56 protein-coding genes and 1 pseudogene (1 of these 57 only partly in view) are annotated in these 55500 nt (G+C 65.7%); 32 read left to right on the top strand and 25 right to left on the bottom strand.

Annotated features, from left to right (window positions below; all coding sequences use genetic code 11):
- The 3 genes in view from FJQ54_RS14735 to FJQ54_RS17560 are tightly spaced (each overlapping or abutting the next) and all read left to right on the top strand, a layout consistent with a single transcriptional unit that may run on beyond the window.
- A protein-coding gene (locus tag FJQ54_RS14735) for a TatD family hydrolase (protein WP_140929187.1) crosses the window boundary here: on the top strand, positions 1 to 440 show its 3' portion. The gene continues 337 nt to the left of window position 1, outside the view; 440 of the gene's 777 nt are visible here — the last part of the coding sequence; the start codon falls outside the window, past its left edge; it ends in the stop codon at positions 438 to 440.
- Positions 440 to 1210, top strand: a complete 771-nt coding sequence (locus FJQ54_RS14730) for an MBL fold metallo-hydrolase (protein ID WP_140929186.1) — start codon at positions 440 to 442, stop codon at positions 1208 to 1210. Before FJQ54_RS14735 ends, FJQ54_RS14730 begins: the two co-directional genes overlap by 1 nt.
- Complete coding sequence (locus FJQ54_RS17560) at positions 1207 to 1371, top strand: hypothetical protein (RefSeq protein ID WP_181160185.1); 165 nt, start codon at positions 1207 to 1209, stop codon at positions 1369 to 1371. Before FJQ54_RS14730 ends, FJQ54_RS17560 begins: the two co-directional genes overlap by 4 nt.
- 472 nt (positions 1372 to 1843) lie before the next feature.
- Here FJQ54_RS17560 and putA read toward each other — a convergent pair whose 3' ends face one another.
- Positions 1844 to 4954, bottom strand: coding sequence for a bifunctional proline dehydrogenase/L-glutamate gamma-semialdehyde dehydrogenase PutA (putA, locus tag FJQ54_RS14725; protein WP_140929185.1), 3111 nt, complete (start codon positions 4952 to 4954; stop codon positions 1844 to 1846).
- A 118-nt stretch (positions 4955 to 5072) separates the two neighbouring features.
- Positions 5073 to 6470, bottom strand: coding sequence for an amino acid permease (locus tag FJQ54_RS14720; protein WP_140929184.1), 1398 nt, complete (start codon positions 6468 to 6470; stop codon positions 5073 to 5075).
- Positions 6471 to 6547: 77 nt separating this feature from the next.
- Here FJQ54_RS14720 and FJQ54_RS14715 point away from each other — a divergent pair, with 77 nt between their 5' ends.
- The gene (locus FJQ54_RS14715) at positions 6548 to 7003 is read left to right on the top strand and encodes an Lrp/AsnC ligand binding domain-containing protein (protein ID WP_140929183.1); all 456 of its coding nucleotides are present in this window, start codon (positions 6548 to 6550) and stop codon (positions 7001 to 7003) included.
- A 53-nt stretch (positions 7004 to 7056) separates the two neighbouring features.
- Here the strand turns inward: FJQ54_RS14715 and FJQ54_RS14710 are convergent, their stop codons facing one another.
- From FJQ54_RS14710 to FJQ54_RS17865, 4 genes are all read right to left on the bottom strand, one after another.
- Positions 7057 to 8646 carry an amidohydrolase family protein gene (locus FJQ54_RS14710; RefSeq protein WP_235890486.1) on the bottom strand — a complete coding sequence of 530 codons (1590 nt, stop codon included), beginning with the start codon at positions 8644 to 8646 and terminating at the stop codon, positions 7057 to 7059.
- Between the two features lie 102 nt (positions 8647 to 8748).
- The gene (locus FJQ54_RS14705) at positions 8749 to 10407 is read right to left on the bottom strand and encodes an amidohydrolase family protein (RefSeq protein ID WP_235890478.1); all 1659 of its coding nucleotides are present in this window, start codon (positions 10405 to 10407) and stop codon (positions 8749 to 8751) included.
- 103 nt (positions 10408 to 10510) lie between these two features.
- Positions 10511 to 12136, bottom strand: coding sequence for a TonB-dependent receptor (locus FJQ54_RS14700; RefSeq protein ID WP_235890477.1), 1626 nt, complete (start codon positions 12134 to 12136; stop codon positions 10511 to 10513).
- Complete coding sequence (locus FJQ54_RS17865; RefSeq protein ID WP_235890476.1) at positions 12043 to 12822, bottom strand: TonB-dependent receptor plug domain-containing protein; 780 nt, start codon at positions 12820 to 12822, stop codon at positions 12043 to 12045. Before FJQ54_RS17865 ends, FJQ54_RS14700 begins: the two co-directional genes overlap by 94 nt.
- A 583-nt stretch (positions 12823 to 13405) precedes the next feature.
- On the opposite strand from FJQ54_RS17865, the gene FJQ54_RS14695 reads away from it, so the two are divergent.
- From FJQ54_RS14695 to FJQ54_RS14680, 4 genes are all read left to right on the top strand, one after another.
- On the top strand, positions 13406 to 13894 hold the full coding sequence (locus FJQ54_RS14695) for a hypothetical protein (RefSeq protein ID WP_140929181.1): 489 nt from the start codon (positions 13406 to 13408) through the stop codon (positions 13892 to 13894).
- Between the two features lie 122 nt (positions 13895 to 14016).
- Complete coding sequence (locus FJQ54_RS14690; protein WP_140929180.1) at positions 14017 to 14277, top strand: hypothetical protein; 261 nt, start codon at positions 14017 to 14019, stop codon at positions 14275 to 14277.
- An 11-nt stretch (positions 14278 to 14288) separates the two neighbouring features.
- Positions 14289 to 14801, top strand: coding sequence for a hypothetical protein (locus FJQ54_RS14685; RefSeq protein WP_140929179.1), 513 nt, complete (start codon positions 14289 to 14291; stop codon positions 14799 to 14801).
- Between the two features lie 1494 nt (positions 14802 to 16295).
- Positions 16296 to 16718, top strand: coding sequence for a nuclear transport factor 2 family protein (locus tag FJQ54_RS14680; RefSeq protein ID WP_140929178.1), 423 nt, complete (start codon positions 16296 to 16298; stop codon positions 16716 to 16718).
- Here the strand turns inward: FJQ54_RS14680 and FJQ54_RS14675 are convergent.
- Positions 16715 to 17143: a DUF1801 domain-containing protein gene (locus tag FJQ54_RS14675; protein WP_140929177.1), complete on the bottom strand. Its 429-nt coding sequence runs from the start codon at positions 17141 to 17143 to the stop codon at positions 16715 to 16717. The genes FJQ54_RS14680 and FJQ54_RS14675 overlap by 4 nt on opposite strands.
- Here FJQ54_RS14675 and mazG point away from each other — a divergent pair.
- The gene (gene mazG, locus FJQ54_RS14670) at positions 17142 to 17945 is read left to right on the top strand and encodes a nucleoside triphosphate pyrophosphohydrolase (RefSeq protein ID WP_140929176.1); all 804 of its coding nucleotides are present in this window, start codon (positions 17142 to 17144) and stop codon (positions 17943 to 17945) included. The genes FJQ54_RS14675 and mazG overlap by 2 nt on opposite strands.
- Positions 17946 to 17949: 4 nt before the next feature.
- Here mazG and hflX read toward each other — a convergent pair whose 3' ends face one another.
- The 7 genes and pseudogenes from hflX to dusB form a co-directional block, all read right to left on the bottom strand.
- The gene (gene hflX, locus FJQ54_RS14665; protein WP_140929175.1) at positions 17950 to 19293 is read right to left on the bottom strand and encodes a GTPase HflX; all 1344 of its coding nucleotides are present in this window, start codon (positions 19291 to 19293) and stop codon (positions 17950 to 17952) included.
- 8 nt (positions 19294 to 19301) lie between these two features.
- Positions 19302 to 19559: pseudogene (hfq, locus tag FJQ54_RS14660) on the bottom strand (RNA chaperone Hfq); the annotation flags it as partial.
- A 173-nt stretch (positions 19560 to 19732) separates the two neighbouring features.
- A complete protein-coding gene (ntrX, locus tag FJQ54_RS14655) occupies positions 19733 to 21127 on the bottom strand; it encodes a nitrogen assimilation response regulator NtrX (protein WP_140929173.1) in 1395 nt (464 codons plus the stop codon).
- Positions 21128 to 23419 carry a sensor histidine kinase NtrY-like gene (locus FJQ54_RS14650; RefSeq protein WP_140929172.1) on the bottom strand — a complete coding sequence of 764 codons (2292 nt, stop codon included), beginning with the start codon at positions 23417 to 23419 and terminating at the stop codon, positions 21128 to 21130.
- Positions 23420 to 23511: 92 nt separating this feature from the next.
- Entirely contained in the window at positions 23512 to 25002 is a 1491-nt protein-coding gene (gene ntrC, locus FJQ54_RS14645) for a nitrogen regulation protein NR(I) (RefSeq protein WP_140929171.1), read from the bottom strand.
- Positions 24999 to 26108 carry a two-component system sensor histidine kinase NtrB gene (locus tag FJQ54_RS14640; RefSeq protein WP_235890475.1) on the bottom strand — a complete coding sequence of 370 codons (1110 nt, stop codon included), beginning with the start codon at positions 26106 to 26108 and terminating at the stop codon, positions 24999 to 25001. Before FJQ54_RS14640 ends, ntrC begins: the two co-directional genes overlap by 4 nt.
- Entirely contained in the window at positions 26105 to 27121 is a 1017-nt protein-coding gene (dusB, locus tag FJQ54_RS14635; RefSeq protein ID WP_140929170.1) for a tRNA dihydrouridine synthase DusB, read from the bottom strand. Before dusB ends, FJQ54_RS14640 begins: the two co-directional genes overlap by 4 nt.
- A 77-nt stretch (positions 27122 to 27198) precedes the next feature.
- Here dusB and FJQ54_RS14630 point away from each other — a divergent pair, with 77 nt between their 5' ends.
- Positions 27199 to 28365 (top strand): bifunctional 2-C-methyl-D-erythritol 4-phosphate cytidylyltransferase/2-C-methyl-D-erythritol 2,4-cyclodiphosphate synthase, encoded by a 1167-nt coding sequence (locus FJQ54_RS14630; RefSeq protein ID WP_140929169.1) that lies wholly within the window; start codon positions 27199 to 27201, stop codon positions 28363 to 28365.
- Positions 28362 to 28856, top strand: coding sequence for a CinA family protein (locus tag FJQ54_RS14625; RefSeq protein WP_140929168.1), 495 nt, complete (start codon positions 28362 to 28364; stop codon positions 28854 to 28856). Before FJQ54_RS14630 ends, FJQ54_RS14625 begins: the two co-directional genes overlap by 4 nt.
- On the opposite strand, the gene FJQ54_RS14620 is transcribed toward FJQ54_RS14625, so the two are convergent.
- Genes FJQ54_RS14620 through FJQ54_RS14605 form a run of 4 tightly spaced genes read right to left on the bottom strand, consistent with a single transcriptional unit; the run spans position 28817 to position 33332 of the window.
- On the bottom strand, positions 28817 to 29284 hold the full coding sequence (locus tag FJQ54_RS14620) for a type II toxin-antitoxin system RatA family toxin (RefSeq protein ID WP_140929167.1): 468 nt from the start codon (positions 29282 to 29284) through the stop codon (positions 28817 to 28819). The two genes, FJQ54_RS14625 and FJQ54_RS14620, sit on opposite strands and share 40 nt — an antisense overlap.
- Entirely contained in the window at positions 29271 to 30206 is a 936-nt protein-coding gene (lipA, locus tag FJQ54_RS14615; protein WP_140929166.1) for a lipoyl synthase, read from the bottom strand. The genes FJQ54_RS14620 and lipA overlap by 14 nt, the downstream gene beginning before the upstream one ends.
- Before the next feature lie 57 nt (positions 30207 to 30263).
- The gene (locus tag FJQ54_RS14610) at positions 30264 to 32594 is read right to left on the bottom strand and encodes a heavy metal translocating P-type ATPase (RefSeq protein WP_140929165.1); all 2331 of its coding nucleotides are present in this window, start codon (positions 32592 to 32594) and stop codon (positions 30264 to 30266) included.
- 54 nt (positions 32595 to 32648) lie between these two features.
- A complete protein-coding gene (locus FJQ54_RS14605; RefSeq protein WP_140929164.1) occupies positions 32649 to 33332 on the bottom strand; it encodes a nitroreductase in 684 nt (227 codons plus the stop codon).
- A 54-nt stretch (positions 33333 to 33386) separates the two neighbouring features.
- On the opposite strand from FJQ54_RS14605, the gene pgsA reads away from it, so the two are divergent.
- The 3 genes from pgsA to FJQ54_RS14590 are packed head-to-tail and all read left to right on the top strand — an operon-like array spanning position 33387 to position 34641.
- Entirely contained in the window at positions 33387 to 33968 is a 582-nt protein-coding gene (gene pgsA / locus FJQ54_RS14600; RefSeq protein WP_140929270.1) for a CDP-diacylglycerol--glycerol-3-phosphate 3-phosphatidyltransferase, read from the top strand.
- Positions 33965 to 34219 carry a MoaD/ThiS family protein gene (locus tag FJQ54_RS14595; RefSeq protein WP_140929163.1) on the top strand — a complete coding sequence of 85 codons (255 nt, stop codon included), beginning with the start codon at positions 33965 to 33967 and terminating at the stop codon, positions 34217 to 34219. Before pgsA ends, FJQ54_RS14595 begins: the two co-directional genes overlap by 4 nt.
- On the top strand, positions 34216 to 34641 hold the full coding sequence (locus tag FJQ54_RS14590; RefSeq protein ID WP_140929162.1) for a molybdenum cofactor biosynthesis protein MoaE: 426 nt from the start codon (positions 34216 to 34218) through the stop codon (positions 34639 to 34641). The genes FJQ54_RS14595 and FJQ54_RS14590 overlap by 4 nt, the downstream gene beginning before the upstream one ends.
- A gap of 84 nt (positions 34642 to 34725) precedes the next feature.
- Here FJQ54_RS14590 and FJQ54_RS14585 read toward each other — a convergent pair whose 3' ends face one another.
- Positions 34726 to 35700: an NADPH:quinone oxidoreductase family protein gene (locus FJQ54_RS14585; protein WP_140929161.1), complete on the bottom strand. Its 975-nt coding sequence runs from the start codon at positions 35698 to 35700 to the stop codon at positions 34726 to 34728.
- A gap of 56 nt (positions 35701 to 35756) precedes the next feature.
- Here FJQ54_RS14585 and FJQ54_RS14580 point away from each other — a divergent pair, with 56 nt between their 5' ends.
- Complete coding sequence (locus tag FJQ54_RS14580) at positions 35757 to 36779, top strand: 2-dehydropantoate 2-reductase (protein ID WP_140929160.1); 1023 nt, start codon at positions 35757 to 35759, stop codon at positions 36777 to 36779.
- Between the two features lie 229 nt (positions 36780 to 37008).
- On the opposite strand, the gene FJQ54_RS14575 is transcribed toward FJQ54_RS14580, so the two are convergent.
- Positions 37009 to 37911 (bottom strand): hydrogen peroxide-inducible genes activator, encoded by a 903-nt coding sequence (locus FJQ54_RS14575; protein WP_140929159.1) that lies wholly within the window; start codon positions 37909 to 37911, stop codon positions 37009 to 37011.
- Between the two features lie 104 nt (positions 37912 to 38015).
- Between FJQ54_RS14575 and FJQ54_RS14570 the strand changes: the two genes are divergently transcribed.
- Positions 38016 to 38891, top strand: a complete 876-nt coding sequence (locus FJQ54_RS14570; RefSeq protein WP_140929158.1) for a peptidylprolyl isomerase — start codon at positions 38016 to 38018, stop codon at positions 38889 to 38891.
- Here the strand turns inward: FJQ54_RS14570 and FJQ54_RS14565 are convergent.
- Complete coding sequence (locus FJQ54_RS14565; protein WP_140929157.1) at positions 38881 to 39633, bottom strand: sulfite exporter TauE/SafE family protein; 753 nt, start codon at positions 39631 to 39633, stop codon at positions 38881 to 38883. The two genes, FJQ54_RS14570 and FJQ54_RS14565, sit on opposite strands and share 11 nt — an antisense overlap.
- Positions 39634 to 39789: 156 nt before the next feature.
- Between FJQ54_RS14565 and epsC the strand changes: the two genes are divergently transcribed.
- A complete protein-coding gene (gene epsC / locus FJQ54_RS14560; RefSeq protein ID WP_140929156.1) occupies positions 39790 to 40470 on the top strand; it encodes a serine O-acetyltransferase EpsC in 681 nt (226 codons plus the stop codon).
- Positions 40467 to 40793 carry a DUF2794 domain-containing protein gene (locus tag FJQ54_RS14555; protein WP_140929155.1) on the top strand — a complete coding sequence of 109 codons (327 nt, stop codon included), beginning with the start codon at positions 40467 to 40469 and terminating at the stop codon, positions 40791 to 40793. The genes epsC and FJQ54_RS14555 overlap by 4 nt, the downstream gene beginning before the upstream one ends.
- An 86-nt stretch (positions 40794 to 40879) precedes the next feature.
- On the opposite strand, the gene FJQ54_RS14550 is transcribed toward FJQ54_RS14555, so the two are convergent.
- Positions 40880 to 41143: a flagellin gene (locus tag FJQ54_RS14550; RefSeq protein WP_456238792.1), complete on the bottom strand. Its 264-nt coding sequence runs from the start codon at positions 41141 to 41143 to the stop codon at positions 40880 to 40882.
- A gap of 47 nt (positions 41144 to 41190) precedes the next feature.
- Positions 41191 to 43071 carry a flagellin N-terminal helical domain-containing protein gene (locus tag FJQ54_RS14545; protein ID WP_181160184.1) on the bottom strand — a complete coding sequence of 627 codons (1881 nt, stop codon included), beginning with the start codon at positions 43069 to 43071 and terminating at the stop codon, positions 41191 to 41193.
- Positions 43072 to 43194: 123 nt separating this feature from the next.
- Here FJQ54_RS14545 and FJQ54_RS14540 point away from each other — a divergent pair, with 123 nt between their 5' ends.
- Positions 43195 to 43872: an RluA family pseudouridine synthase gene (locus tag FJQ54_RS14540; protein WP_140929152.1), complete on the top strand. Its 678-nt coding sequence runs from the start codon at positions 43195 to 43197 to the stop codon at positions 43870 to 43872.
- 19 nt (positions 43873 to 43891) lie between these two features.
- Here the strand turns inward: FJQ54_RS14540 and flgM are convergent, their stop codons facing one another.
- Together flgM and FJQ54_RS14530 are read right to left on the bottom strand one after the other, a co-directional pair.
- Complete coding sequence (flgM, locus tag FJQ54_RS14535) at positions 43892 to 44191, bottom strand: flagellar biosynthesis anti-sigma factor FlgM (protein WP_140929151.1); 300 nt, start codon at positions 44189 to 44191, stop codon at positions 43892 to 43894.
- Positions 44192 to 44281: 90 nt separating this feature from the next.
- The gene (locus FJQ54_RS14530; protein WP_140929150.1) at positions 44282 to 44728 is read right to left on the bottom strand and encodes a hypothetical protein; all 447 of its coding nucleotides are present in this window, start codon (positions 44726 to 44728) and stop codon (positions 44282 to 44284) included.
- A gap of 243 nt (positions 44729 to 44971) precedes the next feature.
- Between FJQ54_RS14530 and flgB the strand changes: the two genes are divergently transcribed.
- The 13 genes from flgB to FJQ54_RS14465 all read left to right on the top strand — a co-directional run bounded on the left by flgB (position 44972) and on the right by FJQ54_RS14465 (position 55473).
- Positions 44972 to 45370, top strand: coding sequence for a flagellar basal body rod protein FlgB (gene flgB, locus FJQ54_RS14525; RefSeq protein ID WP_140929149.1), 399 nt, complete (start codon positions 44972 to 44974; stop codon positions 45368 to 45370).
- 2 nt (positions 45371 to 45372) lie between these two features.
- Positions 45373 to 45768: a flagellar basal body rod protein FlgC gene (gene flgC, locus FJQ54_RS14520; protein ID WP_408006031.1), complete on the top strand. Its 396-nt coding sequence runs from the start codon at positions 45373 to 45375 to the stop codon at positions 45766 to 45768.
- A complete protein-coding gene (locus tag FJQ54_RS14515) occupies positions 45765 to 46175 on the top strand; it encodes a flagellar hook assembly protein FlgD (protein ID WP_140929147.1) in 411 nt (136 codons plus the stop codon). Before flgC ends, FJQ54_RS14515 begins: the two co-directional genes overlap by 4 nt.
- Positions 46176 to 46190: 15 nt before the next feature.
- A complete protein-coding gene (locus FJQ54_RS14510; RefSeq protein WP_140929146.1) occupies positions 46191 to 47420 on the top strand; it encodes a flagellar hook protein FlgE in 1230 nt (409 codons plus the stop codon).
- Positions 47420 to 48154 carry a flagellar basal body rod protein FlgF gene (locus FJQ54_RS14505; protein WP_140929145.1) on the top strand — a complete coding sequence of 245 codons (735 nt, stop codon included), beginning with the start codon at positions 47420 to 47422 and terminating at the stop codon, positions 48152 to 48154. Before FJQ54_RS14510 ends, FJQ54_RS14505 begins: the two co-directional genes overlap by 1 nt.
- Before the next feature lie 10 nt (positions 48155 to 48164).
- Entirely contained in the window at positions 48165 to 48950 is a 786-nt protein-coding gene (gene flgG / locus FJQ54_RS14500) for a flagellar basal-body rod protein FlgG (RefSeq protein WP_140929144.1), read from the top strand.
- On the top strand, positions 48931 to 49596 hold the full coding sequence (locus FJQ54_RS14495) for a flagellar basal body L-ring protein FlgH (protein ID WP_140929143.1): 666 nt from the start codon (positions 48931 to 48933) through the stop codon (positions 49594 to 49596). Before flgG ends, FJQ54_RS14495 begins: the two co-directional genes overlap by 20 nt.
- Before the next feature lie 56 nt (positions 49597 to 49652).
- Positions 49653 to 50720 (top strand): flagellar basal body P-ring protein FlgI, encoded by a 1068-nt coding sequence (locus FJQ54_RS14490; RefSeq protein WP_140929269.1) that lies wholly within the window; start codon positions 49653 to 49655, stop codon positions 50718 to 50720.
- Positions 50717 to 50929, top strand: coding sequence for a hypothetical protein (locus FJQ54_RS14485; RefSeq protein ID WP_140929142.1), 213 nt, complete (start codon positions 50717 to 50719; stop codon positions 50927 to 50929). Before FJQ54_RS14490 ends, FJQ54_RS14485 begins: the two co-directional genes overlap by 4 nt.
- Positions 50926 to 52776, top strand: a complete 1851-nt coding sequence (locus tag FJQ54_RS14480; RefSeq protein ID WP_140929141.1) for a flagellar hook-associated protein FlgK — start codon at positions 50926 to 50928, stop codon at positions 52774 to 52776. The genes FJQ54_RS14485 and FJQ54_RS14480 overlap by 4 nt, the downstream gene beginning before the upstream one ends.
- Positions 52777 to 52789: 13 nt before the next feature.
- Positions 52790 to 53704: a flagellin N-terminal helical domain-containing protein gene (locus FJQ54_RS14475; RefSeq protein WP_140929140.1), complete on the top strand. Its 915-nt coding sequence runs from the start codon at positions 52790 to 52792 to the stop codon at positions 53702 to 53704.
- A gap of 66 nt (positions 53705 to 53770) precedes the next feature.
- Positions 53771 to 54634 (top strand): flagellar motor stator protein MotA, encoded by an 864-nt coding sequence (gene motA, locus FJQ54_RS14470; protein ID WP_140929139.1) that lies wholly within the window; start codon positions 53771 to 53773, stop codon positions 54632 to 54634.
- Positions 54631 to 55473 carry a flagellar motor protein MotB gene (locus FJQ54_RS14465; protein WP_140929138.1) on the top strand — a complete coding sequence of 281 codons (843 nt, stop codon included), beginning with the start codon at positions 54631 to 54633 and terminating at the stop codon, positions 55471 to 55473. Before motA ends, FJQ54_RS14465 begins: the two co-directional genes overlap by 4 nt.
- Positions 55474 to 55500: the final 27 nt, after the last annotated feature.

Raw genomic sequence — 55500 nt, 5'->3', positions numbered from 1 at the left:
CGCACATCATGGCTTCGCGGCAGACGCAGTTGCCGATGGTGGTGCACACGCGCGATGCCGAGGATGACACGATCGGGATGCTGGCACGGGAAACCGCGGCCGGGGCGTTTCCGATGGTGATCCACTGCTTCACCGGATCACAGCGACTGGCCGAAGCCTGCCTTGAGCTGGGGGCCTATATCTCGCTGTCTGGAATCGTGACGTTCAAGAACGCGAAGGCGCTGCAGGAAACGGCAAAGACGATCCCGGCCGATCGGCTGCTGATCGAGACGGATTCGCCCTTCCTTGCGCCCGTGCCGATGCGCGGGAAGGTCTGCGAGCCAGCCTATGTGGCGCACACGGCGAAATTCCTGGCCGATCTGCGTGGGGAATCTGTTGAAGATTTGATGGAAACAACGCGCCGCAATACATTGAACCTGTTTACCAAGATGGATGGGTGATGAAACTCACCATGCTCGGTTCCGGCACCTCGTCGGGTGTGCCGCGCATTGGCAATGACTGGGGGCGTTGCGATCCGGCCAATCCGAAGAACCGGAGGCGGCGGGTGTCCATCCTGGTGGAATCCGGCCCTGCGCGGCTGCTGGTTGATACCGGGCCCGACTTGCGCGAGCAGTTGCTGGACGCCGATGTCAGCTGGCTGACGGCCGTTCTCTACACCCACGACCATGCCGATCATTGCCATGGAATCGACGATCTGCGGGCGCTGTTCCATGCCTCCGGCACGGAGATCGACTGTTACATGGACGAGCCGACGCGGGCCGGGCTTCGCACACGCTTTCAATATGTGTTCGCCGGGCGCGAAGGCTATGCCGCCACCGCGAAGGCGCATCTGATCCGCGACGAGATGCAGTTCGGGCCGATCATCGTGCGCCCGTTCCGGCAGCAGCATGGGCCGATCCACTCCATCGGCTATCGCTTTGAAGCGGATGGCGTTTCGGTGGCCTACTCCACCGATGTCAGCGCCATTCCGGCGGAAAGCTGGCCGTTGCTGGAGGGCCTCGACCTGTGGGTGGTGGATGCCCTGCGGCGCGCGCCGCACCCCACGCACAGCCATCTGGAGCAGACGTTGGGCTGGATCGCTGAAGCCCACCCGCGCGAGGCGTGGTTGACTCATATGGACCAGAGCATGGACCATGCGGACCTGTCCGCTGAACTGCCGCCGGGTGTCAGCCCCGGCTGGGACGGACGCATCTGGGAGAGCCAGCCATGACCTTCGCCATCGTCAGCCTGATCGCCACTCTTGCCCTGATTCTGGCGCTGAACTGGCAGCGGTTGAACGCACTTGGGGCCGCGAAAGTGACGCAATGGCTGGCGATCTGGACGGCGATTATCGGCGGGGTGTTTTTGCTGGTTCGGCTGTTTGGGTATTGAGATGAGAACGGAAGGGGCTCTGCCCCTTCACCCCGGCAGAGAGTTGTGCTCCCTGCACCCGCATTTGCAGGCTTGTCGGTGAGGTTGGGTTGAGGTGGGGATTTTTGCCTGCGGCGCTTTTGGGGTGTGTTCCACCGACCTCTCCCAACGTCACCCCGGACTTGATCCGGGGTCTGGTTGTTCTTCGACAACGTTGGAGCAGAAAAGCTGGACCCCGGATCAAGTCCGGGGTGACGATTGTGGTTAGGGGGCTGTTGGTGGATCTGGCCCGGCGGTGACACCCCCTCTCCATCTCTCCCCCTTGCAGGGGGAGAGAGCCTCGTGGCACCGCAGGCAATCGAATCTGATCACATCCACGGCGCTGGAGGTTCGGGCAAAACGCAAAGTTTGAGGGTGCAGGGAAATCATTTCCCTGCCGGGTTCCAAGGGCAGAGCCCTTGGCCGCCGGAGGCCCCCTTACATGAGGCCCATCTCACATGTTGAAGATCGAAGGATCGCCCCCCGTCGCTGCGATGTTCACGGTCAGTGTGCGCTCCACGGCGTAGCGGATCAGGGCTTGTGGGCCGCCTGCCTTGGGGCCGGTGCCGGAGAGGCCTTCGCCGCCGAAAGGTTGCACGCCGACGACGGCACCCGTCATGGAGCGGTTGACGTAGCAATTGCCTGCCGGGACGAGCGCGCGCACGCGTTCCACGAAGCGGTCTGTGCGGCTGTGGATGCCGAGCGTGAGGCCATAGCCGCGCGCGGCGAGGCGCTTGCCGATTTCGTCCAGCTCGCCCGCCTTGTAGCGGTAGATGTGCAGGATCGGGCCGAACACTTCGCGTTCGAGGTAGTCGGCGGTGGGGACTTCGGCGATGACGGGGCCGAAGAAGCTGCCTTGGGCGGCCAATGCCCCGGGATCGAGGCGGCCGAGGATGGTCGCGTCTTTGGCAAGACGTTTAAAGTGACTGTCCAACGCGGCGCGGGCTTCGGCGTCGATCACCGGGCCGACATCGGTGCGGGCGTCCGCCGGATCGCCCAGCACCAGCTCGTCCATCGCGCCCAGCAGGGTTTCGATCAGCATGTCGGCCGACTCTTCGGGCAGGTAGAGCAGCCGCAGCGCCGAGCAGCGCTGCCCCGCCGAGCCGAAGGCGGAGAGGAGGACATCGTCCACCACCTGCTCTTTCAGGGCGGAGGTGTCGACGAACATGGCGTTCAGCCCGCCGGTTTCGGCGATGAAGGGCAGGATTGGCCCCGGCCGGGCGGCGATGGAACGGTTGATCGCCCACGCCGTTTCGGTGCCGCCGGTGAATGCGACGCCATCGATCAGCGGGTGAGAGACGAGCGCTGCGCCCACGGTCGCGCCGTCTCCGGGCAGCAGCGCCAGCAGGCGCGGATCGAGGCCTGCCTTGTGGAAGGCGCGCACGGCTTCGGCTGCGACCAGCGGCGTCTGTTCGGCGGGCTTGGCCAGCACGGCGTTTCCGGCGGCCAGCGCGGCCGCGACTTGCCCGGTGAAGATGGCCAGCGGGAAGTTCCATGGTGAAATACAGGCGAAAGTGCCGCGCCCGGCGAGTGCCAGCGAATTGGTTTCGCCCACGGGGCCGGGCAGGGGCTTGGCGTCGCCGAACTGCCGCTCGGCGAGGCGGGCGTAATAGCGGCAGAAATCGGCCGCCTCGCGCACTTCGGCGACGCCATCCGTCAGCGTTTTGCCGCCTTCGCGGGAGAGTAGGGCAACAAGCCGATCCATGTCGGCTTCCAGCAGATCGGCGGTGCGGCGCAGGATTTCGGCGCGGGCCGGGCCACCGGCTTCGTCCCACGCGGGGAAGGCCTGTTTCGCGAGTTCGGCGGCGCGATCGATGTCGGCGTGGCTAGCGTTGTGCACCAGCCCGGCGAGGACGCTGCTGTCTGTGGGGCTGGCGACCGGCGTGGAAGGCGCGCTGGTGACAAGCTTGCCACCGATGATCGGCCCGGAGACCACCGGGTTCAGCGCGGTCAGCGCCTTGTCGGCCTGCTCCCGCGCGGACTTGATGCTGTAATCGCGGCCCAGCGGATTCAGCCGGTGCGGGCCGTAAAGGTCTCGAGGCGCGGGGATCTTCGGGTGGCGATCGGGCGCGGCTTCCACGGCCGTGATCGGGTCCGCCACGACCATGCCCGCGGGCACGCGTTCATCCAGCAGCGCGTGCACGAAGCTGGAGTTCGCGCCATTTTCCAGCAGCCGCCGCACCAGATAGGGCAGCAGTTCCTCATGGCTGCCGACGGGGGCATAGGCGCGCACCTTGCGGGCAAGGCCGCCCGCTTCATACAGGGCTTCACCCATGCCGTGCAGACGTTGGTGCTCTATGCGCACCTCCCGCCGCTCGGCCATATGCCGCACGGCGACCAGCGTGTGGGCGTTGTGCGTGGCGAACTGTGGATAGAGGTTGGGCGCGGCCGCGATCAGCGCTTCGGCTGCCACCAGATAGTTGAGATCGGTCGCGGGCTTGGTGGTGAACAGCGGATAATCCGGCCGCCCGTTCATCTGCGCCAGCTTGATCTCGGTATCCCAATAGGCCCCCTTCACCAGCCGCACCATCAGGCGACGGCCGCTGGAAACAGAGAGTGCCTTCAGCGCCGCGATCACATCGACGGCCCGCTTCTGATAGGCCTGCACCACCACACCAAGGCCGGTCCACGCACCCAGCGAGGGATCGCGCGCCAGCCGCTCGATCAGTTTCATGGAAAGGACGAGGCGGTCCGCCTCCTCGGCATCGATGGCGAGGTTCAGATTATGTTCGGCCCCCAGCCGGGCGAGCCGCAGCATGCGCGGATAGAGGGTTTCCCAGACGCGATCCTCCTGCACCGCCTGATAGCGGGGGCAGAGCGCGGAGAGTTTCACCGAGACGCCATGGCCGTCTTCCGGCGAAAGGTCGCGCCCGCGCGCCTTGCCCACCGCGACGATGGCGTCGGCATAGATGCGTTCGTAGCGTTCGGCATCGGCCTCTGTGCGGGCGCCTTCGCCCAGCATGTCGAACGAGCAGAGCGTCTTTTCCTTCTCGGCGCGCTTCAGCGCATCCTCGATGGTGCGGCCCATCACGAACTGCTCGCCCATGATGCGAACCGCCGTGCCGACGGCCTTGCGGACCACGGGCTGGCCCAGTTCGCCGGTGATGCGGCGCATCCAGCCGACGGGGTCTTTCTTGCCTTCCGGATCCACATCGACGAAGCGCTGCGTCAGCATCAGCCCCCAGGTGGAGGCGTTGACGAACAGGCTTTCGGACTGGCCGAGGTGCGCCTCCCAGTCTCCGGCCGAAATCTTCTCGGAAATCAGCAGGCTCTGTGTTTCCGCATCCGGAATGCGCAACAGCGCTTCGGCGAGGCACATCAGCGCCAGCCCTTCCTGCGTGCCCAGCGAGAATTGCTGCAGGAAGCTTTCGACAACGCCCTGCTTCTTGTTGGACTTGCGCGCTTCCTCGACCATTTCCGTGGCCCGCGCGACGATCTCCCGCCGCTCCCGGGGGGACAAGGGGCTGGAGGCCAGCAGATCGCGGACGACGCGCTGCTCGTCGGCATATTTGCCGTCATCGAGCAGATCCCAATTCAGGGGAGTTGGAACAGGGGAAGCAGGCATCAGAATCTCCGGCACAGAACATCCTGCATATAATGCGCAGTAAACCGAATGTCTTTGCGCATATTTTTTCAGAATTCGAATTCTATTCGGATATTTTGGCTAGAGCCGAAAAATTCCTCTATTTTGCGACTGTCCGGCGATGGCCGAACAGCAGGTAAATGCCCAAGCCGATCAGATTCCACATCAGGAAGTAAAGCTGGGTTGTGCCCGGCAAGCTGATGAAAAGATAGATGCAGCCCAGAATGGCGATCCCGCCCACCAGCGGCGCGGCCGGGGTGCGGAACAGCCGGTGCGCATCCGGCGCGCGGCGGCGCATGATCAGCATGCAGATGGCGACAGCCACGAAGGCGGCCAATGTGCCGGCATTGGCCAGAGCCGCGATTTCCGCGAGCGGGAAGGCGCCCGCGATCACCGCCACGATCACCGCAGTGAACAGGGTGATGCGCACAGGCGTGCCGCGCTTCGACACCTTCGCCATGCCGCGCGGCAGCAAGCCGTCGCGCGCCATGACGAAGAAGATGCGGCTTTGACCATAAAAAAAGGCGAGGATCACGGTGGGGAGCGCGATCACCGCCGAGCCGGCGAGATAGGTGGCAGCCCATGGCTTTTGCAGTTCGCGCAGGATGAGCGCGAGCGGTTCCGGGCTGTTGGCGAATGTCGTGAAGGGCAGGGCGCCCACGGCGACTGCGGCCACCGCCATGTAGATCAGGATGCAGGCGACCATGGAGCCGACGATGCCGCGCGGCAGGTTGCGGCCGGGATCCTTGGTTTCCTCGGCGGCGGTGGCGATCGCATCAAAGCCGTAAAAGGCGAAGAAGATGATGGCCGCGGCCGCCATCACGCCGCGTTCCACACCGTCTGCGCCCATGGTCTTACCGAAGCCGAAGGGCATGAAGGGGTGGAGATTCTGGCCGTTGAAAGCGGGCAGGGCGACTGCGACGAACACGATCAGCGCCACGATCTTCACCACCACGAGGATGGCGTTCAGATTGGCGCTTTCCCTGGTGCCCACCATCAGCAGCCCGGCAACCACGGCAATGATGAAAATAGCGGGCAGGTTGACGATTCCGCCCAGTTCCGGGGCCTGCATCAGCGACATCGGGATGCCGAATGTCGCTTCCAGCAAGGGCGCGGCATAGCCGGACCAGCCGACCGCCACGGCGCTGACGACAAGACTGTATTCCAGGATCAGGCTCCAGCCGATGATCCATGCGAACAGCTCGCCGATCACCACATAGCTGTAGGTATAGGCACTGCCCGAGGCCGGGATCATCACCGCCATTTCGGCGTAGCAGAGCGCGGCGCAGGCGCAGATCAGCCCGGCGATCACGAAGGAAAGGATGACGGACGGACCGGCCTTGTCTGCCCCCACGCCGATCAGCGTGAGGATGCCGGTGCCGACGATGGCCCCAACGCCCAGACCGACGAGATGCGGCCAGCTGAGTGTGGGTGTCAGGCGATGATGTTCGTGCAGATCATCGACCGAGCCGATGCTTTTCCGGCTGTTCCAGCTCATTCCGCTCTCCCCTTCGTCACAATAGGGCTTCCCCCGATATCCGTCCGCCTATACAGTCCTGACCCGGAGGATCTTCGATGCTTGATACGATTGACCGGAATATTCTTCGCACGCTGCAAGCAGACGGGCGCATCACTTATCAGGAACTGGCCGCCAATTCCGGCATTTCCCCTTCCGCCTGCTTCGATCGGCTGCGCAAGCTGAGAGAGCAGGGCTATGTGAAGGGAATCGTCGCCCTGCTGGACCCGACGCTCCTGAACCGCGCGCTGCTGGTATTCATCGAAGTGCATCTGGATCGCACCACCAACAATGTGTTCGAGCAGTTCGCTGACGCCATGAAGGGCATGCCCGAGATCATCGAATGCCATATGGTGGCCGGCGGGTTCGACTATCTGCTGAAGGTGCGGGTGGCCGACATGGCCGCCTATCGCCGCTTCCTCGGGGATTCGCTCACCACCATGCCGGGCGTGCGTGAAACCCGCACCTATGCGGTGCTGGAGGAAGTGAAGGCCAGCACGGCCATCCCGATCTGAGCCAGCCCGATCTGGCCGGGGCTTCCGGCCAGATCGCATCCCCCGCATCGGCATCAGGGCTGCGGTGCGTTCGGAATGGGCGCGCCGAGCCGGGCCCGCTCCGCCTTCACCATGGCTTCCACCTGCTTCAGCAGGATCGGCGCATCATAGATGATGCCATCCTTGATGGTGTAGCGAACGCCGCCCACACGCTCCAGCTTGCCCGTCTTGTCGTCGAGGCGGAGCGCCTTGGTGCCATAGAGCGTCTTCAGATTCTGCAGCGGGTTTTCCGTGGTGATCACCAGATCCGCCAGCATCCCCGGCCGCACCACGCCCATCGGCGCATTGCCACCCCGATGCTTGTAGAGATTGTCCGCGCCCCACATCGTAGCCGAGCGGATGATTTCCAACGGCGAGAACCCGGCTTCGCGCAGCAGTTCCAGTTCTTCCACATAGGCGAAACCGTAGGTTTTGAAGATGAAGCCGCTGTCGGTGCCCACCGTCACATGGCCGCCGATGTTCTTGTAATCATTCACGACCTGGAAGAAGCGGCCATAGAAGCGCTTCCATGCGAACTCATTTTCCGTCGACCAGTCGAAGAAATAGCTGCCGTGATTGTCCCGCGAGGACTGGAAGTAGTTCCACATCTGCGGGGTGGTATAGGTGCTGTGCCATTCCGCCGTGCGCGCCCGCATCAGGTCGCGGGAGGCGGCGTAGATGTTGAACGTCGGGTCGAACACCACGCCGGTTGCCTTCTGGGCTTCCAGATAATCCTTCCACTCGGGCGTGCCGGGTTCGTAAACCTGATTCCAGATCTCAGCAACCTCACCGAAGCGATGCTGTTCATTGTTGTAATCATAGTTCGGCGGGAATGACTGGATCGTGCGATCCTTCAGCAGCGATTCCATATGCCCATAGAAGTGGGTGATGGTGTCCAGCCCGGCGGCGGCGGCTTGCCGCGCGTTGAAGTTGGCGACCCCCATCTGCGACAGGTGGGCGGTGGTACCCATGCCGTTCTTGTGCGCTTCATCGATCAGTGCCTTGAACACCTCGGGCGTTTCATTCGGGGCGTTGAAGAATTTGATGCCATCCACACCGTTCTTCGCGGCCCATTGCACCCAGGCGCGCGCCTTTTCCGGCGTGTCCACCGTGCCGCCGGACCAGCCCGAACCGGGAGTCTGGTAGTTGAAGATGCGGGGCGCGGCGATCTCGTTGCGGGCCGAGCGGGCCTTTTCCGAAACGGCGTCTGCGTTCGCGGCCAGCGGCACGCCGCGCACGGTCGTCACGCCATGCGCCAGCCACAGCTTATAGGCATAGGAAGCATCGGGGGCCTTGTCCGGCCCGGGCAGGTGGACGTGCATGTCGGTGAAGCCGGGCATCACGAACATGCCGGTGCCGTCGATCTCGCGTTCAGCGTCGCCCGGCTCGCGGTTGGGTTTGGAGGGCAGGCCGGGCCATCCCGATTGCTTCACCGAGGTGATGCGGTTGCCCTCGATCACGATGTCGAAGCGGCTGCGCGGCGGCGCGCCGGTGCCGTCGATCAGGGTCACGTTGCGGATGACGAGCTTGCGGTAAGGCCCGGCGCTTTCCTCGGAGGTACGTGCCGGTGCCCCCTGCAGTTTCGGGAACATCTGCGCAGCGGCAGGTCCATTTGCCATCTGCATCGCCACCAGCGCACCGGCCAGCAAGGCTCCACGCCGCCACTTCGTCATCCGCATATGATCCCCTTCATTATATCGTTCACCGGTGCAGCAGGCCGGCCGCCCTCACATGGTACCGGCGCATGGCCGGCAGCGACCCAACAGGCGGCCGGCCTGCGCCGGCGGTTGTTCAGTCGCGCGGCACGCCCTGTTCAGGCCAGCCTCGCTTGCGCTTTTAGCTTTCACCTGTTCGGCCACGTCCGCCAGCAGTTTCTTGGCGTCGTAAACGATGCCGTCCTTCACGGTGTAGGAAACCCCGCCCACACGTTCCAGCTTCTGCGTCTGCTCGTTCAGGCGCAGCGTGCCCGTGCCATAGAGCGTCTTGAAGTTCTGCAGCGGGTTTTCCTTTACGATCACCAGATCGGCGAGCTTACCAACCCGGACCTGACCGATCGGCGGATCAGCCATGCCCTTGGTTTCATAAAGGGTCAGCGCCCCGTTCAGCGTCGCCGCCTGAATGACTTCGTGCGGATTGAACCCGGCTTCCTGCAGCAGTTCCAGTTCCTCGGGATAGCCGAAGCCATAGGTTTTGAAGATGAAGCCGCTGTCGGTGCCAACCGTCACCCGGCCGCCCATATTTTTGTAATCGTTGATCAGGCGGAAGAATTTCTGGTAGAAATTGCGCCATTGAACTTCGGTGCGCGTCGTCCAGTCAAAGAAATAGCTGCCGTGGTTCACCCGGCTGGACTGGAAGAATTCCCACAGCTGCGGCATCGTATAGGTATCGTGCCAATCCGCGTTGCGGGCGCGCATCAGATCCCGGCTGGCCAGATAGATGGTCATTGTGGGATCGAAGGTGACATTATGTTCCTTCTGGAACTTCAGATAATCCAGCCATTCGGTCGAACCCGGCTCGTAAATCTCGTTCCAGATATCCGCGACTTCACCAAAGCGATACTGCTCGTCGTTGAAGTTGTAAGTCGGGCTGACGGGCTGAATCTTGTAATTCTTCAGCAGCGATTCAAAATGCCCGTAATAGTGGGTGACAGTGCCAAGCCCCGCCTCGCCGGATTGCCGGGCGTTCATGCGCGGCACCCCGATCTGGCTGTGGTGCGTCACCGTGCCGATGCCCAGCTTTTTCGCTTCATCGAGCGCGGCCTTATAGGCTTCCGGCCCCTGATCCACGCCGATGCCGAACTTGATGCAATCCATCCCGGCCTTCGCCCCGAACCGCACCCATGCGCGCATCGCTTCCGGCGTGTCGGTCGGCTTCTTGCCCCAGCCCGCACCTTCGCCGGGGCGTGCGCAGGTAAAGATGCGCGGCGCGACGATCTCGTTGGCGGCCGAACGGCGCTGTTCCGACAGCGAGATGTCCATCGGCGCCAAGCCGACGCCGCGAACCGTCGTCACGCCATGGGCCAGCCACAGTTTATAGGCATAGCCCATGTTGGGGGCTTTATCGTCGCCCGAGGCATGGACGTGCATGTCGATGAAGCCCGGCATCACATACATGCCGGTCGCATCCAGTTCATAATCGAAGTTGCGCGGCTCGCGATCCGGCTTCAGCGGCAGGCCGGGGGTGCCAGCCTGCTTGATTTCCACGATCTTGTTGCGCTCGACAACGATATCCACCGGCCCGCGCGGCGGGGCGCCCGATCCGTCGATCAGGATGGCCCCGCGGATCACCATGCGGTTGAAAGGCCCCGCGCCCTCACCAGCCTGACGCGGCGGGGCAGGGACGTTGGTGGCCGCCAGAACGGGGGCCACCACAACAGACGCCAACACTGACGCGGCACATAGAAGTTTCGTTACACGCATCATCTTCACCTCCCAATGAAAGTCCTCTGGCCAACAAAAGTCAGCTGGAATGAGGGCAGGGGGGCAAGCGCTAGAAGCGCTTGCCCAGCGTCAGGCCGATGGTGCGCGGCGAAAGGCTTTGCACCGTGGTGAGGCCGCCCGTGTTGGAGCTGGAGCCGATGCTGTTGATCGCCACCACGTCGAACACATTGTTCACGAACAGGGCTGCGGACCACGCATTGTCCTGCCCTTGCAGGCCGATGCGGCCGTTCACCATCTGGTAGGGAGGGTTTTCCCGGCGATAGGTGTCGGTCGCAGACAGGGTCGAGTAGCTGTTGCCCACATGGGCAAAATCGACCCGGCCCAGGAAGTCCATCGTGTCGCCGACCGGCTTGATATATTCCAGCGACGCACCGGCGGTCCAACGCGGCACTGCGACAAGCCTGTCGCCCTTGCGGCCCGAAGCGACGACGATCTCGCTGACCTGATCTTCCGCCAGCTTGGCGTCGGTGAAGCCCAGATTGCCGTTGAAGCTGAGTTCCGGCGTGATCCGCACGGAAAGCTCGGCTTCTGCCCCATAGATGCGCGCGGAACCGACGTTGGAGATCAGCCCGAACACCGAACCGGTGCCGGAGGTGCGGGCAGAGACCTGCATGTCCGTCCAGTCGATCCGGTAACCGGCGAGGTTCAGGTAAACGCCGGGGGCCAGAGTCGTCTTGGCGCCGAGTTCATAGTTCCACAGGCTGTCCGAGCTGTATCCGGCCAGAGCGGCCGGAAGGCCGATCACCTGGTTCACGCCGCCGGGGCGGAAGCCCTGCGCGGCCTGAGCATAAAGCATCAGCCCGTCAGTCGCTTTCCACGATGCATTGAACTTATAGATGAAGCCGTTTTCCTTGCTCGTCGCTTCGGTGTAGGCGGTTGGCCGCGAGCTGTAGTGGATCTGCCCCACGTCGATGCGGCCGCCCACCGTCTTCTTGAAGTTGTAGTAACGCGTGCCAGCCGTCAGCGTCAGCTGATCGAACAGCTCATAGCTGAGTTCCGCGAACACAGCCGTCTGCCGAAGGTAATCGTTGATCGTCCGGTCATAACGGATGTTGTAGGGATCGTCCGGGCTGAGCAGCCAGCCGGTGTTCGGATCGGCCAGCAGCAGGGTAGAGCGCACCACCGTGTCGCGCTTTTCGTGGAACGCGCCGACCGTCCACTGGAACGGGCTGTCGTTCGTGGAGTTGAAGCGCAGTTCCGAAACCCAGTTCTTCACCGTCTGCGGCTGCCACAGGCTGGATGTCAGGATTTCACGCGTCGACGTCAGATAACCCGACAATTCTGTGGGCGTGCAGGCGCGGGCGTTGGCCAGAAGATAGCGCTGGCAACCGGCAGCCGTGTCGCGGCCGTTGAAGGTGTCGGACACGTCCGACACGGCGGTGCGCTTCCGATCAAACCAGGCGGTCATCGCCGTCATTGCGACGGGGCCGAAATCATATTTCAGCGTGCCGGAATAGACCTTGTTCTCGTCATAGTTGCCGGATTCCGAGCGGCCGTTCGTCACATAGGGAATGCCGACTTCCTGAATCCAGCGCGCGCTGTCCGTCTCCACCTTTTCATAGAAGGCGGCGAGGTCGATCGTCAGATCCTCAACCGGGGTCCAGCGCACCATCGCGCGGCCGCCATAGCTGTGGCCGTCGTTGATGTTGCGATAGCCATAATGGTTATTGTCCACATAGCGGCGAACTGGTTGAAGCTGCCGACAACGCGCACGGCGAGCTTGTCGCTCACGATCGGCACGTTCACCATCGAATCGATGGACATGCCGACATTGCCGCCCTTCACACTGGACATGGTGCTGGACACCTGCGCGGCGAACTGGGTGGAATCCGGCTTCTTGAAGATGATGCGCAGCGTGCCGCCCATTGAGCCTGAGCCGAACAGCGTGCCTTGCGGGCCGCGCAGCACTTCGGCGCGCTCCACGTCGAACAGGCGGAAATCGGGCGTGGTGCCGGCGGCATCAGACGAAGTCGAGACCGAACCGGAGACCGGCACTTCATCATAATAGACGCCCACCGTGGGCTCGCCAGACGACTGGATGCCCCGGATCAGCACGCGGCGCTGGCCGGGGCCGGAATCGACGATCCGCAGCGAAGGCGCGGTGCGCGTGAGATCGGTGAAGCTGGTGGAACCGCTGCGTTCCAGCACGGCACCGGTCGACACGGAGATCGCGATCGGCGTGTCTTGCAGGTTGGTGTCGCGACGCAGAGCCGTCACGATGATTTCATCCTCTGGCAGCGCAGCCGCCGTGCCCACCTGCGCCAAGGCGGCAGGGGAGGCGATAGTTGAGATCAGCGCCGTGCCACCAAGCAGCGCAAGGCTGCGGACCCGGCACAGATTACGTTGAAACCCCCTTTGCATCGTAGATTCTCCTGACCCTTTCGTTGAGTTCGGCAGGATGTTCTTTTTTTCCCTGCATCCGACGCGGTTTCTGCGGACGCTTCAGTCTAGACTTGGAATGGGGCGGGATTGTTTCGAAAGTTTGCGCCAATGTCAGAATATTTCGTCCAATTTTGGAAATTTGGAGAATATTTATCAGCGAACTTGCCCGGTTTTCCGGCGAATGCGGCGTTATCCCGCATGGAAAATCGCCGCATAAGGCGACAGGGCACAACTGGCGCAGCGCGGGAAAAATGACAGAGTCGTTAAGGAATCAACATGTTGCGCCGCACAATTTTCACAGACCTGCAGAGCGGCAATGCGCGAGATGCTCGTCAGGAGCACCAAAGCGAGCGGGAGATTCGTTGATTCGGCAAGTTTCGACCGAAGCGAGCGCGGTCGGAGCGGCGAAAGTCCAATAATGAATTAACATAATATAGATTATCGGACTATGTGCGCCCTTGTCACGAAACAGCGAAAGGAGCGCACAGTGGCTAGACGACCGAAAACCGCCCTCACCCCCGAGGGCCTTTCCGAACCAGAGGCACGCAGCCTGCGGGTTGCCATGGATCAGCGGACAATCACCTTGCAGGATGGCGAGCGGCGCGACGTGTGGCGCATCAACCACCTGCGGCGCGCGAGCCAGCACTACGGCCGAACATGGCTGATCGTGTTCGACGACGCGGCCGAGGCGGTTTCCCGCTGCCGCATGTCGGCCCCGACCGCTCGCGTGCTGCAATGGGCCATCGGCCACTTGGACGCGCGGCAGTATCGGTTCGTTAGCGCGCAGGCCGTGGGCGAGTTGCTTGAGATCGACCGCACGGCGATCAGCCGGGCGCTTGTCGAACTGGAGCGCCGGGGCATCATCCAGCGCAACGCGCGCGAAGCGCGGTTGAGCATCTGGCTTTGTTGGCGCGGCACAGCGCGCGCGTATCGGGACGAGCGCAAGTTGCGCGGGCCGGAGATCGCCAAAGCGGCCGACTGGCACGCGGCGAACCGCCGCGATGGCGTGTCAACTGACGTGCTTAAGCCTTGGCATTGGGGGGCAAAATGAGCAGAACCACAGATGCTTTCGCGCGGTGGATCAGGCCGTTTCAGGGGTGGACCAACGATAGGTCAGCACCACTGCCGCTTCCCCCCTCCCCTGCCCCTGACGGGCGCTGCGACCACTGCGATTTGGCCGAACAGGCCGCCGCAGAGTGGGCGGCCGGGTATCAGGACTGCGCCGACGAGGCGGCCACTCTGCGCGCAGAACTGCAAATTGCGGCCGATGCGTATCGGAAACTGGAGAGATCGCGCAACGCATGGCGCGCTTTGGCGCGCTCATGGGAACAGGAGTGCAAGCGGCTGGACCGGCTGGAGCCTCGCACGCGTGTGCGCGTGCATAATGCGCGCGCGACCCCCAGCGCGAAGCGCGCGCGTTGGTGGCAGCCGTGAGAAAGCGGCGCATGAGGCTTCGCCGGGCGCTTCAGCGCGAGCACCGGGCCACGGCGGCGCTGCGCAAGGCGAGGGCGCTGCCCTGCCCCACCGGCTTCTCCCACCTGCTGGAAGTGTTGCAGCGGGAGGAGGCGGTGCAGCAGGCCACGGCCGAGTATCAGGCGGCCACCATGGCGGCTCACCACCTGATCATGGCCGAGTGGCAGCGCAGCGAGGCGAGGAGGGCGCGGCGTGCGAACGCGCCTCCCCTGCCCTCCGCGCCAGCCGCCGGGGCGGCCGTGTCAAGCCCCGAAGCCCCGAAGGGGGCCGAAGGCGGGCTTGACGCGGCCGAGCCGGGGGCGAACCCTGCGAAAGGCGGACCCCGGCCGCATGGCAAGCAGGGGCGGCGCGGCCGCGCACCAAAGGGTGAGGGAGAGCGCAATGGCGATGAGCGTGGTGAGACCGCCGAGGGAACCGAGCAGCACGAGGCCGCCGCGCCCACCCTCTTCCCCGCGCCCACCACGATAGAGGGGGCCACAGCGTAGCGGAGAGGGGGGGCGAAGCCCCACCCCCGCGAAGCCTCGGGGGGGCTCGACGGGGCCACGCGCGCGGCGTGCGGGGGGCGCGCGACGGGGCCACGCGCACCCCGCCGCGCCGAACACGGGTGGCGCGAGCGCGAGCCGCGCCCGGGCGGCGGCGGCAGCCGCCCGGAGGCCGAAGGCCCAGCGGCGCGCGCGCAGCGCGGCGCGGTGGGGTGCCGGGGGTGGCGGCCCCCGGAGAGACGCGCAGGGGGGCCGGGCGGCCCCGGGAGCGAAGCGAACACGGGGGGCGACCGGGCGCGCCCCCCGGAGCGGCCCCGGGGGCCCGGCGCAGCGGAGCGAAGCGGAGCGGTGCGCGCCGGGCGGGCGTCAGCCCGCCGCCACGGGCGGCAAAAGACAGCCGGTAGCCCGGCGCGACCCTTGCAGCCGTGCAGCCGCCGTGCCAGCCGCCCTGGAGCGCAGCGAACAGGGGGCGGCTGGCGCGGCGGGTGCGGGGCGGCTGCAAGGGGCGTGACGGGGTGCCGACCGCAGACAGCGCAGCAGAACGGCGGCGGCAGCCGCCACCGGCCGGGACGGCCGGGGGGCCAGACGCGCGCTCCCACGCCGGGCCAGCAAGCGCCGTGACAACCCCCCGCCGCCCCAGCCGAAGGCGACGGGGCATGGCGGCGGGGGGTTGGCGCGGCGGTTGCGCTGCGCGCCTCGGGCGGGGCAGGTCCGGGGCCAGCACCACACCAGACGGCGCGAGAGGGGGGCACAGCCGGACGCACGCTTGAGGCAAGCGAAGCGCAGCCGTGGTGGCCGGAGAGAGGGGGGAAAGACCCCGAGGCCATCCCGCCAGCGGAGCGACCGAAGGGCGCGAACGCCGGGGCGCAGCGAAGCGCGCCCCGCCCCCGGCCCGTCGACCGAAGGGCGCGGGCCGTTCGACGCAGACCGAAGGGCTGCGGCGCTCTTGAGACAGCGCGCGGCCGCAGGCCGCACCACATCAACTGAAAGGGGAAAAGGACCACCGGCTTACAGGCTGGCATAGAGGCGCTTGGGGCACCCCAACCATCGGCACATGCGGCGGGCCTGACGCAGCGGTCCTGTCACGAAACAGCAGCGCTGCGAGTCGGCTACCACGACCGTTGCCTATCGACAATAGGCAGGTGCCTATGCAAAGATCGTGCCACCCACCAAGGCCCCTCCCCTCGCTTTTTCGACCCGACGGGAGGAGGGGCCAATATCCCCAGCTTCTCCCCAACATATCCACAGGATATGCACAGGTTATCCACAGGCTAAGTCCCTGACCTTTCGAAGTAATTACGAAAGTTGTGGATAAGTCCTAAGGCGGAAGCACAACTACAGCCTGTTTAATATGTGCATCAGGACGCCTGCGGCGGCATGATGCACATGAGGCACCACCCTCTTGCAGGAGTATAGATTATCGGATTCTCAGCAGAAGCTGACTGACCCTCCTCTTTGCCAGTCCCCTGCGCGCTCGGGATCGTTTATCGTCGCCGCATGGCAGACACATCCAAGACCCGCGCCGCGCTCGATCGCTGGCACGACTATATTCTGAAGTCCCACGACAAGCAGATGCTGTGGGACATGCTCCACCCCGATGTGGTGTTCGAAAGCCCGGTGGTGCACACGCCCCAGCGTGGGCGGGACATCACCTTCAAATATCTCGCCAGTGCCGACAAGGTGCTCGGCGGCGAAGGCTTTCGCTACCTCGGCGAATGGCTGAGCGCGGATGGTGCAATCCTGGAATTCACCAACACGCTGGACGGCATCGAGGTGAACGGCGTGGACATGATCCGCTTCGACGATGACGGAAAAATTATCAATTTCAAGGTGATGGTTCGCCCCTTGAAGGCTGTTAACCATGTGCATCAGCTGATGAAGGCCCAGCTGGAAGCGATGATGTCGGCAAAGGCAGGCTAACTCGCCTCCACCGGCCAGCGCCGGGCCAGCGCGCCCAGCCCGGCCGTGATAATTTCGCCGAGAACCTCCTCGTCTGCATCTGACAAACGCTTCAGATACAAGCAGGATTTCCCGACCTTGTGCTTGCCCAGCCGGGCCAGCGCCTCTGTCAAATCCTCATCCTGTGGCAGGACATACAGCACCAGCTCTGCCTTTCGCGGTGAGAATCCGGTTGCGCAGGTCACCCCGGAATGCCCGCTGTCATAGCGGTAGCTGTAACGGCCATAGCCGATGATCGAAGGCCCCCACATTCGCGGCGTCCAGCCCGTCACGCGCCGGAACAGCGCATCCAGTGCCCTCCCCTCCGCGCGCCGTTCCGGCGGCGCGACCGAATCCAGATAGGTTTCGACGGAAATTTCCGTTGGCTTCGTCTTCGCTTCTGGCATGACTGCGCCTCCCCCGTTGCAGCAGGATGCCACAACCGTGAACGACAAGGAACAGGCGCTTGCAGCCATCGGCCGACTGGCCGACATCATGGACAGGCTGCGCGATCCCGGCGGTTGCGAATGGGATCGCGCCCAGACCTTCGCGACGATTGCGCCCTATACCCTTGAAGAAGCGTATGAAGTGTCCGACGCAATCGCCCGAAACGACATGCCGGACCTGTGCGAGGAACTGGGCGATCTGCTGCTGCAAGTGGTGTTCCACGCCCGCATGGCCGCCGAGGCCGGGCATTTCACGCTGACGGACGTAGCCAATGCGATCTGCGCCAAGATGGAACGGCGGCACCCGCATATTTTCGGCGCAGACGCCGGGCCGGCCAGCGCCGACGAGGTGCGGGCCACATGGGAGGATATCAAGGCCGCGGAAAAGCCCCGCGACTCCGTGCTCGACGGGGTGGCGCTGGCCCTCCCTGCCCTCACGCGCGCGGAAAAGCTGGCCAACCGCGCGGCGCGCAAGGGGTTCGACTGGCCGGACGCCTCAGGCCCGCTCGCAAAAATCCACGAGGAGCTGGCGGAAGTGGCCGCCGCCACGACCGACGCCGAGCGGACGGAGGAAGCCGGAGATCTGTTGTTCGCCACAGCCAACTATGCCCGCAAGCTGGGCGTGGACCCGGAGCAGGCGCTTCGCGGGGCGAACGATAAGTTCGAACAGCGTTTCAGGAAAATCGAAAAAGTGTCTGGTTTTGAAGATATGTCACTCGATCAGCAGGAGCATCTCTGGCAATCCGCCAAGCGCCTTCCCTGATCGCTTACAGTGCCCGGAACCGGCGCTCTTTCTCGGCATCCAGCCGCACCTGAAGATGGATGGCCCCGCCATCGTCGCGCTGGCTGATCACTTCGCCATTGGCGTGCAGCCAGGCGAGCCGCTTGCCGTCTGACGGGTGCAGGCGAATCTCGTGAATCTCGCCCGGCGATTGCAGCCGTTCCGCCAGCAGGGCTTTCAGCTCCTCGATCCCCTCCCCTGTCAGCGCGGAGACGAGAATCACGTCCGGGTCGCGGGAGGTGCGCTCAATCGCGGCCTCATGGGTGTCGGCGTCCAGCTTGTCGGCCTTGTTCAGCGCCTCGATCATCGGCACCCGTCCGGCACCCTCCAGCACGCCCAAAGAGCCGAGGATCGCCTTCACATCGGCCGCCTGCGCCTCCGTATCGGGGTGCGACAGGTCACGCACATGCACCAGCAGGTCCGCTTCGATCACTTCCTCCAGCGTCGCGCGGAAGGCCGCGACCAGTTCGGTCGGCAGGTCGGAGATAAAACCGACGGTGTCGGACAGGATCACCTTGGTGCCCTGCGGCCCCGCACCGGGCAGGTGAATGGCGCGCATCGTCGGGTCCAGCGTGGCGAACAGCAGATTCTCCGCCATCACGTCCGCGCCCGTCAATCGATTGAAAAGCGTGGATTTCCCCGCGTTCGTATAGCCCACCAGCGCGATCACCGGGTTGGGCGCGCGCTGCCTGCGGGAGCGGTGCAGCGTGCGCGTGCGGCGAACCGATTCCAGTTCCTTCTTCAGCCGGGCGATCCTGTCCCGCAGCAGCCGCCTGTCGGTTTCGATCTGGGTTTCGCCGGGGCCGCCCAGGAATCCGAAGCCACCGCGCTGCCGTTCAAGGTGGGTCCAGCTGCGCACGAGCCGCCCGGCCTGATACTCCAGATGCGCCAGTTCCACCTGCAACCGCCCTTCGGCGGTGGCAGCGCGTTCGCCGAAAATCTCCAGAATCAGGCCCGTGCGGTCGATCACTTTCGCCTTCAGCGCGGTTTCCAGATTCTTCTGCTGGATCGGCGTGATCGCGGCATCCATGATCACCACTTCGGCGTCATGCGCCTGCACATCGGCGGCGACGCGCTCCAGCTGGCCCTTCCCCAGCAGCGTCGCCGGGGACATCGTGCGCAGGCGCACCAGCTCGCGGCCGCGAACATCCAGACGGATGGCGGCTGCAAGCCCTTCGATTTCGTCCAGCTTGGCTTCCGGGGATCGGCTTTCCGCCGATGGCCGTCCGGGCAGCACCGGATGCACCACGATCGCCGGGGCCCCGAAACTGGTCCCCAGCGCCTGATCAAAGCCGCGCCGGTCGATCTCCGGCGCGCCGGTCGTTTCCATCAATCCTCGTCGTCCGCCTTTTCGGCTTCAAACAACTGCACCGGAGCGGCCGGCATCACGGTGGAAATCGCATGCTTGTACACAAGTTGCGAATGCCCGTCGCGCCGAAGCAGGACCGAGAAGTTGTCGAACCAGGTAATGACCCCCTGCAGCTTCACGCCGTTCACAAGGAACATGGTCACCGGGATCTTCTGCTTGCGAACCGCGTTCAGGAACACATCCTGCAGGTTGTTCGCCTTGTCGTTCGCCTTCGCCTTCTCGGCCATCGCTGTTTTGCCTTCTTGCAGTCTTGGCGGGCAGTGGCACCCGCACCCGCTCCGTTGCCCGGGGTCGGCCGGCGCGCGTCAGCACGCCTGCGGGTTATGTATGCCGCCTTGCCGCGCCGCACAACCCGGCGCTTCAGTGAAACTTGCAAAGAATGTGCCGGGTTCGCCGCTGCTTAGCTGCCTTCCGGTTCCTCCCTGTCCGTTTCCGCGATACCCAGCGCCTTCAGCTTGCGGTGCAAGGCCGAACGTTCCATGCCAATGAAGGCAGCAGTGCGACTGATATTGCCGGAAAAACGCCGAATTTGCACCTTCAGATACTCGCGCTCGAACGCCTCGCGGGCCTCACGCAATGGTGTGCCCATGATGGATCGCGCTGCCTGATCCGGCAGCAGCCTTGCGGGCTCGGCCGTTAGCTCCGGCGGAAGATGTTCAAGATCAATATCTTCCGTGCTGTTTGCGGGGGCCAGAATCAACGTCCGCTCCACGATGTTGCGAAGCTGGCGCACATTCCCCGGCCAGCCGAAGGCCTGCAACGCCGCCAGCGCATCGGCGGTGAAGCTGGGCGTCTTCACCCGCCGCTCCGCCGCGAGCCGCGCGAGGAAATATTCCGCCAGCAAGGGAATATCTTCCCGCCGTTCAGACAAGGCGGGTAACCGGACGGGCACCACGTTCAGCCGATAATAGAGATCCTCGCGGAACCGCCCGGCGGTGATTTCGGCGGACAAATCCCGCGCGGTGGCGGACACCACCCGCACATCCACCTTGACCGCCCGAGTTCCACCCACCCGCTGAAAGCTCTGATCCGTCAGAACACGCAGGATTTTTGCCTGTGTCGTCAATGGCATGTCAGAGACTTCGTCGATGAACAAGGTGCCGCCATCGGCCACTTCCAGCAGCCCCGGGCGCAGCAGTTCGCCGCCATGCTCCTCGCCGAACAGCTCCTCCTCAACCCGGTCCGGCTCCATCCGGGCTGCCGCGACCACCACGAAGGGGCGATCCGCCCGGTTGGACCAGCGGTGCAGCAGCCGCGCCGCGACTTCCTTGCCCGATCCCGCCGGCCCCTGAATCAGCACCCGGCTGCCGGTTGCACCGACGCGCTTGATGGTGGCCCGCACCGCGTTGATATGCTGGCTGGAGCCGGTCAGTTCATTTTCGAGGCCCGCGAGGCTGCGCAGTTCATCCACTTCTCGCCGAAGTCGTTCCGTTTCAGTCGCGCGCGCAACAGAGAGAAGCAACTGGTCCGCCTGAAAGGGTTTTTCAATGAAATCCCACGCTCCGCGCTTGATCGCTGCGACTGCCGTATCAAGATTGCCGTGGCCCGATATAATCAGCACCGGCAGGCCCGGATCCTTGGCTTTCACCGCATCCAGCAGTTCCAGCCCGTCCATGCGGGAGCCTTGCAGCCAGATGTCCAGAATCAGCAGCGCCGGGCGGCGTTCCGCCAGCGCAGCCAGCGTCGCATCACTGTCCGCGGCGGTGCGGGGGCGGTAGCCCTCATCTTCGAGCACGCCTGCGATCAGGCTGCGGATATCGGCTTCGTCGTCGACGACGAGAATGTCGAGCGGCATCTAGCTTGTCACCTGTTCCGGGTCTGGGGTTGAAGAATCTGGGGTCGGGGTAAGGGCGTGATTGGTCGAAAGATCGAATTCCATGCGGGCCAGCGCGCCGCCTTCGGGCCGGTTGGAAAGGTCGAGCCGACCATGATGATCCTCGATGATGCGCTTCACGATGGCGAGGCCGAGGCCCGTGCCGCGCGGTCGCGTCGTCACATAAGGCTCGAACAGGCGGGAGCGCAGTTCCGGCGGCACGCCGCAGCCATCGTCGGCCACGTCCACGGTCAGCATATCGCCCCGGCGCGTGAGCGTGATGGCAATCGATCCGTTTTCGCTTTCACCTTTGGAAGCAATCGCTTCTGCAGCATTTTTGATTAGATTGGTAAAGGCCTGCCCCAACTGCCGCCGGTCGCACACGAACAGCGGCAGATCCGGGTCCGCATGGAAACTGAAGCGCACATGCGGGGTTGCCACCTCGGCCAGGAACATGGACTGGCGGGCGATTTCCGCCAGATTCTCCGGCCGGAACGTCGGCGAGGGCATGCGCGCGAAGGCAGAAAACTCGTCCACCATCCGCCTCAGGTCGCCCACCTGCCGGATAATGGTGTCGGTCAGTTCGTCGAAGGTGTCGCGGCCATCGCCCACATTCGGCCCGAAGCGCCGCTTCAGCCGTTCGGCCGAGAGGATGATCGGTGTCAACGGGTTCTTGATCTCGTGCGCGATCCGGCGCGCCACGTCTGACCATGCCGCACGCCGCTGATCGGCGACTTGCTGGGAGATATCGTCGAAGGTCAGGATATAGTTGCTGCGCCCCTGCCCGGCATCCGCCGTCAGCCTCACCGCCAGCGTCTGCGTTTCCGCAGCTGACCGGCCATGCGGGCGCTGGCGGCTGATTTCGGCAGAGGCGATCCCCTCGGCCCGCGCGGTATCCAGCAATTCGGCGAATTCCGGCACGGCATCGGCCAGCGGCCGCCCCGCCAGACCCTGCGGCCCGCAATCCAGCAGCGATTCCGCCCGCGCATTGGCAAGCCGGATCACGCCCAGGGAATCGATGGAGAGAATCCCCGCCGACACGCCCGACAGCACCGCCTCCATAAACCGCCGCCGCTGTTCGGACTGGCTGTTGGCGCTGATCAGCGCCTGCTGCTGCGCTTTCAGTTGCGCCGTCATCCGGTTGAAACTGCGAGCTAATTCTCCGATCTCGTCGCCGGTGCCCTGCGGGTTCACTCGCGCGTCCAGATCACCCTCCCCCACCCGCTCGGCGGCTTCGGCCAGTTCGCCGATGGGGGCGACGATGCGCTGCGCAAGCAGGATGGCGAACCACACCGCCGCCGCCACCACCAGCAAAGACACCACCAGCAGGATCAGGTTAAACCGCCATTGCAGCGCGCGCGAGCGATCCGTCAGCGCCTTGTAATCCGTCAGCGCCGTCTGGGTGCGCGCCACCTGCTCCAGCACACGCGGCTCCACCTTGCGGCTGGTGTAAACGAACAGTGGTTGCGGCGTGTTGAGGCGAACGATGGCCTCCACCCTGTCCCGCGCGGAGGCCACGACGAGTGCGTCCCCCGGGCGGATCGCATCCAGGTTGATCGCCGCCGTGCGAACAGAAAGTGGCGGCGAATCAAGACTTTCAGAGGCCACGATCTGCGGGCCAGACGCGCCCGGCCGGAACACCGCCGCTTCGGACAGGCCCCGTGCCGCGACCTGAAAGGCCAACCCCTCACGGAAAGCCTGCGTGCCGATGCCGAAATCGACCGTGTAGTTGGAAAGATCGCCGCCCATCGCCACGATATCGGCGAGAATCCGGCTCTTATTCTCCTCCACATAGGCTTGCGCGACGCGATCGGCGTTGTCGAGCACGGTCTTGGCGCGATCCGAGAACCAGAATTGCACCCCGAACTGGAACAGCAGCGACGCGAACACCACCACAAGGATCGTGGGTGCCGCCGCCAGCGCCGCGAACAGCGCCACCAGCCGCACATGCAGTTGCGCGCCGGCACGCCCGGCGCGGCGATTGGCGATCAGGATGGCCACACGCCGCCCGATCAGCAGCAAAAGTGCCAGCAATGGCAGAAGGTTGGCCAGCAACAACAAGGTGACGAGCTGCGGGGAAAAGCCCTCCGCAGGCGCACGCTGCCCCGTCAAGAAGGCATAGGAGGCCAGCCCCAGCACCACCGCCACGGCAGCGAAGACGATTTCCAGAACGGGAAACTGATCAGGATTGGCAGCCCAGCGCCCAAACCGCCGACGTGCGAGACGGAACCGCACTGCGGCACGCTGGCTGAGGGATCCGCCGGCTGAAGCCATTTGTGGCTGTTAGCAGAGCATCGTGGCGCAAGGAACACAGTTTTTCGCCACAGTGCGACGAATGGGCGACTCTATCCGTCGCAAACGCAGGGTCAGCCGTTGCGGCCTCGACCAGTATGCGGCTCCACGCCGCGGCCCGTCTGCGGTTCCACGCCGCGATCCGTCAGCATCTTGCGCAGGGTGTTGCGGTTCACGCCCAGCAGTTTGGCGGCCTTCAACTGGTTGCCGCGGGTCAGCAGCAGCGCGGTTTCCAGCAGCGGGCGCTCGAATTCGGCCAGCAGTCGATCATACAGCCCGTCCTCCGGCGGGCGCGCGCCATCCGCCACGTTGCGCTGAAGCCATTGCGCCACCAGCGCTTCCAGCGATCCGCCTGCCGCCACCGCCTGATCCGGCGCGGGCGCACGCTCGGCGGGCAAATCCGCGCGCGCGATCCACAGTTCGGCGACGGCGGCGCTGATCTGTTCGTCCCGCGCGAGCGCTGCCAGCCTGCGCATGGCGTTTTCCAGTTCCCGCACATTGCCCGGCCAGCTTTGCTCCATCAGCCAGGCGACGGCAGAGGCATCCAATGTCTTGCGCGGAAGCCCTTCGGCGGTCGCTCGATCCAGAAAATGCCGGGCCAGTTCGGGAATATCCTCGCGGCGGCCACGCAGAGGCGGCAGGCGGATCGGCACCACGTTCAGCCGGTAATAGAGATCCTCACGGAACATGCCCGCGTCGATCAGCCGTCGCAGATCCTTGTGGGTGGCCGCAACGATCCGCACATCGGCTTTCAGCGCCCGCGCGCCGCCCACCGTCATGAACTCGCCGGATTGCAGCACGCGCAGCAGCCGCGTCTGCGCGTCCATCGGCATGTCCCCGATCTCATCGAGGAACAAAGTCCCCCCCTGCGCCTGCTCAAAGCGGCCGGTGGAACGCGCCGCCGCCCCGGTGAAGGCCCCGCGCTCATGCCCGAACAGCTCGGTTTCGATCAGCTCGCGCGGGATCGCCGCCATGTTGATGGCCACGAACGGCCCCGTGCGGCGCGGCCCCAGATCGTGCAGCGCGCGCGCCACCAGTTCCTTGCCGGTGCCGCTTTCGCCCAGCACCATCACCGTCAGGTCTGTCGGGATCACACGGGCGAGCGTGCGATACACCTCCTGCATCGCCGCCGAGCGGCCGATCATCGGCAACGCTTCGCCATCATCTGCGTGGCTCTGCGAGCGATTGCTGGCACCCTTGCTTTCGAAAGCACTCTGAACTGTCCGTGTCAGTTCATTGAGATCGAACGGTTTTGGCAGATAGTCAAACGCCCCCTGCTCCGTCGCCCGCACGGCAGTGGAAAGGGTGTTCTGCGCGCTCATCACGATCACCGGCAGATCGGGCCGCCGCGCCGTCACCAGCGGGATCATGTCCAGCCCATTGGCATCCGGCAGCAGCACATCGGTGACGAGAACGTCGCCCACGCCCTCCTCGATCAGCTTCCACATGCCGGTCGCATTGTCGGTGGTGCGCACCAGATGCCCCGCGCGTTGCAGTGCCTGCCGCACCACGGTGCGAATTCCGGCGTCGTCATCGACGACGATGATGGTGGCGGGCGTGCTCATTTATCCTCCGGCGCCAGCGGCAGCAGTACCCGGAACACGGTACGGCCCTCCCGCCGATCATATTCGACGATGCCACCATGATCGCCCACCACCTTGGCGACCAGCGCCAGCCCAAGGCCGGTGCCGCCGCGCTTTTCGCTGACGAACGGCTCGAACAGATGGTCCGCGATATGGGGCGGCGCACCCTCCCCTTCGTCGATCACGCACACCTCCAGCGGCAGGGAAATGCGCGCGCCGGTGCCATGCGCCCGCACACGAAAGCCCTGCCGAAAGGCGGTGGTGAGGGTGACGGTGCCGCCCGGCGCAGACGCCTCCACCGCGTTCTTCACCAGATTGAGGAAGGCCTGCACCAGCGCATCGCGGTTCCCCAACACCGGCGGCAGGGATGGGTCATAGCGCTCGCGGAACTGCACATGGTGCCCGAACCCGGCTTCGGCGAGCATCCGCACATGCCCCAGCACGGCGTGGATATTCTCCTCCGCCAGCGCGGGCGGGCGGGTATCGGTGAAGCCCTCCATCCGGTCGATCAGGGCGCGCACCCGGTCCACCTCGGAAATGATCAGGCCTGTCAGTTCCTGCCCGTCCTGATCCAGCGATTCGCCCAGCAGTTGCGCCGCGCCGCGAATGCCGGAGAGCGGATTTTTGATTTCATGCGCCAGCATCGCCGCCACACCCGTGGCCGAGCGCGCCGCCCCCTGCTGGCCCTTTTGCCGATCCACCAGAGACGTCACCGCGCGCGGCTGAAAGCTGAGCGCCAGCCAGCCATCGCGATCCGGCAGACGGCCCACCAGCACATCCGCCCGCACCCGGCGGCCGCCGATGAATTCTATGGACAAATCATAAGCGGCGATATCGGTGCTGATCTCCCGCGCTTCGGCTACAAGTGCTCGAACGGGGCTGTCGTCCGGGAACAGATGTGCCCAGCCTTTGCCGATCAGCTGCGCCTGAGAGACGTTGAAGAAAGTTTCCGCCGCCGAATTGGCGATCGCTACACCATCATCCGGCCCCAGCAGCAGGATCGGCGCGGGCAGCGCGTTCCAGATATCGGTGGGATGCGGCAACAGCGCGGCGCGCGGCCGCACAGCCGCCGCGGACGCCTTTTTCACGCAGCGAGACCGAGCGGCTGCCCGGCGCGATCCAACTGCGCCGCGTAGAAATCGCGCAGCATCGGAAGCACCTGATCCGCATCCGCGATCATATTGACCTTGTTGCGGAATTCGGCCGAGGATGGCAGACCCTTGGTGTACCAGCCCAGATGCTTGCGGGCGATGCCCACGCCATGCTCACGGCCATATAGCTCCAGCATCGCCTCATAATGGCCCAGCACCAGATCGCGCTGTTCAGACAGCGTGGGCGCGTCCGGCACGGCTTCGCCATCCAGCGCCGCCATCACCTGCGCCAGCAGCCACGGCTTGCCATAGGCCCCGCGCCCCACCATCACCCCGTCCGCCCCGGATTGGCGCAGCGCCTCCAGCGCGTCCTCCGGCGAGTTGATATCGCCGTTCACGATCACCGGCAGCGAAACCGCCTGCTTCACCTTCGCCACAAAGGCCCAGTCCGCCGTTCCGGAATAAAGCTGGTTACGCGTGCGGCCGTGCACGGTGATCAGCTTCACGCCCAGATCTTCGGCGATGCGGGCCAGTTCCGGCGCGTTCAGGCTTTCGTGGCACCAACCCATCCGCATTTTCAGCGTGACGGGGACGGAAACCGCTTTCACCGTAGATTCAATCAATTGCGCGGCCAAGGGAAGATCGCGCATCAAGTGAGAACCGGCATGGCCGTTCACGATCTTCTTCACCGGGCAGCCCATATTGATGTCGATGATGGCCGCCCCGCGCTGCTCGTTCAGCTTGGCGGCTTCGGCCATCACGCGCGGTTCGCACCCGGCCAACTGCATGGAAACCGGCTCTTCGCTGGGGTCCCATGCCGCTTTCTGCAAGGATTGGCGGGTTTCCCGCACCATCGCTTCAGAGGCGATCATCTCCGTCACCGTCAGCCCCGCGCCATAGCGCTTCACGAGCGTGCGGAACGGCCGATCGGTCACGCCCGTCATGGGCGCGAGGACAACCGGGCTGTCGATCCGCACGGGGCCGATCTGGAGAGGGGCGAGCTTCGTCATGGTCTGCCTAAAAATGAGGCACGCACATAGGCGAACCACCCCTTTTCGGCAAGAGCGGGAGCGCCTATGGCGGCGCGATGAGTTCGAATGCCTCACCCGGTGCCGCCGCTGCCCTGATCGTGGCGGCCGGGCGCAGCCAGCGCGCCGGCGGCGATGTGCCGAAACAATATCGCACGCTGGGCGGCAAGCCCATCCTGCGCTGGTCTGCCGAAGCCTTCGCGCGCCATGCCGCCATCGGCCCGATCCATGTGGTGGTGGCCGAGGGCGAGGAAGCGCGCGCCGAAGCGCTGCTGGCGGGCCTTCCTGTGACGGTGGGGCGCGGCGGTGCGACCCGGCAGCAGTCCGTGCGGCTGGGGCTGGAGCAGTTGGCGGCGAGCAACCCGGCGCGGGTGCTGATCCATGATGCCGCTCGGCCGATGCTGGCGGCCGACCTGATCGACCGTGTGCTGGGCGGTCTCAACGAAGCGCCGGGAAGCTGCCCTGCTCTGCCCGTGGTGGACAGCCTGCGGCGCGGCGGCGACAGCATCGAAGGCGAAGTCCCGCGCGAGGGGCTGTGGCGGGTGCAGACCCCGCAAGGCTTTGATTTCCTGCTGATCCGCGCCGCGCATGCGTCGGCGGCGGAAGGGGCCACAGACGATGCCGAGGTGCTGCGCGCGGCGGGCCATCAGGTTCGGCTGGTGCCCGGCGACGAGAAAGCGATGAAGGTGACCTTGCCACAGGATTTCGAAACGGCCGAGCGGCTGCTGGACTGGGTGACGCTGAGCGGCTCCGGCTATGACGTGCACAAATTCGGCCCCGGAGACCATGTGTGGCTGTGCGGCGTGCCGGTGCCGCATTCGCACGGGCTGATCGGCCATAGCGATGCCGATGTGGGGCTGCACGCGCTGACGGACGCTGTTTTGGGGGCGCTGGGCGACGGCGATATCGGCACGCATTTCCCGCCGTCCGACCCGCAGTGGAAGGGCGCGAGTTCCGACCGCTTTCTGGCCCATGCCGCCAGCCTTGTGGCGGCGGCAGGCGGCCGCATCCTGCATGTGGATGTGACGCTGATCTGCGAAGCGCCCAAAGTGGGGCCGCACCGGCCCGCCATGCTGGCGCGGCTGGCGGACATCCTGCACGATCACGCCCCGCGCCTCAGCGTAAAGGCCACCACCACCGAGGGGCTGGGCTTCACCGGACGGCGCGAGGGGCTGGCGGCGCAGGCAATGGCGACGATCCGACTGCCCGGCTGGAGCAAAATATGAGTATCGACCCCGAACTGGTTGCCCTTGCACAGAAAGTTGTGGAGGAAAACCGCGCAGCAGGCCGCCGCGTCGCAACCGCCGAAAGCTGCACGGGCGGGCTGGTGGCCGCCGCGCTGACAGAGATTCCGGGCGCGTCGGACGTGGTGGACCGCGCCTATGTCACCTATTCCAACGAGGCCAAGACGGAGATGCTGGGCGTTTCCGACGACATCCTGACCACTCTGGGCGCGGTTTCAGAGGCGACGGCATGGGCGATGGCGCAGGGCGCGCTGGCGAAAAGCCATGCCGATGTCGCGGTCGCCATTTCCGGTATCGCCGGGCCGGGCGGCGGCACCGAGAAGAAGCCGGTCGGCACGGTCGTGTTCGCCCGCGCCATCAAGGATCAGAAGGCGGGGCCGGTGGTGGCCGACACGCATCATTTCGGCGATCTGGGGCGGACGGAGATCCGCCGTCAGGCGGCGCTGGTGGCGCTGAGGCTGCTGCTGCCGTAGAGCTTGGCCGCCCGCGCTTCGAAGCTGCTCACCATATGTTTGAAGGCTTCGTGGAAGAAAGCGCCTGCAAGTTTTTCGAATATCTTCGATTTGAATTCGAAATCGACGCTGAATTCCAGCCGCGTCGCGCCATCGGGCGCGGGATGAAAAAACCAGTCATTGTGCAGATGCTTTAGCGGGCCTGAGACATAATCCACATCGATATGCCCCGGCTGCCCGCGGTTCAGCTTCACCCGGCTGGTGAAGGTTTCCCTGAGACTCTTGAAGCCGACGGACATGTCCCACACCGTCAATTCGTCCGCCTTCTGGCGCGGCCGCACGGCCGCCACCCATGGCAGGAATTCGGGGTAGCGCTGCACATCCGCCACCAGCTCGAACATCTGCTCAGGCGACCATGGCAGCAGCCTCGTTTCGCTATGCCGTGGCAAGCGCGCCTTCCTTCGGCGCATGCTTGGCGCGCCGCGCGGCCTGCAGTTTCGCGAAATCGTCACCTGCATGATAGCTGGAACGCGTGAGCGGGCTGGAGGCGACCAGCAGGAAGCCCTTGGCGCGGCCAATCGCGGCATAGCTGGCGAAGGCCTTCGGCTCCACGAACTCCACCACCTTCGCGTGGCGCGGGGTGGGTTGCAGATATTGGCCGATGGTCAGGAAATCGATGTCGGCGGTGCGCATGTCGTCCATCACCTGATGCAGTTCCATGCGTTCCTCGCCCAGCCCAACCATCAGGCCGGACTTGGTGAAGATCGTCGGGTCCAGCCGCTTTACCTGCTCCAGCAGTCGCAGCGAGTGATAGTAACGCGCGCCGGGGCGGATCGTGGGGTAAAGCCTTGGAACCGTTTCCAGATTATGGTTGTACACATCCGGCCGGGCATCGACGATGCGGGCCACCGCCTCGTTCGCCTTGTTGCGGAAATCCGGGGTCAGGATCTCGATCGTGGTGTTCGGCGCGCGCTTGCGCAGCTCTGTGATCACCCGCACGAATTGCGTTGCGCCGCCGTCCGCCAGATCGTCCCGGTCCACCGAGGTGATGACGATGTGCGACAGGCCCATTTCGCCTGCGGCTTCCGCCACATGCACCGGCTCCAGCGGGTCCACCTTGTTGGGCATCCCCGTTTTCACGTTGCAGAAAGCGCAGGCACGCGTGCAGGTATCGCCCAGAATCATCACTGTCGCATGCTTCTGCTGCCAGCATTCGCCCAGATTGGGGCAGGCGGCTTCCTCGCACACGGTGTTCAGCTTCAGCCGGCGCATCAGCTGCCGCGTTTCGGCAATGGCGGCGGAGGTGGGCGCGCGCACGCGCAGCCAATCCGGCTTGCGCACGCGGGGCGTTGCTGCGGGCTGTTCGCTCATGTCATCGCACATAGGCTGTCACGCGCCGTGCGGCAACGCGTGCCCGTGCATGGCTGCCTAAAGCGGCGTTTTGCGCAGGCGCAGCGCATTGCCCACTACGCTGACAGAGGACAGCGCCATAGCGGCTGCCGCCGCCACCGGCGACAGCAGGATGCCGAACTGCGGATAGAGCAGCCCCGCGGCAATCGGCACGCCCGCCGCGTTATACAGGAAGGCGAACAGCAGATTCTGCCGGATGTTGGACATGGTGGCGCGCGACAGCCGCCGCGCCCGGACGATCCCCGTCAGATCACCCTTCAACAGCGTGATCCCGGCGCTTTCGATGGCGACATCAGTGCCGGTGCCCATGGCGATGCCGACATCGGCCGCCGCCAGCGCCGGGGCGTCGTTCACCCCGTCTCCGGCCATCGCCACCACCCGGCCTTGCGCCTTCAACCGGGCGATCACGGCGCTTTTGCCGTCCGGCAGCACTTCGGCCTCCACCTCGTCAATGCCCAGCTTCGCCGCGACGGCCTGCGCTGTGGTGCGGTTGTCGCCCGTCAGCATGACGATGCGTACGCCCTCTGCACGCAGCGCCTTCAGCGCTTCGGGCGTGCTGGCCTTCACCGGATCGGCGATGGCGAACACAGCGGCAGCCTTGCCGTCGACGGCCATATAGATCGCCGTCGCGCCATCCTTGCGCAGCGCCTCCGCCGCCTCGGCCAGCGCGGAGGTGTCGATGCCCTCCCCTGCCAGAAACGACGCATTGCCCAGCCGGATTACATGGCCCTCCACCGTGCCCGTCACGCCCCGCCCGATGGGCGAATCGAAATCGCTGACAGTCGGCAGCGCCAGTCCGCGCGCGTTCGCGGTCTGCACAATCGCCAGCGCAAGCGGGTGTTCAGAGGCGGCCTCCACCGCGGCGGCAAGGCGCAGCAGCTCCGCTTCGTCGAAACCGGGCGCGGGCCTCAGCGCCACCAGCGCCGGGCGGCCTTCCGTCAGCGTGCCGGTCTTGTCGACGACCAGCGTATCCACCTTCTCCATCCGTTCCAGCGCTTCAGCGTTGCGCACCAGCACGCCCAGCTGCGCCCCGCGCCCCACGCCGACCATGATCGACATCGGAGTGGCCAGACCCAGCGCACAGGGGCAGGCGATGATCAGGACCGCCACCGCCGCCACCAGCCCATGGGCAAAGCGCGGTTCCGGCCCCCAGATTCCCCATGCCGCGAACGCCAGCAGCGCGATCAGGATCACCAGCGGCACGAACCAACCCGCCACTTGGTCCGCCAGCCGCTGAATCGGCGCGCGCGATCGCTGCGCGTCCGCCACCATCTGCACGATGCGCGAGAGCATGGTGTCCGCCCCCACGCCCTCCGCGCGGATCAGCAGCGCGCCCGTCTGGTTCAGCGTGCCCGCAATCACTTTTTCGCCGACGGCGCGGCTGACCGGCATGGATTCGCCCGTGATCAGCGATTCGTCCAGCGTGGAGCGGCCTTCCTCCACCACGCCGTCCACCGGCACCTTCTCTCCCGGCCGCACCCTCAGCCTGTCACCTGCGAGCAACTCGCCCAGCGGCACGTCGGCTTCGCTGCCGTCAGCTGCGATGCGGCGCGCGGTTTTCGGCGCGAGATCCAGCAGCGCCCGGATCGCGCCGCTGGTCTGGTCCCGCGCGCGCAACTCCAGCACCTGCCCCAGCAGCACCAGAACGGTGATCACCGCCGCCGCTTCGAAATAGACGGCGACGCTGCCATCCGCTGCCCGGAATGTCTCCGGGAAAAGGCCGGGCAGGAACAGCGCGACCACGCTGTAGCTCCATGCCACGCCGGTGCCCATGGCGATCAGCGTGAACATGTTGAGATTGCGCGTTTTCACCGATTGCCAGCCGCGCTGGAAGAAGGGCCAGCCCGCCCACAGAACCACCGGAGTCGCCAGCAGGAACTGCACCCAGCCAGAGATGCGCGGCGGCAGCAGATGGTGCAGCGCCGGAATCAGATGCCCGCCCATTTCCAGCAGGAAAACCGGCAACGCCAGCGCCAGTGCGATGCGGAAGCGGCGCGTCATGTCCGCCAGTTCGGGGTTCGGACCGCTGTCGGCCGAGATCAGCAATGGTTCCAGCGCCATGCCGCAGATGGGGCAGCTTCCGGCATGATCCTGCCGGATTTCCGGGTGCATCGGGCAGGTCCAGATGGCACCTGGGGGCGCATCCTGCGCCAGCGGCGTCCTCGCCAGATACTTGCTCGGATCGGCAATGAACTTTGTTCGGCAACCCGCTCCGCAAAAATGATAATCCTGCCCCTCATACCGAGCATGGTGCGGCGTTTTAGCCGGGTCCACGGTCATGCCGCAGACAGGGTCTTTCACGGTCGCGTCGGCGTCCGGGTCGGGGTGGTGATGCTGCGCGTGCGTCATGGCTGAAGCAGAGATAGGCCCTGCTTCAACCCCCGGCAATTGCGCCGGATTGTCCTAAATGCCGTGGAAGGTCGCGAACGCGTCCAGCGGGGCGCGCTTTGCCTTGAACTTGTTGGCCGGGTCCGCCTCGTCCGCATAGCCGATGGACATGCCGCAGAACAGCATCCGCCCGTCCGGCAGGTTCAGGAACTGGCTGATCGTTTCCGGGTAGATCGCCCAGCATTCCTGCGCGCAGCTATCCAGCCCCTCTTCGCGCAGCAGCAGCATCAGCGTTTGCAGATACATGCCAAGGTCAGACCATTGCGGCGGCCCCATGGTGCGCTGAACCGAGCAGAACAGCGCCAGCGGCGCGCCGAAGAACTGGTAGTTGCGGGCGAACCACATCAGCCGCGCCAGCTTGTCTTCGCGCGGGATACCGAGGCTGGCATACATATCCTCGCCCAATTCAAAGCGGTAATCGCGATAGGGCGCAGGCAACTCCTTGGGGTAGATATCATAATCCGTCGGCTCGCCCTTGGGCGCTTCCGCCACCCGCGCGGCCATGATGGTCTTCAGCTCGTCCAGCTTCGGCCCGGCTACCACATCGATATGCCATGGCTGCACATTGCCGCCCGACGGCGCGCGCGCCGCTTTTTCCACCACGCGGCGGATCGCATCAGCCTCCACAGGCGTGGACAGGAAGCCACGCACAGAGCGGCGGCTGGCCACGGCTTCGGATACGCTTGTTGCAGCTGTCATCTCGGCATCCCCATGGTTGTTTGCTCGCTCTGGATTGCCTAAGGGTGGGCCATGCTGTCCAGCCTCCCCAATCTGCTGACCCTCAGCCGAATCTTCGCGGTTCCGCTGTTCGTGATCCTGATGTGGAACGCCAGCTGGGTGGGCTATACGGCGGCCTTTCTGCTCTACTGTCTGGCGGGCATCACCGATTACATCGACGGCTATCTGGCCCGCGCGCAAGGCACGGTTTCCAAATTGGGCGTGTTTCTGGACCCGGTGGCAGACAAAATCATGGTCGCCGCCGTGATCGTGATGCTGATCCACAATGACAATATCGTTGGCTGGCATGTGATTCCGGCGCTGGTGATCATCCTGCGCGAGATCACGGTTTCGGGCCTGCGCGAATTTCTGGCGACGGCGCGTGTCAGCCTGCCTGTCAGCCAGCTGGCCAAGTGGAAAACCACCTTCCAGATGGTGTCGCTGGGCGCGTTGATCCTTGCACCCGCCAGTGCGCACTGGTGGCCTGCCCTGCCCGCCCAGCCCGTGGGCATCGTCACCCTGTGGCTGGCGGGCGTTCTGACGCTGGTGACGGGCTGGGATTATCTGCGCATCGGCCTGAAGCATATGACGTCTGAGGTTCCGGGCACCTCCGGGTGAGCGTGAGGCTGGTCTATTTCGCCTGGGTCCGTGAACGGATCGGGCTTTCCGGGGAAGAGTATCCGCTGACACAGTCGCTGCCCGCCGGGGAGTTGGCGGCGAAGTTACGCGCCCTGTCCGCAGGCCATGCCGAGGCGCTGACCGACCTGTCGCGGCTGCGGCTGGCGCTGAACCAGCAGCAAGTCGGTTGGGACGCGCTGGTGTCGCCGGGCGACGAACTGGCGCTGTTCCCGCCGGTGACGGGCGGATGAGCCTGTTCGAGGTTCGGGTGCAGGCCGGGCCGTTCGAGATCGGCGCGGAGCAGGCGCGGCTGTCGGCTCTCACCCCGGAAGTCGGCGCGGTCGTCAGTTTCACCGGGCAGGTGCGCGATGCGCCACTGCTGCTGGAACATTATCCCGGCATGGCCGAGCGGGAGATGGAGGCGCTGCTGGCGGATGCCCGCGCCCGTTGGCCGCTGATCGGCGCGATCATCGTCCACCGCCATGGGCCGCTGGCCGTGGGGGAGCCGATCGTGCTCGTCCTCACCGCCAGCAGCCACCGCCGCGCAGCGTTCGAGGCGTGCGAGTTTCTGATGGACTGGCTGAAAACCCGCGCGCCCTTCTGGAAGAAAGACGCGCTCGGCTGGGTGGACGCGCGCGACAGCGACGAACAGGCCGCCGCGCGCTGGGATTGAGGCCATTTCCGACGGTACGCCGCAAGCGCGACTGCACGCCGGCCGAGAAGCCGAACTCGATGAGTCTTCCTCATCGATCCTCGATCACGCCGTCAGGATCACCTTGCCCTTGGCCTTGCGGTCCATCAACAAACGAATGCCCTCCGCACCGCGCTCCAGCGGCAGGTGCGCGGAGACATGCGGCTTCAGCTTGCCTTCACCGAACCATGTCAGCAGTTCGGCCATGTTCGCTTCGTGCACCTTCGGCTCATGCTGGGTGAAAGCCCCCCAGAACACGCCGACGATGGAGGAGCCCTTGATCAGCGGCAGGTTCAGCGGCAGCTTCGGAATCTCCCCGGCGGCGAAGCCCACCACCAGATAACGGCCGTTCCACGCGATGGAGCGGAAGGCGGGTTCGGCATATTTGTCGCCGACGGGATCATAGATCACGTCCACGCCCTTGCCGCCCGTCAGTTCCTTCACCCGATCCTTCAGATCCTCGGTTGAATAGTTGATCGTCTCGTCCGCGCCATAGTCGCGGGTGAGCGCAAGCTTGTCGTCCGACGAAGCCGCCGCGATCACCTTCGCGCCCATCAGCTTGCCCAGTTCCACCGCCGCCAGCCCCACGCCGCCCGCCGCGCCCAGCACCAGCAGCGTCTCGCCCGGTTGCAAGCGCGCCCGCTGCTTCAGGGCGTGGTGGGAGGTGCCGTAGGTCATGGTGAAACCGGCCGCGACATCGAAGGGCATATCGCCTGCCATCGGGATCGTCTGCCGCTCATGCGCGAGGAACTTCTCGCGGAAGGCACCATTGCCCGTCATCGCGATCACCTTGTCGCCCACCTTGAAGCGCGTCACGCCCTCGCCCACGGCATCGATCACGCCCGCGGCTTCCCCGCCGGGGCTGAACGGCAGCGGCGGTTTGAACTGGTAGAGATTCTGGATGATCAGCACGTCCGGGAAATTCACGCCCGCCGCCTTCATCACGATGCGGACTTCGCCCTTGCCGGGTTCAGGCTCTGCGATCTCCTGCACCACCAGTTTCTCCGGCGGCCCATGTTCCACACACAGCAGCGCTTTCATCAGCTTCTCCCTCGCGTCAATGCCGGGCAAATAGGCATGGCAATGCGGGAGAGGCAATGGTGAGCGAGCAGGCAAAAGTCGCAGTTTTCGGGGCGGGGATGATCGGCATCTATGTCGGCGGCCTGCTGGCGCGCGATGCGGATGTCGCGCTGATCGGGCGGCCTTCGATGCTGGATGCGCTGGCCGATGGCGTGCGGCTGACGGACGTGGACGGGCTGGACGAAACGATCAGCGGCTTCACCCGCACCGCCGATCCGGCCGCGCTGGCCGGGGCCGATCTGGTACTCGTCACGGTGAAAAGCATGCAGACGGCAGACGCCGCTGCCGCAATCGCAGCGCATGCGCCGCCGGGCGCGCTGATCATCAGCCTGCAAAACGGCGTTTCCAACCCGGACGTGCTGCGCGCCGCCCTACCCGGCCGCACAGTGCTGGCCGGGATGGTGCCCTTCAACGTGGCGCAGCGCGGCCCGGCGCATTTCCACCGCGGCACCGGCGGTGGGCTGGTGGTGGAGGACAGCCCGGCGCTGGCCCCGTTCGAGCCGCTGATCGGCCGTTCGTTCCCGCTGACGAAAAGCTCCAACATCGTCGGCGTGCAGTGGGGCAAGCTGCTGGTGAACCTGAACAATGCGGTGAACGCGCTCTCCGGCGTCAGCCTTGCCGAGCAATTGCGGCAGCGGGATTATCGCCGCTCATGGGCGCTTTCCGTGGCCGAAGGGCTGAAGCTGGTGGAGGCCGCCGGAATCACCCCGGTGGATGCCATCGCCATGCCGCTGAAGCTGATGCCACAAATCATGAGCCTGCCGGACGCGCTCTATGGCTATGTGATGGCGGCAGCCGGGGGCGGCAAGGTGCGGGTCGATCCGCACGCCCGTTCCTCCATGGCGGATGATCTGGCACGCGGCCGCCCGACGGAAGTGGATTATCTGCAAGGCGAAGTGGTGCGGCTGGCGCAGCGGCTGGGCCGGAAAGCGCCGGTGAGCGCGCGGATGGTGCAACTGGTGAAGGCCGCCGAGCAGGGCGCGCCGCCGATCCCGGCGAAGGCGCTGTATGCGGAGCTGAAGGCGGCGAAGCGGGGTTGAAGTCGGGCTGGGGATGTTGTGGATCACACCCGGCGGTGACACCCCCTCTCCAACTCTCCCCCTTGCAGGGGGAGAGGGCTGCGGTGCGCCGCAGGCAATCAAAGTTGATCACACGCACATCGTTGGGGTTTCGGCGCGACACAAATATCGAGGGTGCAGGGAAATCATTTCCCTGCTGGGTTCCAAGGGCGAAGCCCTTGGCCGCCGGAGGCATAAAAGCCGTAACGCGCTACCCCACCCGCGCCTCCTTCAGCGCCTGCGCGAACAACCGATACTCCTCCGCGCGCGGGCTGGAGGGCCGCCATGCCAGTGCGATGGTGCGTTTGGCGTCCGGGCTGGCCAGTGGGCGGGTTTGGATGGCGGTGTTGCTGAGGATTCCGGCGTCGATGGCCATTTGCGGCAGCAGGGTCATGCCGATGCGGTTTTCCACCATTTGCACCAGCGTGTGCAGCGAGGTGCCCAGCACGGACTGGTCCGGGCGGAAGGTGGCGCGGCTGCAGGCGGCGAGGGCATGGTCTTTCAGGCAGTGGCCGTCTTCCAGCAGCAGCAGGCGGGCTTCGTCGATGCCGTCCGGCGCGATGCTGGCGGGCGGGTCGGGCAGGTCGTCGGGGTGGAAGGCGAAGCGGATGGGATCGTCGAACAGCGGTTCATATTCGATCTCGCCGCAGCTGTAGGGCAGCGCCAGCAACAGGCAATCCAGCTGGCCGCGCCCCAGCGCCTCGCAGGCGGGGCCGGATTGCTCTTCGCGCAGGTAGAGCTTCAGTTCGGGCCATTGCGCGCGTAAGCCCGGCAGCAGCGCGGGCAGCAGGAAGGGCGCGATGGTGGGGATGACGCCGAGGCGCAGCTCGCTGGCCAGCGGCTGCCCGGCGGCGCGGGCGAGTTCGGCGATGGAATCGGCTTCGGCCAGCAAGCGCCATGCGCGCTGCACCACGGCCTCGCCCAGCGGGGTGAAGCGCACCACGCGGCGGTTGCGCTCCACCAGCGTGACGCCCAGCAGCGTTTCCAGTTCGCGCAGGCCTGCCGAGAGGGTGGATTGGGTGACGTAGCAATCCTCCGCCGCCTTGCCGAAATGGCGGGTGCGGTGCAGCGCGACCAGATATTGCAGCTGCTTGATGGTGGGCAGGTAGATCATGCCCACATGATTAAGTTGCCCATTCGATGAATTCAACGCCTGCGACAAAGTGTTTCGATCACCGGGCGCTGGCGGAACGGCTCTGGCGATGGCAGGTTGCGGGCATGAAACGCCTCGCACTCGCCGCCCTGCTGGCCGCCTCGTCCGCCCTTGCCCAGCCTGCAAGCCCGCCCTCCCCCGGCGAGATTGCCGCAGACGCCCCGGCGGCGGACTGGCAGGCGATTTCCCCGGCGGACGTGCTGCTGCTGGAGTTCGCAGGCGGGCGGAAGGTGGCGATCCAGCTCGCCCCGGCCTTTGCGCCCACGCATGTGGCGAACATCCGCGCGCTGGTGAAGGACGGCTGGTTCCCGCGCAACGCGCAGATCGTGCGGGTGCAGGAAAATTATGTCGTGCAATGGGGCGATCCGACGGAAAAGGCCGGGCTTCCGGCCGGAATCGTGGCGCGCCCGGCGGATGGCTATGAACGCCCCGGAACGCCGCCGGGGTTCATCGCCCTGCCCTATGCCGATGCCTATGGCGCAACCGTGGGCTATTCGGGCGGCTGGCCGGTGGCGACGGACGACAAGGTGCATTGGCTGCCGCATTGCCCTGCGATGGTGGGCGTGGGGCGGAACATGCCGCCGGATACCGGCACCGGCGCGGAGCTGTATGTGGTGATCGGCCATGGGCCGCGCCATCTGGATCGCAACATCGCCACTGTCGGCCGGGTTCTCCAGGGGCAGGAGGCGCTTTCCAGCCTGCCGCGCGGCACGGGCGGGCTTGGCATGTATGAAAAGCCTGAGGAGCGGGTGCCGCTGCTCTCGGCGCGGATGGCGAGTGATCTGCCATCGGCGGAACAGCCGCAGTTTCAGGTGCTTGGCGGCTCCAGCCTTGCGAAATGGGCGGATTCGCGCGCCAACCGGCGGGACAGTTTCTTCATCCGCCCCGCAGGCGGCGCGGATATCTGCAATCTGATGCCGCCGGTGCGCCTCAAGCCGTAAGGAAGCGCCAGATTCCGAAGGCGCTCGTCAGCATCAATACCGCGCCCACCAGGATCATCAGAGTGTCCGCGCGCAATTTCTTGGCCAGAATCGCGCCGAACGGGGCCGCGATCACGCCGCCCGCCAATATGCCCAGAGTCGCCGTCGTCACCACTTCCCAGCCCAGATGGTAGATGAAGGTGATGGCCGCGCTGGTCGTCACGAAGAATTCAGCCGCGTTCACGGTGCCGATGGTGTGGCGCGGGGATTTGCCCTGCACGATCAGGTTCGAAGTGACGATCGGCCCCCAGCCGCCGCCGCCTGCCGCATCCAGAAAGCCGCCCGCCAGCCCCAGCGGCTCCACCACTTTGGGTTCGCGCTCCACATGGATGTGGCGGAAACCCCGCCAGAACAGCCACAGCCCCAACAGCCCCAGATAGGCCTGAATCAGCGGCTTCGCCTTATCCGCCGGGATACTGGTAAGCACATAGGCCCCCGCCACCGCGCCGACCACGCCGGGAACGGCGATGCGCGCGAACAGCTTCCAGTCCACATTGCGGGCAATCGCATGGCTGGTGCCGGAAACGGCGGTCGTCACCGTTTCCACGGTGTGCACACCGGCAGATGCCGCAGCCGGGGGCACGCCAAGGGCCACCAATGCGCTGGTGGAGATCACGCCGAAGGCCATGCCCAGCGCGCCATCGACGAGCTGCGCCAGAAAACCCACGGCCATGAAGGTGAAAAAGTCCGGTCCGAATTCCATAGCGTGCGCTGACTGACAGGCTGGGGCCGATAGGGCAAGATAGATGGGCTGGTGCGGGCAGAACCGGGGCTTTGCCGAACCTGTTGTTTTCAGGCATCTGGAATTGAGCCGCGCTTGGGATTATGTCACGCAGAGATAGAGACAAGGCGCGCACGAATGTTTGACACCCTCACCAGCTTCCTGTCGAGCATCCGTGCCCGCGATCCGGCACCGCGTTCGCGCTGGGAAATCCTGACCTATCCCGGCGTGTGGGCCGTTGGATTCCACCGCATCGCCCATGCGCTGTATCGGGCGGATTTCTTTCTGCTGGCACGGATGGTCAATCATTTCAGCCGCTTCCTGACGGCGATTGACATTCATCCGGGCGCGAAGATCGGCCGTAACCTGTTTATCGACCATGGCTTTGTGGTGATCGGCGAAACCTCTGAAATCGGCGACAATGTGACGATCTATCAGGGCGCAACGCTGGGCGGCACCAACCCCACCAACGGAATCGCGGGCAAGCGCCACCCCACCATCGGCGACAATGTCATCATTTCCCTGCACGCTGCCGTGCTGGGGCCGATCATGGTGGGCGAGGGATCGAAGATCGGCGCGAATGCCGTCGTCACCAAGGATGTCCCGGCCGGCGCGACGATGATCGGCATCCCGGCCAAGCCCGTGCCGATGCTGGTGAAAGAAGAGCCCGCGTTCGTGCCCTATGGCACCCCCTGTTCCGACAAGTTTGATCCCGTCACGCAGAAGTATGAGATTTTGAAGTGCGAGATCGAAACGCTGCGCGCCCGGCTGGATGCCTATGAGCGTGAAACCCGCAAGTCAGGCGGCGAGGCGGCTTGAACGTCATCCCGCTTCCGACAAGCGGGCAAACGCTCTTCGATCGGGCGGAAATCGACCGCATCATGCAGCTTTATGGGCAGATGGTCGCGGCAGGCGAATGGCGCGACTATGCCATTGATTTCAGCGGCCGCACCGCGACCTTCTCCGCCTTCCGCCGCGCCAGCGAGCGGCCGGAATTCCGGCTGGTGAAAGACCCTTCGCTGCGGTTGAAGCAGGGGCAATATTGCCTGTTCGGGGAAGCCGGGCAGGCGCTGAAGCGCGGAAATGATCTGGGGTCCGTGCTGGCACCTGCCGCGCGGCGGTTGCTGAAGATCGCGGATTAGACGCGCGCAAAATAAGGGCGGAAGGATTACCCCTTCCGCCCAAGTTTCCTGACCGACTTCCTGAGTTTTTTGGCTTCCCTTGGTTATTACCGCAGCAGTTGCAGCACGCCCTGCTGGCTCTGGTTGGCTTGCGCCAGCATCGCCTGTGCGGCCTGTGTCAGGATCTGGCCGCGCGCCAGCGAAGTGGTCTCTGCCGCGAAATCCGCATCCTGAATGCGCGAGCGCGAGGCGACCGTATTGTTGCTGGCGCTGGTGAGGTTGCTGATCGTCGCCTCCAGCCGGTTCTGCACGGCACCCAGTTCCGCGCGGTTCACGGAGATGGATTTCAGCGCTTCGTCGATGGAGTTCAGCGCCGCCGTTGCGCCCGCCTGCGTGGAGATATTCACGTCCTTGATCTTCAGGCCGCCGAGGTCTGCGCCATAGCGGTTTTCCTCGAAGCCCAGTGCGGAGAAGTTGGAGGCCGGGCCGAAGCCCTGGCTGCCTGCGCGCAGATCGATGGTGGAGGCGCTTTCAGAACCACCTGAGCATAGGCCGTGTTCACCGTGGCGGCCGAGACGTCCGTGGGATCTGTGACGCCTGTTACCGTGTAGCTGGTGCCGGTGCCCGCGATCGTCATGCCGCCAAGGCCGAAATTGGCGGCGGTGGCTTCATCGCTGTCCAGCCAGACGGCGACGTTGCGGCCGTCTGCTGCGGTGAGGCTGAGGCCGCCAAGGCCGTTGTCCACCGCCGTCACGCCGGTGGTGCCGCTGTTGTTGTTGATGGCGCTGGCGACGGTTTCGCGGGTTTCCTGCGCCGTTGCGCTGGCGGACAGGGCGATATCCATCGACACGCCGTTGATGACGAGCGTGGCCGTTGCATCCGCGCCGATCACCGTTGTGGTGGAGCCGACGAGGGTGAGCGAGGCGGCCTTGGCCGTAACCCCGGTTTGCGCGGAGGATTCGTTGATCGCCGCGGCGATGGCGATAGCGCTTGCGGCCTTGGTGCTGGAGCCGGCGGTGGTATCCGAATAGGTATCATCCGCCGCGCGGGAGGCGCGGATGGAGACGCCGTTCAGCACCAGATCGCCAGTGTTCAGCACCCGCGCGTCTGCCCCGGTGGCCGAGGTGGCGACAGCGCGGGCATCGGTGGAGAGGGTGGAGACGCCGCGATCATAGCTGCCCGCCGCGAGGCCCGAGCGGGAGAGGCGGCCAGTGCCGACCGAATCGATCACGATGGGACCGCCCTGATCGGACACCAGCGAGTAAGTGCCGGATTGCACGCCCGCCTTCAGGCCGGTGGAGGCTGCCGTGAGGGTATCGAAGGCGACTTCAATGTTGCGGCCGTCTGCTGCTTCCAGCCGGATGCCGAGGTTGGAATCGCCGGTGTCGATGGCGCGGACGCCCGTTTGCCCGGAGATGAGGTTGATGGCGTCCACCACGGCCGTGCGCGAAGCGGCGGCGTTGGTGCTGGTGGTGATGGAGCCGGTGGTGACGCCGTTGATGGTGACGGTGCCCGTCAGCGCGGCGGCCGTCATCGCGGTGCCCGTCATCGTGGTGGTGCCCACCACGGCGCGGACGCCGGTTTGCGCGGTCGCGCGGTTGATGGCCGCGGCCTTGGAGATAGCGCTCGCTTCCTTGGCCGAGCTGGACAGCGAATCGTCGGTGCTGCGCGAGCTGCCGATCACCACGCCGTTGATGCGCAGATCATTGCCTTGCAGCGCCTGAGACGAGGCCATCAGTGCAGCGGAGGTGGCGAAGGCACCCGTGGCGGTGAGGCCGGGAACGCTGCCCGTGCCCAGATCGCCGGTGCGGGCCGAGCCGATCGACATCGTCACGGTTTCGCCCGCGCGGGAGCCGGTTTGCAGCGCCAGATTCTTCGACGAGCCATCCAGCAGACTGATGCCGTTGAAGCTGGTGCGCTTGGCGACATTGTCGATCTCGGAGACGAGCTGGGTGACTTCCACCTGAAGGGCTTCGCGGTCCACGTCTGCGATGGTGCCGTTGGCGGCCTGCACGGACAGTTCGCGCATCCGTTGCAGCATGTTGGTGACTTCGCCCATCGCGGTTTCCGCCGTCTGGGCGAGCGAAATGCCGTCTCCGGCGTTGCGGATGGCGACGGCGAGGCCGCGCACATCTGCCGTCATCCGTTGCGAAATGGCGAGGCCGGCGGCATCGTCTTTCGCGCTGTTGATGCGAAGGCCTGTCGACAGCCGTTCCATGGCCGTATCGAGGCCGGCTTGCGCCACCCTGTTGCCGTTCTGCGCCTTCAGGGCCGCGAGATTGGTGTTGATGATCGTCATCGTGCCTGTTCCTCTTTCAAGCGCAGGGGAAAGGCCCCGGCTGCTTTTTGCTGGGAAGCCTCTGCGACGAAGCCTCAGGCCGCCTTCACGGCAGCGGGCGGATCGGGTTAAACGGCAGCAGCCATGGCGACATCCCCTCCCCTTCCCGCCCATTCTCTTCCGGTTCAGCTGGCCAGCGGCAAGACCTGGCTGGTGATCGACAAGCCCGCCGGGCTGGCCGTGCATCCGGGGCCCCGCACGCCGGAGAGTCTGGAGGATTTGCTGCCCGGCCTTGCGCAGCATGGGGTGGTGCCGCAACCGGTGCACCGGCTGGACCGGGATACCTCCGGTTGCCTGCTGCTGGCGCGGCGGGCGAGTGCGCTGAGGACACTCTCCCGCGCGTTTGCGGACGGGATGGTGGAAAAAACCTATCTGGCAATCGTGGAGGGCGAGGTTCCGGGGGATGCGGGGCGGATCGATCAGCCGCTTCTGAAGCACAGCGACCGCAAGACGGGGTGGCGGATGCTGGCGGATGCCGCCGGGCAGAGCGCGCGGACGGACTGGCGGGTGCTGACGCGGCTCGGCGGGCTGGCGTTGCTGGAGTTCCGGCCAAAAACCGGGCGCACGCACCAGATTCGGGTGCATGCCACCTTGCTGGGGCCGGGGACGGTGATCGTCGGAGACCCGGTGTATGGGCGTGGTGGGGATGATGGGCTGATGCTGCACGCCAGCGCCATCGCTTTTGCCGAGCCGCAGACGGGGGAGCGGATCGAAGTGCACGCACCAAACCCCCGGCGCTTTACGCAGCTGGGGTTCGGGTAGGTCGCGGGATGGCGCGCGGTCAGGCGGTGGAGCCGGGCAGTTCCGAACGGATCATGGCCGAGGCGATGCTGTCTGCGTCGATCTGGTAGCGGCCTTCGGCGATGGCGCTTCGCAGCGATTGCACCTTGGCGCTATCGACAGGCGGGCTGGCGGACATCTCCCGCGCGGCGGCGGAAATCTGCGCCTTTGCCGGGGCGTTTTCGGCGGCACGCGGGGCCGTGCCGGAGATGGAGGCCGTATCCACGCGGGCCTTCCCGCTGGAAAGCTGAAGCGCGGCCCGCGAGGGGATGTTGCCGCCACCTGAAACCTGATCGACCATAGCCTAGTCCTGCCTGCAATTTGCCGCCTGAGAGTTCCAGAGCGCGTTTAAGCGCCCTGATCGCCCGTAACGGCACCCTTGCAGGCTTGTTTAGCGGTTGTTGAGATCGTCCCCAAGGCGCAGGCGGCCATCCTGATCCAGAACGGCCGCAATCGTGCGGCCGCTCCGCGCGTTGCGCAGCAGCACCCGGCCGTCTCGCTCCACCCGCTCCGCGACGGCATCCAGCTGAATGCGGAAGCCCTCCCCCGCGATATCGGCGGAGATGCGGTCCCCCCGGCGGAGCGTGGGTTGCTGGGCGGCGGTGCGCTGCGCTTGTAACGGCAGCACCAGCGCCGGGTTATTGGGGCCGCAGCGGGCGACCACCGCTGCGCCGCTGCTGGCCCAGTTAAAGCGATGGCCGCCGGGGCAACTGCGACTGGCGAGGCGCGGGTCTATGGAGAGCGATGCGCCTGCGAAGGCCTCGGCCGCTTGTTGCAGTGTCTCTGCCTTCGCAGGGGCAGCGGCGAGCAGCAGCCCGATCAACAATTTCCTTCGCATGGGCGCGTTCCCCTCAATGAATCCGGCCGGATGCCGTGATCTCGGAACGTGCAACCCCCATGCCATGCCCGCACCGTGGCTGATACGGTGCGGCAGCGGCACATCTGTGCCGCTTGCGGCCCTGCACAGCGGCACAGGCGTGCCGCTTTCCTGCCCTTCCCCCGCCCTGCCCCCTGAATTGCCGGTTTGGCACGGCGCTTGCTGCTCCCCCTGTTGCAACAAGGCCCGCAACAGGGTGGAACCATGATGGCAGACAGGCTCGATCAATATTTCGGCGTTCATGGCACGGCACTGCGCCTGCGCAGTGAGCGGATGGGTGTGATCGCCTCCAACATCGCCAATGCCGCGACGCCGGGTTACAAGGCGCGCGATCTGGATTTCACCTCCGCCTTCGCAAGCAGCGGCTCTGAACTGGCGATGGCGCGGACATCCTCCGCACATTTGCAGGCGAGCGAAACCGAAGGCGAAGCGCGGCTGGCCTATCGCCAACCGGTGCAGCCTTCGCTGGACGGCAACACCGTGGAACTGGCGACGGAGCAGGTGCAGTTCGCGGAAACCGCGCTGCGTTATCGCGGCACGCTGGGGATGCTGAACGGACGCATCCAGTCCCTCACCAGCGCGCTGAAGGGCGAGCAATCATGACGATGGGCATTTTCGACATCGCGGGGCGGGCCATGTCCGCCCAGCTGGTGCGGCTGAACAGCAGCGCCTCCAACCTTGCCAATGCCGGGGCCGTTTCGGCCAGCGCCGAAACCGCATACCGGCCGCTGAAGCCAGTGTTCGCCACCGAATATGAAGGGGCGACGGGGCGGGCCACCGTGTCAGTGCTGGGCGTGGTGCAGGCCGATGCTGCGCCGCAAAAGCGCTATGAACCGGGCCATCCGCTCGCCGATGCGGACGGTTATATCCATGTCTCCGGCGTCGATCCCAACGCGGAACTGGTCGAGATCGTGGAAACCGCGCGCCAGTATCGCAACTCGATCGAGGTGCTCGAGACCGCGAAATCCCTGACACTTGAAACATATAGGTTGGGCCGATGAGCACTGTTTTCGATCCCGCCGCGCTGGGGCTTCGCGCCGCATCCACCAGCGTGAACACGCCCAGCGACACGCTCACGCAAGGCGATTTCCTGACGCTGCTGATCACCCAGCTGAAGAATCAGGACCCTCTCAGCCCGCTCGATAACGAGGCGTTCGTGGCGCAGCTGGCGCAATTCTCCACCGTCTCCGGAATCACCAGCACCAACGACAAGCTGGACTCGCTGGCGCAGCTGACGGCCTCCAACGTGCGCACAGGCGCGCTGCAATGGATCGGTCGTTCGGTCGAAGGCACAGACGGCAGCGGCGGCACGGTCGCCTCTGTCAGCATCGGCGACGATTCCAGCCTCACTCTCACCCTCGACACCGGCGCGACGCTCGCGGCCGGCACCGTCAAGCGCATGTCCTGAAAGGCCTGACCGCACATGACCTTCTTCATCTCGCTCACCGGCCTCAACGCCTCGCAGACGGAATTGTCAGTTCTGTCCAACAACATCGCCAATGTGGGCACATCGGGGTTCAAGAAATCCCGCGTCAGCTTCGGCGATATCGTCAGCCGCTCCCCCGGGCAGGCCCCCAATGGCGCGAACGGTGCGGGGGTTTCCGTAAAGGGCGTCGGCCAGCAGTTCGGACAGGGCGGCTACCAGACGAGTAGCAACGCGCTGGACATGTCCATCGAGGGGCAGGGATTTTTCCTTGTGAAGAATGGCGAAGCCGGATCGGCGACACTGGCGCTGAGCCGCAATGGAGCCTTTTCCGTGGATGCGGACCGCTGGGTTGTCGACAATGAGGGGCGGCGCTTGCAGGTATTGCCGACCACGGCCGACGGCGCGGTGACGGGCACGGGGGCCAGTTCGCTGCAATCGCTGCGGCTGCCCACGGCCTCTGGCGAGGCGCGGGAGACGACGGCGGTGCGATTCGTCGCCAACCTGCCCGCCACCGCCACCGCGCCCACCGCCGCCTTCAACCGCGACGATCCGACGAGCTATAACAATGCCACATCCACAACGGTTTATGATGCGAACGGCAATGCCTCCACGCTGACGCTCTATTACCGGCGTATCGAAGGCGGGGAGCCGAACAAGCTGTGGGAGGTGCGCGCCTTTCAGGGCGATTCCGAAGTCACGCCGACCACGCCGCCCGATCCGCAGGTGCTGACGTTCGATCCGGACGGGGTGCTGACGGACCCGACGACGCCCACCGCCTTCAGCAGCGGCTTCACCCTGAACCATGCCGACAGCGTGATGGAAAACCAGCCCTTTTCCGTGAGTTTCACCGAGCAGGACGGCTATTCCCCCGGCAGGCTGGAAAGTGTGGCGGTGGACCGGGACGGGCTGATTCAAGCGACCTTTTCCAACGGCGAAACCTTCGCGCTGGGCAAGCTGGCGTTGGGCAATGTGACCAACCCGCAAGGGTTGCGGCAGATCGGCAATGTCAGCTGGACGGTTTCCGCCACGTCGGGCGACCTCACGGTGGGCGAGCCGAATATGGAGGGGCTTGGCGGCGTCGCCTCCGGCTCCCTCGAACGCTCCAACGTGGACCTGACGGACGAGTTGGTGGGGCTGATTTCCGCGCAGCGCAACTTTCAGGCGAACGCCCGCGCGATCGACACCGCCTCCACCTTGCTGCAGACCATCATCCAGCTGAAGAGCTGATGGACCGGCTTGTCTATACCGCCCTCACCGGGTTGCAGCGGGCGCAGGAATCGCAATCGGTTACCGCGCACAATCTCGCAAATGCGGCGACGCCAGGTTTCCGGCGCGAGATGGCGGCGCTGGGGGCCGGATTCCTCACGCCTTCGGGTGCGGCGCTGACGGCGCGGGCGCAATCGGGCGGGGAATCCCCGCACGATCTGCTGAACCCCGGGCGAGTGGAAAGCACCGGCAATGCGCTGGACGTGGCCATGGACGGCGGGGCCTGGCTGGCAGTCGCGGACAGCGGCGGCGGCGAGGCGCTGACACGGCGCGGCGATTTGCGGATCGACCCGGAGGGGCGGCTGCTGACGGGCGACGGCCATGCGGTGATGGGCGAGGACGGGCCGATTGCCATTGCCACGGGCTTCCAATCGCTGCGGATCGGCCGCGACGGCGCGCTGGAAACGCGGGCTTCGGACGATGCGCCCTTCGTGGAAGTGGCGCGGCTGAAGCTGGTGACGCCGGACCCGGCGACACTGGCGCGCGGGGCGGACGGCCTATTCCGCGCCCCCGCGATGGAGACGGACGAGACCGCGACCGTGACGGTGGGGGCCATCGAGCGTTCCAATGTGGAGACGGCGGCGGCGCTGGTGGAACTGGTGGAGCAATCCCGCCGCTTTGAATTGCAGACCAAGCTGATCACCACCGCACGCGACATGGACGAAGCCTCCGCGTCGCTGATGCGCGTGCAGTAGGAGAGAGGATTTGCCCAGCGCCCTTGCCATCGCACGGTCCGGACTGGAGGCGCTGGACGCCCGGTTGCGCACCATTTCCAACAATCTGGCCAATTCCGGCACGGTGGGTTTCAAGCGAGACCGCGCCGCGTTCGAAACACTGATGTATCAGACGACGCGCCCGGCAGGTGCCCCGCAAGGGGCCGATGCGCGCTTTGGCATGGGGCTTTCCACCGGCTCCGGCGTGCGGGTGGCAGGCAGTGAGCGGGTGCATACGCAGGGCAATTTCACCGTGACGGACAATGCGCTGGACCTCGCCGTCGATGGGCAGGGCCTGTTCGAAGTGACGCTGCCGGACGGGCGGGCGGCCTATACCCGCGCCGGGGCGTTCACCAGCGACGCGGGGGGGCGGATCGTGACGCCGCAGGGCTATCCGGTTGCGCCCGGAATCCAGATTCCGCAGGGTGCAACCGCCGTGACCATCGGCGCGGACGGGACGGTTTCCGCCCAACTGGCCGGGGAAAGCGCACCGACGGAGATCGGGCAGATTACGCTGACCAGCTTCATCAACCCGGCCGGGCTGGAACCGGTGGGGGAGAATCTGTTTCTGGAATCGGCGGCTTCAGGCGCGCCACAGCAGGGCGTGGGCGGCGAAGCCGGGTTCGGGAAAATCCGGCAGGGGTCATTGGAAGGCTCCAACGTGTCCACCGTGCAGGAACTGGTCGACATGATCGAAACCCAGCGGGCCTATGAGATCAATTCCAAGGTGATTTCCGCCGCAGACGAAATGATGAGATATGTCAACCAAGCTGTCTAAGCTGCTGCCTTTCCTGTTTCTTCTGAACGGATGCAGCGCCGCTCGACACCTGTCCGATGCCGTGCCGCCGGTGCCCGTGGCGCTGGCCGAAGCGCCTGCGCCTGCTGCACCTACGGGCGGAATCTGGCAGGCCTCTGCCGGGGGGCTGGCGCTGGCGGAGGACCGGCGGGCGCGGCGAATGGGCGATCTGCTGACGATCCGGCTGGTGGAGCGCATCCGCGCGGAAAAGAGCGTGGAGCAGGATAGCAGCCGCACGAGCAACCGATCACTGGACCTGCCGAACGCATGGCCGCTGAACAAGATCGACGAGGGGCTGTTTTCCGGTGGGACTTCCAGCAGTTTCGCCGGCTCCGGCGGCGCGAGTCAGGCGAACAGCCTGTCCGGCGAGTTCACGGTGACGGTGGTGCGGGTGCTGCCGAACGGCGCGCTGATGGTGGCGGGAGACCGCCGCATCCGGTTGGTGCGCGGCGAGGAGCAGGTGCAGCTGACGGGGATCGTGCGGCCGGAGGATATCGGGCCGGACAATCGCGTGCCCTCCACCCGTGTCGCCGATGCGCGGCTGCGCTTCACTGGCACCGGCGAAGTCGCCAATCAGGCGCGGCAGGGCTGGCTCAGCCGCTTTTTCGACGCTGTGACGCCCTTCTGATGCGCACATTGTGGTTCCTGATCGCGCTGGCGCTGTGGTTCGGTGCGCCGCAACTGATGCAGCCCGCGCAAGCGCAGGGCGCGCCGGAGCGGATCAAGGATCTGGCGCGCTATCAGGGCGTGCGGGGCAACAGCCTTGTTGGCTATGGGCTGGTGGTGGGCCTGCCCGGCACCGGGGATGATAATCTGGCCTTCACGGTGCAATCCATGCGCTCGGCGGCGAGTGCGCTGGGGGTGCAGCTGCCGCCCGGCGTGAACCCGGCGCTGAAGAATGCGGCGGCGGTGATGATCACGGCGGAACTGCCGCCCTTCGCCAAGCCGGGGCAGAAGCTGGACGTGACGATTTCCGCGCTGGGCAAGGCGAAATCGCTGCGCGGCGGCACCTTGTTGCTGGCCCCTTTGAAGGGGGCGGATGGGGAGACCTATGCGCTGGCGCAGGGCAATCTGACGGTCGGCGGCTTTGGCGCGGATGGCGCGGACGGCTCGCGGATCGTGGTGAACACCCCCACCTCCGGGCGGATTCCGGGCGGGGCCATGGTGGAACGGCCCGTGCCCAGCCCCTTTGCCGCCGCCGACAAGCTGCGGCTGGATCTTGTCAGCCCCAGCTTTGAAACCGCGCAGGCGATGGCGGATCGTATCAATACGGAACTGAACCGCCCCGCCGCACGGGCGCTGGACGCGGTTTCGGTGGAGATCGACGCGCCGGGCACGGCGATGGATCGGGTAGCGCTGGCGGCGCGGATCGAGGGGCTCACGCTCTCCCCCGCCCTGCCCGCCGCGCGGGTGGTGGTGAATGCGCGCACTGGCACCGTGGTGATCAGCGGCGACGTGCGCGTGCGGCCCGCCGCGGTGGCGCACGGCAATCTTACCCTGTCCGTTTCCGAGGATTGGCAGGTCTCCCAGCCCGCGCCCTTCGCTCGTCGGGGCGATACGGCGATCACGCCGCGATCCGATGTGCAGGCGGATCAGCCCAAGGCGCGCATGGCGATGTTCGCGCCGGGGGCGAAATTGTCTGACATCGTGAACGCTGTGAACGCGCTGGGGGCCGCGCCGGGCGATCTGGTGGCCATCCTTGAAGCCCTGAAGGAAGCGGGCGCGCTGCGCGCCGAACTGGTGGTGATATGATTGAACCGATTTCCGCGACCCCGCGCCCGCAACCTTCTGCCGAGACGAAAGAGGCCGCAAAGGCGTTCGAGGCGATGATGCTGCGGCAATTGCTGCAGCCGGTTCTGCCAAATGACGGGGCCGCCCCGCTGGCGCTGGATACGCTGGCGAAGCAATTGGCGGAAACCGCGCCCTTCGGCTTCGCCCGGCTGATCGGTGACAGCAAATGAGCGACATGCTGTTCATCGGCCAGAGCGGCGTGCGGGCTTACACGCGGGCGATGGAACTGGTGGCGGACAATGTCGCCAACGCCTCCACCCCCGGCCATGTCCGCCGCACGGCGCAATTCTCGCCCGCGGGCAATGGCGGCAAATCGGGCGTGACCGAACTGGATGTGGGCGGCAGCTCCGGCGTGCGGCTGACGGCCGTGAACCGCGCGGTGGACCTGCTGCAACTGGATACGCTGCGCCGCACCGAAGGCGATGTGGCGGCGCTGGATGCCTCCAGCCGCTGGCTGACCTCTATCGAGGCGGCGCTGACCGGGCCGAACGCGCTGGACACCCCGCTGAACGACCTGTTCGGCGCGCTGTCGGACCTCGCCAATGATCCGACCGATCTGGCTGTGCGCGAGACGTTTCTGGCCAAGGCCGATGCGCTGGCAGACCAGTTCAACCGCAGCGCTGATGACCTGACGCGGCTGGATTCCGACCTGCTGAGCGAAGCCCGCATCGAAGGGACGACGCTGAACGATCTGTCCCAGGCGCTGGCCGACGTGAACGGGCGCTTGCGCCGCACGGCGGAGGGCAGCGCGGCGGCGGCTTCGCTGGCAGACGAGCGGGACCGGCTGCTGGCGCAGATGGGTTCCATCAGCACGCTGGATGTGTCGCTGGATCATCTGGGGCAGGCCGAGGTGCGAATACCCGATGCGGGCGGGCCGCTGCTGGTCTCCGGCAGCAACGCGCAGTCTGTTCGGGTATTGCCCTCTGCCACCGGGCTTGAACTGCGGGTGGGGCCGAGCGGCGCGGACGAGCCTGCGCCGCTGCTGTCCGGCAGCATCGCCGGGCTTTCGGATGCGCGGGTGCAACTGACAGAGGCGCGCACGCGGCTGGATACGCTGGCCACGCAAGTCGCCTCGGATTTCAACCGGGTGCATACCGAGGGGGTCGATTCCAACGGGGACGATGGCGGAATCCTGTTCCAGACGACGCGGCCGCTCGCCACGCCTGCCGGAGCGAATGGCGGCTCCGCGCGCGTCACTCTGGCGTTGGAGGAAGGCGCAACGGCGCATCCGATGACGTTGATCTTCAACGGCGCGGACTGGACCTTGTCGCGCGATGACGGACTGGGCAGCGTGACGGGGACGCTGCCGCTGACGCTGGACGGCCTCTCTGTCGAAGGCGCGGGCACGCCGCGCAACGGCGACCTGTTCCGCATTGCCGACAGCAGCGGCGCGGCTGCGATCAGCCTCAGGCCGATGGATGCCGGGCAGATCGCGACGGCGCAGCGCTGGCTATCCGAAGCGGACGCCACCAACAGCGGCAGCGCCGGGCTGAGCCTTCGGGTGGACGATGCGCTGCTGCCCCCTTCTTCCCCGCCCTACACGCTGACGAACAGCGGCGGCACACTGACGCTGACTGACAGCCTTGGCACGGTGTTGGGCAGCGGCGTGGCGGGGGGCTGGATCGAAGGCGACGGCTTCGCAGTGCAACTCACGGGCAGCGTGGGCGAGGGCGACAGCTTCGCCATCCGGCGCAACGGGGCGAATTCCGGCGGCAACGGCAATGCGCTGGCGTTGCTGGCGCTGCGCGACGGCAGCGGCACCGGCACCTCTCCGGGGGCGCAGGCGGATGCACTGGTGAGCCGTGTGGCGGTTGCAGCCGCATCCCGGCAGCAGCGCTTCGAGATCGCGCGGGAAAACCGCAATCAGGCCGCAGAGGCGCTTTCGCTGGCATCCGGCGTGGATCTGAACACCGAGGCGACCGACATGCTGCGCTTGCAGCAGGCGTATAACGCCAACGCCCGCATCATTCAGGCCGCGCGCGAGATTTTCGAGACGCTGCTGCAATCCAGCCGCTGAGGAGACTGAGAGAATGCCCACGCCCGTTTCCGTGAACAGCCGCAGCCCCCTGCTGGCGCAGGCGGATCGCATGCGCGCGCTGGACCGGGAGATCGAAACGCTGGGGAAACAAATCTCGTTGGGGGAGCGGTTTACCACGCCATCCGAAGACCCGGCGGCCGCCAATCGCGCGGCGCAGCTGACGCGGCTGGACACGCGGCTGGCCTCGGACAAGCGCAGCCTGGACCGCGCTTCCAGTCGCCTCTCGCTGGCGGAGACCGCCGTGGACAATGCGAATGCGGCGCTTCTGCGCGCGAAGGAACTGGCGCTGATGGGTGCGAACGGCACCATGACCGCGGAAGACCGGCAGGTGATCGCGCGCGAAGTCGCGGTGCTGCGGCAGCAATTGCTCGATTCCGCCAATGCGAAGGACGAATCCGGGCGATCCCTGTTCGCCGGTTCGGCCAGCGCCACGGATGCCTATACGACATTGCCGGATGGAAGCGTGGAGTGGCAGGGGTTCGACCGGGCGGCCGGGGCCGAAGCCGCCGGGATCGACGGGGCCTCCCCGCCATCCGGGCCGTTGCTGTTCGGATCGGGCGAGACGTCCGCCTTCGCCGCGCTAGAGAAGCTGGCGGCCGCGCTGGAAGAAACGGACCCTGATTTGCGCGCGGCAGCCTTTGCCGACACGCTGACCGGGCTGGAAAGCGCCACCAACCGGCTGATCGACGGACAGGCGCGGATCGGTGCGGGCATGGCGCGGCTGGAGGACGAGACCGACCGGATCGCCGAGGCGCGGTTGCAGATCGCCGAGACGATGAAGGCGGTGAAGGGGCTGGATATGACGGCCGCCATCGCCCGGCTGGACGCGCTGAAAACCACGCTGGAGGCCGCGCAGGCCAGCTTCGTGCACATCTATGACGGAACCCTGTTCGACAGGATCGGCTAAAGCCCGACGGCTGAGGGCCGTTTTCAACCCCGGACGCTTTTGCCCAAGCAGGGGATTTTCACCGCCATGATGGCCATCGCCGGACTCGTCGTGCTTCTGGTGATGGTGTTCGGCGGCTTCGCGATCACCGGCGGCTCGCTGGGGCCGGTGTTCCATGCGCTGCCGCACGAAATGCTGATCATCGGCGGGGCGGCCGTGGGCGCGATCATCGTCGCCAATGATGTGGGCAGCCTGAAGCAACTGGGCGGCGCGTTCGGGCGCATCGTGAAAGGGCCGCGTTTCAAGCGGGCCGATTATCTGGCGGCGATCTTCCTGACGGTGCGGCTGATGCGGCTGTTGAAAACCGAAGGCGCGGTCGCGGTGGAGCCGCATGTGGAAAGCCCGCAATCCTCCTCCCTGTGGGCGGAATATCCGAACCTGAAGGCCGATCATTTCTTCGTGCATCTGGTGACGGATACGCTGCGGCTGCTGGTGGTTTCCACCGGCACCGTGAGTTCGGTCGCCATCGAGGATGTGCTGGATACCGCCATCGAAACCCACCACCATGACGCCATGCGCCCGGCGACTGAGTTGCAGACGCTGGCGGACGCGCTGCCCGCGCTGGGCATCGTGGCGGCCGTGCTGGGCGTGGTGAAAACCATGGGCTCCATCGATCAGCCGCCGGCTGTGCTGGGCGGGATGATCGGCTCCGCGCTGGTGGGCACCTTTCTGGGCGTGTTGCTGGCCTATGGGATCGTGGGGCCGATGGCGGCGCGGCTGAAAACCATCTTGGAGGCAGATGCGGAAATCTACCATGTGGTGCGTCGGGTGATCCTTGCCTCGCTGCGGAACCAGCCGCAGCCCATCGTGCTGGAGGCGGCGCGCACCGCGATCCGCCCGGCCAATCAGCCCGGCTTCACCGAAGTGTTCGAAGGCGTGCGCGGCAAATGACGGCGCTTGGCCCCCTGCCCGAGCCGGAAGTGCTGATCAAAAAGGTGAAGGTGGGCGGCCATGATACGCACCATGGCGGGGCGTGGAAGGTGGCCTATGCCGATTTCGTCACGGCGATGATGGCCTTTTTCCTGCTGATGTGGCTGCTGGGGGCCACCAACGAGGATCAGCGCAAGGGCATCGCCGATTATTTCGCGCCCACGGTGATGGAATCGGAAAAATCCGGTGGCTCCAACGGCTTCATGCAGGGGCGTTCGCTGGAAGATCCGGATGGAGTGGCCCCGCATCAGCGCCGCGCGGGGATGCAGCCCGTCGCGCCCTATCAGGCGGCCAACGGCGCGCGTGCGCCGGCCCGCTCCGACGACGGGCAGTTGCGCAAGGTGGAGAGCGAGATTCGCAAACGGCTGGAGCGCGATCCCGGCCTGAAGGCGCTGGTGGGGCAGATCCGCTTTTCCCACACGCCCGAAGGCTTACGCATCGAGCTGGTGGACAAGGCGGATTATTCCATGTTCGGCAGCGGCGGCACCGCGATGGACCCGCGCGCGCGGCGGCTGCTGGCGGCCGTGGCGGAAACCATCGACGGCCTGCCCAACAAGATCGCCATTCGCGGCCATACCGACGCGCAGCCTTTCAGCGGCGCGACTCGCGGCGCGGCAGAGAACAACTGGACGCTCTCTGCCGGGCGCGCCGAGGCGACCCGCGCGGCGCTGGCCGCCAGCGGCGTGCCGGAGGAACGCTTCTCCCGGCTGGAGGGCGTGGCCGACACCGAGCCGTTCAATCCGGACAATCCGTTCGACCCGCGCAACCGCCGGATGAGCATCACCCTGTTGCGGGGTTGAGCAAGCGCCCATATCGGGGGTGATGGC

Origin of the sequence: Sandaracinobacter neustonicus (assembly GCF_006385875.1) — a bacterium.
Classification (GTDB): Bacteria; Pseudomonadota; Alphaproteobacteria; order Sphingomonadales; family Sphingomonadaceae; genus Sandaracinobacteroides; species Sandaracinobacteroides neustonicus.
The sequence above is the reverse complement of the archived record's forward strand: the minus strand, read 5'-3'. Positions and strand labels throughout refer to the sequence as shown.

Coding starts and splice junctions, on each gene's coding strand:
- FJQ54_RS14730 (WP_140929186.1), top strand. CDS start 440: ATGAAACTCACCATGCTCGGTTCCGGCACCTCGTCGGGTGTGCCGCGC.
- FJQ54_RS17560 (WP_181160185.1), top strand. CDS start 1,207: ATGACCTTCGCCATCGTCAGCCTGATCGCCACTCTTGCCCTGATTCTG.
- putA (WP_140929185.1), bottom strand. CDS start 4,954: ATGCCTGCTTCCCCTGTTCCAACTCCCCTGAATTGGGATCTGCTCGAT.
- FJQ54_RS14720 (WP_140929184.1), bottom strand. CDS start 6,470: ATGAGCTGGAACAGCCGGAAAAGCATCGGCTCGGTCGATGATCTGCAC.
- FJQ54_RS14715 (WP_140929183.1), top strand. CDS start 6,548: ATGCTTGATACGATTGACCGGAATATTCTTCGCACGCTGCAAGCAGAC.
- FJQ54_RS14710 (WP_235890486.1), bottom strand. CDS start 8,646: ATGCAGATGGCAAATGGACCTGCCGCTGCGCAGATGTTCCCGAAACTG.
- FJQ54_RS17865 (WP_235890476.1), bottom strand. CDS start 12,822: ATGCAAAGGGGGTTTCAACGTAATCTGTGCCGGGTCCGCAGCCTTGCG.
- FJQ54_RS14695 (WP_140929181.1), top strand. CDS start 13,406: ATGGATCAGCGGACAATCACCTTGCAGGATGGCGAGCGGCGCGACGTG.
- FJQ54_RS14685 (WP_140929179.1), top strand. CDS start 14,289: ATGAGGCTTCGCCGGGCGCTTCAGCGCGAGCACCGGGCCACGGCGGCG.
- FJQ54_RS14680 (WP_140929178.1), top strand. CDS start 16,296: ATGGCAGACACATCCAAGACCCGCGCCGCGCTCGATCGCTGGCACGAC.
- mazG (WP_140929176.1), top strand. CDS start 17,142: ATGACTGCGCCTCCCCCGTTGCAGCAGGATGCCACAACCGTGAACGAC.
- FJQ54_RS14675 (WP_140929177.1), bottom strand. CDS start 17,143: ATGCCAGAAGCGAAGACGAAGCCAACGGAAATTTCCGTCGAAACCTAT.
- hflX (WP_140929175.1), bottom strand. CDS start 19,293: ATGGAAACGACCGGCGCGCCGGAGATCGACCGGCGCGGCTTTGATCAG.
- ntrX (WP_140929173.1), bottom strand. CDS start 21,127: ATGCCGCTCGACATTCTCGTCGTCGACGACGAAGCCGATATCCGCAGC.
- FJQ54_RS14650 (WP_140929172.1), bottom strand. CDS start 23,419: ATGGCTTCAGCCGGCGGATCCCTCAGCCAGCGTGCCGCAGTGCGGTTC.
- ntrC (WP_140929171.1), bottom strand. CDS start 25,002: ATGAGCACGCCCGCCACCATCATCGTCGTCGATGACGACGCCGGAATT.
- dusB (WP_140929170.1), bottom strand. CDS start 27,121: ATGACGAAGCTCGCCCCTCTCCAGATCGGCCCCGTGCGGATCGACAGC.
- FJQ54_RS14630 (WP_140929169.1), top strand. CDS start 27,199: ATGAGTTCGAATGCCTCACCCGGTGCCGCCGCTGCCCTGATCGTGGCG.
- FJQ54_RS14625 (WP_140929168.1), top strand. CDS start 28,362: ATGAGTATCGACCCCGAACTGGTTGCCCTTGCACAGAAAGTTGTGGAG.
- lipA (WP_140929166.1), bottom strand. CDS start 30,206: ATGAGCGAACAGCCCGCAGCAACGCCCCGCGTGCGCAAGCCGGATTGG.
- FJQ54_RS14610 (WP_140929165.1), bottom strand. CDS start 32,594: ATGACGCACGCGCAGCATCACCACCCCGACCCGGACGCCGACGCGACC.
- FJQ54_RS14605 (WP_140929164.1), bottom strand. CDS start 33,332: ATGACAGCTGCAACAAGCGTATCCGAAGCCGTGGCCAGCCGCCGCTCT.
- FJQ54_RS14590 (WP_140929162.1), top strand. CDS start 34,216: ATGAGCCTGTTCGAGGTTCGGGTGCAGGCCGGGCCGTTCGAGATCGGC.
- FJQ54_RS14585 (WP_140929161.1), bottom strand. CDS start 35,700: ATGAAAGCGCTGCTGTGTGTGGAACATGGGCCGCCGGAGAAACTGGTG.
- FJQ54_RS14580 (WP_140929160.1), top strand. CDS start 35,757: ATGGTGAGCGAGCAGGCAAAAGTCGCAGTTTTCGGGGCGGGGATGATC.
- FJQ54_RS14575 (WP_140929159.1), bottom strand. CDS start 37,911: ATGATCTACCTGCCCACCATCAAGCAGCTGCAATATCTGGTCGCGCTG.
- FJQ54_RS14570 (WP_140929158.1), top strand. CDS start 38,016: ATGAAACGCCTCGCACTCGCCGCCCTGCTGGCCGCCTCGTCCGCCCTT.
- FJQ54_RS14565 (WP_140929157.1), bottom strand. CDS start 39,633: ATGGAATTCGGACCGGACTTTTTCACCTTCATGGCCGTGGGTTTTCTG.
- epsC (WP_140929156.1), top strand. CDS start 39,790: ATGTTTGACACCCTCACCAGCTTCCTGTCGAGCATCCGTGCCCGCGAT.
- FJQ54_RS14545 (WP_181160184.1), bottom strand. CDS start 43,071: ATGACGATCATCAACACCAATCTCGCGGCCCTGAAGGCGCAGAACGGC.
- FJQ54_RS14540 (WP_140929152.1), top strand. CDS start 43,195: ATGGCGACATCCCCTCCCCTTCCCGCCCATTCTCTTCCGGTTCAGCTG.
- flgM (WP_140929151.1), bottom strand. CDS start 44,191: ATGGTCGATCAGGTTTCAGGTGGCGGCAACATCCCCTCGCGGGCCGCG.
- FJQ54_RS14530 (WP_140929150.1), bottom strand. CDS start 44,728: ATGCGAAGGAAATTGTTGATCGGGCTGCTGCTCGCCGCTGCCCCTGCG.
- flgB (WP_140929149.1), top strand. CDS start 44,972: ATGATGGCAGACAGGCTCGATCAATATTTCGGCGTTCATGGCACGGCA.
- flgC (WP_408006031.1), top strand. CDS start 45,373: ATGGGCATTTTCGACATCGCGGGGCGGGCCATGTCCGCCCAGCTGGTG.
- FJQ54_RS14515 (WP_140929147.1), top strand. CDS start 45,765: ATGAGCACTGTTTTCGATCCCGCCGCGCTGGGGCTTCGCGCCGCATCC.
- FJQ54_RS14510 (WP_140929146.1), top strand. CDS start 46,191: ATGACCTTCTTCATCTCGCTCACCGGCCTCAACGCCTCGCAGACGGAA.
- FJQ54_RS14505 (WP_140929145.1), top strand. CDS start 47,420: ATGGACCGGCTTGTCTATACCGCCCTCACCGGGTTGCAGCGGGCGCAG.
- FJQ54_RS14495 (WP_140929143.1), top strand. CDS start 48,931: ATGTCAACCAAGCTGTCTAAGCTGCTGCCTTTCCTGTTTCTTCTGAAC.
- FJQ54_RS14490 (WP_140929269.1), top strand. CDS start 49,653: ATGCAGCCCGCGCAAGCGCAGGGCGCGCCGGAGCGGATCAAGGATCTG.
- FJQ54_RS14485 (WP_140929142.1), top strand. CDS start 50,717: ATGATTGAACCGATTTCCGCGACCCCGCGCCCGCAACCTTCTGCCGAG.
- FJQ54_RS14480 (WP_140929141.1), top strand. CDS start 50,926: ATGAGCGACATGCTGTTCATCGGCCAGAGCGGCGTGCGGGCTTACACG.
- FJQ54_RS14475 (WP_140929140.1), top strand. CDS start 52,790: ATGCCCACGCCCGTTTCCGTGAACAGCCGCAGCCCCCTGCTGGCGCAG.
- motA (WP_140929139.1), top strand. CDS start 53,771: ATGATGGCCATCGCCGGACTCGTCGTGCTTCTGGTGATGGTGTTCGGC.
- FJQ54_RS14465 (WP_140929138.1), top strand. CDS start 54,631: ATGACGGCGCTTGGCCCCCTGCCCGAGCCGGAAGTGCTGATCAAAAAG.